The following is a 57,671-nucleotide window of genomic DNA, read 5'->3' as shown; positions in this document are numbered from 1 at the left end:
ATCATCAACTGCATACGCTAGATGTCCAAAGTTTCTGCCCCCTTCATACTCCTGCGGATCCCAGTTGTATGTCAGCTCAACCTGTGCATCTTCATCCCCCGGCGCTGCCAGGAATACAAGCGTAAAGCGCCCTTCCGGCACGTCTTTGCGTCCTACTTCAATCAAACCAAATTTATTGCAATAAAAATCAAGCGATTCTTCTAGGTCCTTTACACGTACCATGGTGTGCAAATATTTCATCGTCCCTATCCTTTGCTAAATACTTTATTTAAAATGTCTTCCAGATGCGTTTTATCTGTTTCATCAAACGCTGCCACCTGGGTTGAATCCACATCGAACACGGCAATCAGTTTCTGATCTGCGCCATAGACCGGCACCACAATTTCTGAATTACTGCGGCTGTCACACGCGATATGATTTTCAATAGCATGTACATCTTTGACAATCTGTGTTTCACCAGTTGCAGCCGCCATACCGCATACGCCGCGCCCAAAAGGAATGCGCAGACACCCCAGCGTCCCTTGGTACGGGCCCACAATAAGCTCTTTTGATTTATCCGGATCAACACAATAGAAGCCGGTCCAAAAAAACCGATCAGGAAATGCCTGTGATAAAAGACAGGAAACTGTCGCCATACGCGCAGTAACATTTGGTTCGCCATCAAGAACGGCTAGAATTGCCTCCGCCGTAGATTGATAGATGTCCGATTTATTCATGTAGGGTCCTTTTACTCTGGTCCTTGCAAAAAGTATGAACCATATAGCCTATCTATAGACAATGCGCCATACTCCTCACAGAGTTTTCAGAACTGGACAAAGCCTACAATTCCCCTGATAAATATGCATTCTCAAAAACAGACATAGACAAAATGAGGGATCAATGACTTTTGCCAGAACCATACTTTCTGCCTTTATGCTTTCAACGGCCATCACGGCTGCACCAGCGCCCATGGCATCCGCCAATGAACTTTGCCAGCAGGCAACTTGTGAAAACGGATGGAAAAATGCAGACCCCAATCATGTGGCAGCTGCAATGCAGTTTGGCGAAGACTATAAGTCGTTTCTGGCAGAAGCTCGCACAGAACTTCTAACCGTGGCTGCCGCGATTAAAACTCTGAAGGCTAACGGCTTCAAGGAATGGTCAGAAGGCACACAAGTAAATAAGGGCGATAAATATTATCACAGTAACAGGGACAGAGCCCTTGCTATCATCCTTGGCGGCAAAGCCTCTATCAAAGACGGTGTACGCATAGTTGCCAGCCATATTGACAGCCCGCGTCTGGAACTAAAAGGGCGCCCCCTCTATGAAAAACAAGGCTTCGCCCTGTTCCAAACCAACTATCATGGCGGCATCCGCACATACCAGTGGACTAATATTCCCCTCGCGCTGGTTGGGCGCGTTGACCGCAAAGATGGATCAACTACGGAAATCAACGTAGGCCTGAACCCGGATGATCCAATTTTCATTATCCCCGAACTATCTCCCCACACATCCCGGGACCGCACCAGCCGCAAAGCAAGCGACCTGATCGCCCATGAAGAGCTGGACCCAATCGTTGCAAGCGGCCCACACGGCGAAGAAAGTGTCGGTAAATGGGTTCTGTCGTACCTGAAGGATACATACGGCATTGAACCTGCTGATCTGGTATCTGCAGAACTGTCGTTAGTTCCCGCCATGCGCCCACGGGATGTTGGATTTGACCGCCGCCTGATGGCAATTTACGGGCAGGATGACCGACTGGCAGGCTTTTCCAGCCTGATTGCAGCAACAGAGGCCAATAACCTGCCACAGACCGCGATCATCTATCTTGCCGACAATGAAGAAAGCGGCAACAACAATGTGACCGGCGCCTCCAGCATGTATCTGCCAAACCTGATTGGCAATCTTCTATACGCAGAGATTGGTGACGCATACCGTCAACCTATCCTAAGCGGAACATTTGCGCAGTCAAAAGCCCTGTCAATCGACGTCAACCCGGGCGTTAACCCCATGAACCCGTCTGCATGGGAACTGGGGAACGCCCCCCATTTGGGCGGCGGTGTGAACATCAAACTTTACGGGCGCGGCTTTGATGCCAATAGCGAACTGATTGCCTGGACACGGGCAGCACTGGACGCCAATGACGTGCCCTGGCAAACCAGCACATACAAAGTCGGCAAAGCAGGTGGTGGCACGTTGGGGCGCGAACTTGCCCGACAGAACATCGATACCATTGATTTTGGTGCACCGGTTTTATCTATCCACACCCCCTATGCTGTCAGTGACAAGCTGGACCTGCTTGCCATGAAAGACGGCATTAAAGCTTTTGTAGAGTTTAGTCGGTAGGCATCAGGCCATCCAGACTAAACGAATGTCAGAAAGGGAGACAGCACTGCTGTCTCCCTTTCTCTTTTGGTCGCTATCCTCCCACAATTCACCGAATTATTGGTGACCCGGCAGCCGTCATCCTGTCTCTTTTGGCATCCGAAACTATAAGGGGGATATCATGTATAAACTTTACAAAGCATTGGGCCTTGCCGGGCTCATGATGACGCAGGCAGTGTCGGCACAAGATGCCAGCAGCCCTGACTACAGTACACCCAATATTTCCGGGCATAATAAAACTGCCATCATTGCCGACAAGCGCCTGAAAGCAGGATGGTATGATAGTGAGTTCCAATTCTCGCCCGCTGTTCGCGCGGGTGACACCCTGTATTTTTCCGGGGTTGTAGCCACGGCAAACGGTTCAGATGCCCCGCTAGACCGTGACGGATACAAAGAACGTATCAAACGCGCCATGAATATCATTGGTAAAATTCTTGAAGCCGGTGGTGCAGACTGGAATAGCGTGGTGAAAATCCGCACCTTCCATGTGTTTGACAGCCCGTATCTGAACTTATCTAAACCGGAACAGATCAAAGTCATCGCAGAAGTAAAAGATGACCTGATGGACGAACCGCATTCGGCATGGACAGCCATCGGCATCAGTTCGCTGTTTGATGATACAGGTCTTGTGGAAATTGAGGTAATTGCCTATGCCCCGGACAAGGAAAAATCCGGGACGTAATCCTTGAAAAGACGCAGTGTCCAGCAGGCACAGCGCAACAGCAGAATAGATGGGGAGATTATATCCCCATCGCTTTTTTCACTGCACCGAAAGCATCAATCGCTTTATCCAGATCTTCCCGCGTCAAAGCCGCTGACATCTGGGTCCGTATCCGGGCCTTGCCATTCGGCACAACCGGATAACTGAATGCAATCACATAGACACCCAGCTTCAGCATTTCATCGGCAAAACGGGCTGCAAGTGCCGCATCATACAGCATAATAGGCACGATCGCATGCTCACCCGGCAGTAAATCAAATCCGTGACTTTCAAGCCCGGCACGGAAATACTTGGTATTCTCCCGCAACTGATCACGCAGAACGTTATCGCGTGTGACAAGCTCCATCGCCTTTAGGGCACCGGCAACCACTGGCGGCGCCACCGTGTTGGAGAACAGATACGGGCGACTGCGCTGACGCAGCAGCTCGATAATCTCTTTCTTGCCAGAAGTATAACCACCTGATGCACCGCCCAGTGCCTTACCCAGCGTTCCTGTCGTCAGGTCGATACGGTCCATACAGTTACGGTATTCATGTGTGCCCCGTCCGCGTTCACCGACGAAGCCCGTTGCATGCGCATCATCAAAATGCACTAGCGCGCCGTATTTATCTGCAAGGTCGCAAACTTTATCGAGTTGCGCGATATACCCATCCATGGAAAATACGCCGTCAGTGGTTACAAGAATAAAGCGTGCGCCTGCTTCTTTTGCGGCCTTCAGCTGAACTTCCAAATCTGCCATATCATTATTTTTATAGCGGTAACGCTTCGCCTTGCACAGACGTACTCCGTCAATAATGGATGCATGGTTTAGTTCATCTGAAATAACCGCATCTTCAGGACCCAGTAACGTTTCAAACAGACCGCCATTCGCATCAAAACAACTGGGGTACAGAATTGTATCCTCGGTACCCAGAAATTCGGTCAGGACATCTTCAAGCTGTTTATGGAGTGTCTGTGTGCCGCAAATAAAGCGCACAGACGCCATACCGTAGCCCCAGTCTTTCAGCCCCTGCATAGCAGCCGCATTAACTTCTGGATGCTGTGCAAGGCCGAGATAATTATTCGCACACAGGTTCAGAACTGTTTCACCGGTTGAGACGCCGACACTCGCGCCTTGCGGCGTTGTGATTTTGCGCTCGTTCTTATAAAGGCCGGCATCACGGATACCCTGAAGCTCGCCTTCCAGAAATTCTTTCATCGTATACATATTAAACGTCCCAGTTCAGAATAACTTTGCTGGCTTCACCCGCATTCATTGCATCGAAACCTTGTTGAAAATCGGTGAAAGGCAAACGGTGCGTAATGACCGACGATATATCAAGCCCATTATCGATCATGACAGACATTTTGTACCATGTTTCATACATCTCACGGCCGTATATGCCCTTAAGGGTCAACATATTGAAAATGACCAGATTCCAGTCGATTTTTGTGTCCTCTGAAGGAATTCCGAGGATAGACACTTTGCCGCCATGACACATATTCGCCAGAAGACTATTGAAGGCAGAAGCATTCCCGGACATTTCAAGGCCCACATCAAAACCTTCGCTCATCCCCAGTTCAGCCACAACATCTTCGATTTTTTCCCGCGTAACATTCACCCCGCGCGTCGCCCCAAGCTTCACCGCCAAATCAAGACGGCTGTCGATCACATCTGTAATCACAACATGCCGCGCCCCGGCATGCCGACATACGGCCGCGGCCATTGCGCCAATTGGCCCTGCACCGGTGATCAAAACATCCTCGCCCAGCAGATCCCACTGCAGTGCGGTATGCGTCGCATTGCCAAGAGGGTCAAACAAGCTGGCAACATCCAGATCAATACCTTTACGGTGAACCCAAACATTGGACATCGGCAGGGAAACATATTCAGCAAACGCGCCAGGGCGGTTTACACCCACCCCAGACGTGTGCGCACACAGATGTCGACGCCCCGCCATACAGTTTCTGCACCGGCCGCAAACAACATGTCCTTCGCCCGACACGATCTGGCCCGGTTTGAAGTCATTGACGTTTGACCCGACATCAACAATCTCGCCGACGAACTCATGGCCAACAACCATGGGGACAGGGATGGTCTTTTGTGCCCAGTCGTCCCAGTTATAGATATGCATGTCAGTGCCGCATATTGCTGTTCGCTTGACTTTGATCAGAACATCATTGATGCCAACGTCAGGCTCTGCAACATCCTGCATTTCGAGCCCAACAGCGGCTTCTGCTTTCACCAGCGCTTTCATTCTATTGTCCCTATTCTTAGTTCGAAGTTCGCGGTAATTTTTCGCTTGTTTTACCGACTATTTGCGCTTTTGGCCAATCAATAAATACTGTCAGAAAATACTTTACCAGTGGTTTGACACCAAGTGTCACCAATTTAAAACACAGGTAAACTGAAGCTTCATCAAGTCGGACAACGCCAACCTGCACAGAGACAACGCTGCGCACTCCACGCCCCCCAAAACACAAAAGCAAGATGGCTATGAAATTGATTCTCGGACATATCACAAACCGGAATAGTCCCCGGAGCCGGGTTACCATTTTCAACCAAAAAGAAACATGATTTTTCACGCAAATTCAACTTTTAACTTTTATAAGAGGCACTGTGGTTGAAAATGCATATTGTACCACTCAAAATCACCGGATTTCCTAGACAAATCCCCTTTCCTTTGCCTAGACATACCACGCCGGGGGGCAACAGTAACTTTAGGAATGATTATGCCAGATCCGATAGACATCGCCGTCGGCTCCAAATTAGCCGAAATACGTAAGAAACGGGGTTTAACCCAAACCGATTTGTCCAAGGAAGTTGGCCTTACTTTTCAACAAATTCAAAAATACGAAAAGGGTCACAACAGGATTTCTGCGGGCAAACTTTTGCGTTTTGCTAAATCACTGAACGTACGCGTGGAATCCTTTTTCCCCAACAATGGCAACCTTGAGCAATCTGCCGAGGAAGTTTCCAGAGAAAAACGCGAACTCGCGCATGCATTTCAAAGCATGGACAGACAAAGCCAGAGCACTTTCTTAAACATTGTGCACTCATTGGCGCATCTTGAAGACAGCACCTCAGTCTAGCTTTTAACAATAAAAAAGCCGAGGCGTGGGTATCTGCCTCGGCTCTTGCGTATTTTGCTATACTATTCCCAGCTAAAAGCTGGGTATTCGGGAAACGTAACGCTTAAATCTGCATCTCCTGCGCGGTACCGCTGCCAGACACCTTGCCGTAGAGCCGTAACATCGTCTGTCAGGCCATACCGAAGCTCTCTCAGTTCACCCCAGTAATTTTCAAAATTCTCAGGTGTTTTGCCGTCTTTGTATGCCTTTAACATTGGCCCAACGACACTGAAGGCAGCCTCAATACGGCGCGCGTGCTTTTCTTCAAACGCATCAATACTGGCCAGCGCATCCTGAAGCGCGGGATTATCGGGCACAGTCTCTGCTACAGGCTTGCTGGTTGCCATTGCTTCGATTGATGCACGCACATCTTCCATTTTCATGGAATAGCTATCGCGCCACAAATAGACATTGTCCTTATTCAGAAGCGTTTCAGTTGCTGGGTCCACAACAAGCAAAGTTGGCGTGCCGTAGTAAACGGGCAACCCAAACCGGTTGGCGACATCCACGCCTTTTTCCAGATACCCAACATCCAGGAATTTAACCGCGTAATGTTTTGCCAGAAGTGAAGCCACAGCAGGGTCAGTAAAATGCTTGGCCAAACCACGGCTATCATGACACCAGTTGGCCCCAAGGATAAGCGCCGCAAGCTTGCCTTCCTTTTTGGCAATAGCGAGAGTTGCGTCCACATCTGCCATAATAGAAGCAGACGGTGCAAAGGCCGTATCTGGATCAAAAGCGGCAGAGTCAAAGCGTATATCGTCCGCTGCAGATAAAGCGGGGGACAGTAACGCTGGTGCACTTACTGCAGTAAGGACTGACAAACAAATTCCTAGAAATCTTCTCGGCATACATTGGCTCCTGAAACTACATAATTGCTGCGACCCTACCCACGAAACTGCGAAATCACAAGCCTGTTCCGAAACCACCTCATCACGGAAAGTTCACTTGAAAGAATAAGTCCTTTGCCCATAGTTATCCTCTGCATCGTTTGGGGGTAGTATAAGGAACTACCAAAATGCAAAAATATTTCATTCTTTTCTTTTGTCTGTTTGTTCCCTTTTCTGTGTCGGCCCATGCGGACACTACCGACACTAAAGAAGTTGTCATAACGGATGAAAGCTTCCGGTGCCTGTCTGACATGGAAAAGGTGCGTCATTTTTATGTGGATAATCTTCTTGGTGATCTGGATGCTACGCTGGAGGTAGCAAATTCAAAAAAAGGTGGCGTTTACCCGCCAGGGTCAGTTGTCCAGCTCGTGCCGCAGGAAGTCATGGTGAAACGCGAGGAAGGCTGGAACCCCAAAACAAAAGACTGGGAGTTTTTCGAACTGAATGTATCTGCCGAGGGAAGTAGCATCAAAGTACGCGGCGCGGACGAGGTCTTTAACCGGTTCGGCGGCAATTGTCTGGAATGTCACCAGCGAGCACGGCCACAGTGGGATATGATTTGCGAACAAGGGCACGGATGTCTACCGATCCCTTTGACACGCCAAAAAATAAGGCTAATACAAGATTCTGATCCACGCTGTCTGTCTGAGGACTGATATTTTTCAGGTATCAACATAGAGGCCTGCAGTGTTCCTGTAGGTCTCGCCTCACCCTTTTCTATAAACCAAGTGTAAATAGACGTGTCCCGGCAGAAGGGGTATGCAGAAACTGGGAAATGGGGAGGACGCAATGACTTTATCCACTATCATCATCATGCCGATATGGCGGGTACTGGCCCGGCTTGTTGTACCGGCATTTCTGTTTTCAACAGCGACGTATGCAGAAAATACTGAACCGCCCACTGTTCACCGATTTGTGGCAAGCCAGGAAGCATGGGACACAAACGCTTACTGGATCGAATCTGCCACTGGTATCATTTTGATAGACAGTCAGATGTTAAACTCTGACGCCTCAAAGCTTGCCAGCCTGATCAAAGCGACGGGCAAGCCGGTAGAAGCCGCCTTTATCACCCATCCGCATTTCGATCATTTTGCGGGGCTTGATACCTTGCAGCAATCACTGGGACAGTTTCCCGTATATTCAACACAGCAAGGCGTAGAAGCCGCGCCCCCATTTTACAAACAATTTATGGCCTTTGAATTTGCCAAAAACTTTGAAGGCAATCTGACAACACACCCTGTTTTCCCGACCAAAACAGTCAGTGACGGGGAAACCATGACCGTTGCTGGCGTTGAATTGACATTCCACGACTATGGTCCCGGTGAAGCAGAAGGACATTTGCTGATAGAAGTACCGCAACTGTCCGCCGTGTTCATAGGGGATGTCGCCATGGTCGGCCATCCCAACTGGATTGGGGAAGCGCGGCTGTTTGAAAGCAAAAACCAACTCCAGCGCCTGCGTGACGATTTTCAGGCCACCAAAACACTCTATAGCGGCCACGGCGACCCGGCGACCCCTGCCATCGCCTCCTATCAGTTAAACCTGATTACCGACATTGAAGATGCCGTTAGAAATGCACGTAAGGATACAGAAAACCTTGGTGAAAACGGTGGCTTGAAACGCGATGTCATTCTGGAGATAACTAAGAAGCTTTGTGCAAAATACGACTATCTGAACTATTTCAATTATCCACCAGAAACTTTTATGTCGTGGAATGTGTATGGTGCTGATGTTGCCCTTTTCCGTCAGGCAAGATCTGAGCAGACTGCAAGTTAGGCGAAGCGGACAAACATAGGTACGGGGCGATATAGTATCGCCCCTGCCTGTCCTTACTCCGCCGCTTCTTTCCGTATCCTGGACACATCCCCGTGGTACACAGACCGTCCAACATGGGTTAGTTCCGACATACAGTTAACCCATATCTCCCCGCCACACACGCGCCACTTATAGCAAAATCCAAAATCTTCACTTAGATATCGTTTTGACTGGGGGTGTATCATCGGCGCAAAGAAATTCCAGAAACGGCTTTTCATGCTTTCCCGGTCATACCCTTCCCCTTCATCCAGAAATTGATCTTCTGGAAAACGATCCATCAATTTGGTGAAAACCTGACGCTGTATCAGCATAAAACCGGTACCCGCATAAGCTACACGCATAAACCCGTCAGTTACAGCACCGTCGAATGTTTCACCGTCCAGCGTTTCGCCTTCTTCGCAGACATTTAAAACATAATCGAGTGTGCCGTACTGCAATTCATCGGCAGTGTTATAGCCCATCTTTGCCCCCTTCTCCCAATTACGCTTCTTCTTGGGATACACGCCCGCGACGACTGGCTTGTCGAGTGATAGCAGTCGCCCAAGTTCATGCGGCATAAACCCAATGTCTGCATCAATGAATAGCAAATGCGTATAGCTTTCATTGCCAAGAAATGCCGCCACGCAGCTATTACGGGCCCTGGGAATCAGGCTTTCATTCGCAATCAGCATCAAATCAAAGGCAACGTCCATCTTTGCCAGGCGCAGCATGCTTTCCAGGTATTCCGTAGTCGCCATCCCGCCATAACACGGCGTGGCAATCAGCAGTTTCATATCCATTTTCGTTTCCTCCCGTTGCAATAGATATACACCTTTATATTGATATTCATTTTTTATTTTCAATATTTGATTGTCTTTTTTCGCGCTTCAGCGTATAGAATCGCACCCTCTATAGTTTTGAGTCTAAATTCTTAAACAACTATGGAGTTGCACGATGTCTGACGATATCTTGAAATATCTGACGAAGGGTCAAGTCAAAACAGATCTGGAAGCTGTCCTGGGGGAGTATGATAGTTTCACAGGAATTGATTCCTTTTTTAACCATTCCACCAATCCCAAAACATTCTATGAATGGTCCATTCAGGGCATGATTTATGACCTACTGGCACGGCGTGTAGTACAGGGCAAGTACGATAAATACATGTTGTTTCTGGAACAGCCCTATAGCCCCAACAACGTGGAGACACGTAGCGACATTATGTGGGTTGAAGTTGCAACGGACTATATTGGTGCGATGGAATTAAAGACAGACTATTCCTACACTTCGGTTCTTAATGATCTGCGGAAACTGGAAAACCAGATAGCAATCCAGTCTGTCAAATACGGCGTTATGGTCTTTATGGTTGATGATGCTGCCACCATTCAAACATGGATCAATCAGGCAGAACACGAAGACGCTAAAGTCAAAAATGCCATCAAAGCCAAAACCCTGTTCCCAATCGGGGTTGTTTATAAACGCAATTAAACGCTCTTGCTAACCCTGAAGAGCAGGCTTCCTTGCTCGCCTGCTCATCAAAACAGTTGTGTTTTGAGTGAACCAACTTTCACATAAAGAGAGGAGAAAACCTATGAGTGCAGGAGGAAATATCGTTGAACTGTCGGCATATATTATTGCCTTTGCAGGGGCAGCGGGGACAGCACAAAAGCTGATGTCCACCGCGACACAACCCATGCAAATCAAGCAATATATGTTCGATATCAACATCTCTGCCGACTATACCGTCAACAGCAGCACGGACGTGTCGCTGACGATTTTCGGTATCGGCATCAAGGAACAGCTGACACTGGGGTACGAAAGCAAAATGGGCATTGAAGTGAAATGTACCATTGTACCGCTGGTAGTTATCGCAGCTGAGAACACCTGATAACGGAGAAGAACGTGCCTGATCACAAAAAACATGACCAGGACGATGAAGACTGGGGGTCACTTGCTGATCTTCTGCACACCCTGCAGAAAGAACTGGAAGCAGGAAACACTAAAATGCAGGCGAAAGCCAGTGGCCCCCACCTTCGGATTTCCCATTGTCATATCACCCTGCCCCTACTTCTTAGACGCAATGATAAAACGGGCGAAATTGATGCTGCCCTGCCCAAAACACCGTCAGAAAGCCTTCTGAACAAGTTGGCAGAGCATTCCCGACGACCGGAAGGAGCTCCAAAAACTGCTCCCCCCAAAGGCAGGGCATCCACTGGGAAAAGCACTAAGCGGCAAACTGCAAAAGCAAAAGCCGCCGCGGAGCTGGCCAGGAAAGAGGCCGTAGCCGTCTCTGCGGATCAGGAAATTGCTGACGATTTGCTGCAGGTGGAACAAGCCTTTGAACTAGAGAAAATGTTGAATGATCGCCTAACCGTCCTTGAGCTGAATTTCAAAGGCCATATGGCTGATCACAAGGATAGCTAAATGCACCGCACGGTTCCCATAGGCGGGCATATTCTGTCAGAAACAGCTGGCATGTTCGGCCCCATCACCATACAGGACCTTGCAGGAAAACGGTGGTTTTATAATGCGGGGCGACTGCAATCAGCTGTGTTCTTGTCACCCACAACATCCCAAATGGACAGCACCCGCCCCCCTATAAAAGGCCCTGGCCCTATCGGGGCCTGCACCTATACTGCGGGTTGGCTAATCGCCGCCCTGTCCCACCCGAAAGGACGCGGTTTAATGCTGGGTCTTGGTGGTGCTGAGGGAGCTATCTCCCTTCTGTCTAACTTTCCGGAACTGACACTGGATGTGATTGAAATTGATAATGATCTGATTGAGGTCGTTGGACGCCATTACCCCCTATATCGGCACTATGAAAATCTGGGGCGATTATCTGTCTTTTGTGCATGTGCGGACACATGGCTACAACAAACATCAAATCAGTATGACTTCGTCATTTTTGACATTGATGACGGCCGGGCAGAAATCAATCCACTCCTTACAAATCCCCGTTTTCTGAAAAATTTATTTCACTCAGCGAATGAGCACTGGTTCAACCTGATCACGCGCCTTGATCATTCTAACTATTCAGTGGCACTTAAAACACTTGCTGCGGCACACTGGCCCCACCTTTTTCAGTATAATTGCCAGCCCCATTCCATGAATATGCTTGTGACAAACCGTCCTCCAAGATCTGCAGACGCAAGCTTTAAGCCCTTCGCACAGATATCTGCCTGCCCAGGCAGTGAGGAGCAGGCAGCAGTGGACCACGTGCGTGCACGGTTCGCACACCTGTGCAGAACCGTTCAAGATGCAGGAGCAAAACCTTGACCATGAAAGCCGTTATTCTTGGCCGCCTTCGCATTAATCTGGAGCACCTTGTCTGGTACTCTGGAACCGGCACTCCCGGATCTGATGAAGAACATGAACAACCCGGCCTTTCCATCAAAACGATGGATTCTGAATCCCCGCTTAGTATTCGCTACAAAAGTTTTGCAAGCAGAGATGCCGATCTCGCAATGCTGGATAATATATTTTCGGCCCAGCGGTCGATCCTGATTGATGACCAAACTACCCAGCCCCCATCCGATACAATAGATGCCCCTGAAGAACGATCCAGGTCCACAAAAAACCCCGTGAAAAAATCAGCCACTGAGAAAACAGGAAAGAAAACCACCACAGGCACAAAGCCCACAAAACCAAAGCCACCCTCGGATGCGGCCAAATCAGAGCAGACTAAAACCACCAAGGCATCCATGATAGAGACATTAATGGGAAGTGATCAGCATGACGCATAAAACTGGTGTAGAAACCGTGCCCCAAAACCCCTCATCTGCATTCACTGCGGCAACCTCTGCCATGGCGGCACAAACCTATGCAGACGCAATACCACATTTGCGCGCCTGCATCCCTGCCCACAACCCACAGCACAGTATCTATTTCAAATTAGGTATTTGCCACCAAATGACCGGGGACCTTGACGGTGCTACCTATTGGTATCAACAGACTGTTGCCGCACACCCGACAAATAAGACCGCATGGTTCAACATGGGCGCTGCTATGGCAGATAACGGGGATTTAAAAGGCTCGGAAAATGCTTTTAGACAGGCTGCATATCTGGACCCTGACTATGAAGACCCCGTTGCTGCACTCGCTGCCCTGCAAGAACGCCGTAACAAGCTGGAAGACGCCTATGAAACGCTGTCCCCACTTATACAGGACGGCACAGGAAGCATAAACACTATCCTTACTTATAGTCGGATTGAACGGCGCCTGAAAATGCCGCCCTCCCAGAAGGACAGTATTGGCACTGCCCTTGAAAATACACATAGCCAGCAGGCTCGTGGGGCACTGCTCTTTGAACTGGCCGCCATATACGATGCGGAAGAAAATTATGCACAAGCGTTCACATGCTACCGGCAGGCTAATGATGCTGTCTCTCCACGAACCTACAACCCAAAAAAGACAGAGGCAGGGGTGGAATATCTGACGGCTTTATTCCCCAAAAAGGACAATCCTGCCCCTCCTGAAGACGATCAGGCAGGTATCATCCCTGTCTTTATTGTCGGTATGCCACGCAGTGGGACAACGCTGGTCCACGAAATCCTGTCCGCCCATCCCGATGTTCACGGCTGCGGGGAAACACGTTTCGTTGATGCCCTGTTTCATAGCCTGCCCCAAATGATGGGCTGTCGTGATCAGGATCACCAGTCGGCCCTTACTAAAATAACTGCAGCCCACAAGCGCCACTGGCTGCAGGAGTATCAGGAATACGGTAACGTGCCTGCCACCTGTTCATATTTTCTGGATAAAATGCCAGCGAACCTTTTTCACTTGGGACTGATTGCATCTTTATGGCCACAAGCGCGGGTGATCACCTGCCTTCGAGATGATCAGGATACGCTGTTATCTAACTTCTTCCAGCATTACAGCACAGGCCATGATTATAGTTATGACCTGAAGCATATTCAGCAATATCAGCAGCTGCAACACCGCTTGTGGCATCACTGGAAAACCACTTTAACACTTAGGATGACAGAATGTCGGTATGAAGATTTGGTCAATAAGCCCGATGGGGTCATACCAGAACTTCAAAAAGCGATTGGGCTTTCTGAACATGAGAATTGCCGCCGCCATTTTGACTTTGACCCACACTGTTACACGGCAAGTTATGCTACTGCGAACAATGTCATTACACCTACACGCAGATACGCACCCTATGCAGATTTCATCTAGGCGCCCAGCGCAGGAATAGGTGTAAAGTGTGATATTGCCATAAATGCAGTCGCCCGGCGTCGCCACACGTGCTACAGAAGCGCGATGACAAATGAAAAGAAAAATGAAATTTTTATCACCACCGTACCGGGGTTGGAAAATAGTCTTTGCAAAGAAGTAAAGGGGTTAGGGTTTCCGTCCCCGACTGCTGAAAAAGGCGGTGTGACAATCTTTGGCACATGGCAGGATGTATGGCGCGCAAATCTTTTACTGCGCGGCGCAACCCGTGTCCTTGTGCGGCTTGGTTCATTTCCAGCTTCTCACCTTGCAAAATTGGCAAAGCAGGCAGAAAAGTTTCCCTGGCATGAGACACTTATCCCCGGTGTCGCCGTCAAAGTGGATGTTACGTGCCGGAAATCCCGTATTTATCACAGTAAAGCTGCGGCAGAACGTATTGAGAATGCCTTGCGCGACCACGCCAACATCCCCACCGATCCATCCTCTGATATCTGCCTGAAAGTCAGGATCGTAGAGGATGTATGCACTGTCAGCATCGATACATCCGGTGACAGTCTGCATAAGCGGGGGCATAAACTGGCGGTTAACAAGGCCCCAATGCGAGAAACTCTGGCTTCGCTCCTGTTGTTTGAATGCGGGTATCGAGGCCGCGAACCGGTTCTTGACCCCATGTGCGGGTCTGGAACATTTGTCATTGAAGCAGCAGAAATCGCCGCGGGTTTGGCTCCTGGGCGCAGTCGGTCTTTCGCCTTTGAAAAACTTGCAACGTTCAGTGCAGATATCTGGCAGCAGATTAAACAAGACGCTGAAAACAGCCAGACAAGCCCAGACCAGATACGGCACACATGTTACGGGTATGACCGCGACGCTGGCGCAATTGACATCGCAACCGCCAACGCAGACCGTGCCAATGTCACTGCGGCCACACGCTTTACCAAACAAGCTATCAGTAACCTGGTGCCGCCGACGGACACCCCCGGCCTGGTGATTATCAATCCACCTTACGGTGCCCGCCTAGGCGACGTCAAAAAACTGATGCCGCTGTATCAATCGCTTGGTAAAACACTGCAAACGTCATTTCACGGGTGGCGTGTGGGGATTGTCACCAACTCTGAACCCCTTGCACAAGCAACAGGGCTATCGTTTAAAAAGCGGAAAACTGCCTTCAGTCATGGCGGCATTCCTGTGAAACTCTATTCCACGATTACGCTGAAATAGTTTTTCATTTATTGGTCTCTGGCCGATTTAACTCAGCCCTTTTCCAATGCCCTTACCATTGGTGCAATGGACAAATCATCTTGAAATACATTTGGATAAAAAAAAGCCCTTCCTATTAGATTGGAAGGGCTTGGAAGGTACTCAGAACAATTGGAGGTACTCAGAACAAATTAGAGGTACTCGAAACAAAACTCAGAAAAATTACTCGGAACGCTTAATGGATTTGATAACAACAGGATCAATCAGAATTTGACCGCTGGTGTATTCAAGTTTGGTTGGATCCGTAGGCATATCTGTTTTGCCATTCTGGATTTTACGAACCACATCCATGCCGGACACTACTTTACCGAACGCTGCGAAGCCGTAGCCGTCCGGATTACGCTCACCACCGAAATCAAGGTGGGGCTGGTCACCAACACAGATAAAAAATTCAGATGAAGCCGTGCCGGGATCAAGGCGCGCCATAGAAATGGTACCGTCTTCATGCTTCAGGCCGGTTACTTCAGTCGTTTCATGCGGAATATCGGCAAACCGTTCATGCTCCGGGACATCGCCCATTCCGCCCTGAATAACCTCAATCTTGATGTTATTCTGCGCCTGATTATCCATACGAACGACACGGTAGAAACTGCCATTGTTGTATTTACCGGTGTCTACATATTTCAGAAAGTTTGCAACAGTAATGGGAGCCTTTTCAGGGTACAACTCGATAGAAACGGGTCCGTAGGATGTCTCCATTTTAATGAGGACAACTTCAGCCCAAGCTTGCGGTGCTGCGACCAGCAGAACCAGGGCAAATAGTGTTTTCATACTTTTAAACATTGTCAATCTCCTGATCAGCCTATCCCGTTTCTGTGCCTCGACCATCCAAATATCCATACATAAGGCATGAAACATGGTTGGTTACGTGTGGACGCACATCTCTTTGCATCTAAACGGCAAAGATAACGATTTTAGCCGGTTGATAGTTAAGAGCTGCAAAGCCGGGCAGCCACCCGGCTTTGCATAAGAGTTACCTAGAAGTAAGTCTTCAGGTTGACACCGATCGTTCTTGGCTTAACGCGCAGGGACGCATCTGGATCAAACGGGAAGCGACGCTGTGCCCGGATAACCCCTTTACTTGCGAAGGCGTTATTGAAGAAGATAGACGCTTCGTAGCGCTCGTTACGAATACCAGTACGGAAGTTCGCGAGCGTGTAAGCCTCAATGTGACGGTAGTTTGTATTAGTTTTAGAGAACTCAGAGCCTCTGTCACCAACATACTGTACGTTACCCCATACGAAACCTTCGAGGTCATCGCTGATTGTGTAATCATACTCAAGGCTACCGCTGAATGCGAACTCAGGAACGTAAGGAACCCGGTCACCTTCAAATGCTGTCAGGCTTTCTACTGTCTCGTCCAGCTTGGCATCTGTGTACGCACCACCAAAGGTCGCGATCAGCTGGTCTGTCAGGTTTGCAGTCAACTCAAGCTCGAGGCCCTTGCTGCTTGCTTTACCTACGTTACTGCGGAAGCTGAAGCCACACTCAAAACGACGGGAGTTCTGCATGTCAGACCAGTCGATGTAGAAGGCAGCGGCGTTGAAAGACAGCTTACGGTTATTGGTAGTACCTTTGAAACCAACTTCGTAGTTCCAAAGCTTGTCAGGACGGAAGAATTGTGGATCTTCACCGCTTGCAGCTGCTTCAGCTGCTTCTGCACCACAAAGATCTACAGGCACTTCACCAGTGTTGGTACCGCCGTAACGGAAGCCTTTTGCTGCCTGACCGTAAACAAGAAGGTCATCAGAGATTTTGTAGGAAATGTTCAGCTTTGGATTAAAGCCGTCTTCCTTACCTACTGGATAGGTAGATGGCTGAGGATCAGTTTCACCAATCAGCTGGCCAGATTCAAAATCAGACAGTTTCTGTTTCCAGTTGAAGTAACGCAGACCCGCTGTAACAGTCAGCTTGTCCCAAGTGTAGTATGCTTCACCGAAGAAGGCGAAAGTTTCTACACGCTGGTCGCTTGTCGCATACAGGAAGTAATCATCAGGTGCACCCCAGTTAGACGCTGGCTCGAACGCAGGGTCATTAGCAGCACCTTCATCCAGACCAGGAACTGGCCATGAATTGATACCGTCAATGTCGCGGTAATCATAGTAACCACCGACTGTCCACTGGAAATCAGAATCCGTGTCAGAAGAAAGACGTACTTCCTGAACGAAAGCGTTTACGTCTGTCAGGTCTTCCAGTTCGTGTGGATCTACACCCTCAGGCAGGATACCTGGCAGGCCGTAGAAAGTATCGATAGAACGTCTATTGAAAACGCTACGATCAAAGTATGAACTTGAAGATACCAGAGACATGTTGTCCATGTCGTACTTCAAAGTCAGGTTGTAGATAGCGATCTGATCATCATAACCATCAAAAGACGTGTAATCCCGTGAGTATAGCGGAGTAGAATCTGTGTCTTCTGTACGGCCGTTGTCACTGTACTCGTGGTACATGAAGACAAAATCAGCTGTCAGTTTTTCATTTGGCGTAGCTCTAAGTGCAAAACGACCACCAGCAGAACGACCATCGTTTACGTCTTTTTCGCCAGTAGTTACGTTATCGATGTAACCAGCAGCCTGCTTGTGGTAACCGCTCATACGCAGAGCAACTTTGTCTTCTGCGATCGGAATGTTCACAAGAGCTTTAACATCGTAGCTGTGCTTGCTTGCATACGCAGTGTCAGACAGCGTTACATCCAGCTTGCCTTCGAACTCTTCAGTATTTGGCTTGTTCGTAACGACACGCAATGTACCAGCCATAGAGCCAGCGCCGTACAGTGTACCCTGTGGGCCACGCAGGACTTCAACACGTGATGCGTCGAACAGACCAAGTTCCGGGCTCAAAGATGCCAGTGAAATTGGAATTTCATCAACGTAGATACCAACAGTTTCCTGGTTCTGCGTTTCGTTGTCGTTACCATTCGAGCTACTGGTGCTGTTTACACCACGAATGGACAGACGCGTACGGCCTGGACCGTTCTGGTATGCACCAAGGCTTGGTACAGAGCTGATCAGGTCAGTAAAGTCATGCGCGCCCAGTTTATCGATCGCGTCAGATGACATTACGTTAATGCTGATTGGAACATCATAAACGCTCTCTGAACGTTTACGCGCTGTTACAACAACTTCTTCCATAGCAGTTTCGGTGTTCGCGTCCTGTGCAGAAACTGCAGGAACCGCACATGCCAAACCGCCCAGCAGAAGACTGGACTGAAGCGCTGTAGATTTCAAAGCGTTCCGACAAACCTTATTGGTTTCCCTGTTTCTTCTTTTCTTATTCATTTGACCATCGGTCATGTTTTTCTCCGTGTCTCGCAGTGACGAGTTTTCAAGTCGCGTGATGACAACCATCCCGCTTTCAGTAAGGAGACCGGAAAGCCCTGTATTCTGAAGCATTATCTTAAGTGCTTCACTGACAGTATATTCACCATGAACGGGGGAAAGCCCATCTACACCGACTAGATCAAAAGAGTATAAAAATTCAACATCCGTTAATTTATGGATGTCGTTTAGTGCTTGCTCGAGTTTTCCGCCCTTTAATCGAAACTCAAATCGAGTATCTGCATCCTGGGCGAAACTGGATAGTGTGATTAAAAAAAATCCAATTGCACATAATACTATATTTCTGATCCGGCCAAACCCCTTCATAATCGTAACCTTTTGGTCAGACTGCCACAGCAAATCCTACCGATCTCAAGCCTTAAGGCAGGCGAGCACGGTAAATGCGTCACAAATCTGTCATCAAAATCACACTTTTTCGCAAAAAAACTCATAGATGCCTGATTTTACTAAATAAAAAAGTTGAACACTGGACCTAAAAACCCACCAAAGACAGGCTTAGCCAGCGCGGTACAGACGGACGTGATGAGGACTGATACGCTCTACGCCAATGTTTGCCATCACGTTGAAAGCTTCAAAAATTCGTTCGACATCACCCATCTTGTAGTAAGCAACGATTTTTTGATTGCGCAGTTCTTCATCTGCTATCTCAATACGAATATCCGTATATCTGCCGATTTCCTCGATCACCTGTTCAAGCGTTTCACCGCGGAAGGACAGCTCACCGTCCTGCCAGTCCAGCGCTTTTTCAAGCGCATCAGGCTGGATGATGGAAACTTCCTCAATGCCTTGATCAATAGTAGCTGTCTGCCCTGCGGTTACCTCCATGCTACTGGCACGGCGTTTCTCCTGCGACGGCTCTCCGGCCGGCACAGTTTCTGCCACCAAAGTCGGCTCCGGGGTTTGGGCCTGCAGGGCAACACGCCCTTCTGTCACCACAACATTCAGCTTTTCGGTTACCAGCTTCACCGAAAAGGCTGTGCCAACAGCGGTGACGCTACCCTTACTTGTCTCAACAGAAAATGGTTTCTTTTTATCAGGTGCCACATCAAAATAGGCCTCACCCCTCACAAGGGTGATGCGCCGTGCAGTATCTGTGAAATCCACATCAATCACACTATCCGTGTTCAGGATAACCGTTGAACCATCTGGCAGGCTGACAGTCTGCTGTTCACCAATAGCCGTATGATAGTTCCCTTGATAAGGAGATTGCCACTGATCAAACAGCTGAACGCCAAAACTGATAAATGCTAACACAACAGAAGCTGCAACAGCCCCCGTCAAAACAGGGCGGAGGAAACCAAAACGGTGCGCCATCCGCGCCTGCCGGATGGAAGCCTTCGCAACATCGCTTTCCGCAAAATCATTCAACCCGGTCACAAAATCCAGACCATCCCAAAAGCCGTTCAAACGTTCAAACGCATCTCTGTGCTGTGGGCTTTCACCAAGCCATTCGTGAAGCTCGGCGTCCGTATCCAGAATCTCGCCTTCCGCAAGCCGCATTACCCATATCGCAGCCTGTTCCTCGATACGGTCCGTCATCGGCAAGGGTATGATATTGTCGTTCGTCATGTCTTTTTCGTCGTTATCGCGGTTATCTGTCTACCATCATTCACGCGGACCTTATCAGTCTGCGGCGCACCATCCTGTTTTTGCGACGGTATCCAGAAGTCTACAGGATCATACCCGTTAGACTTTAAATATTTGTAACAGTGCAACAATGCCGCCGCACTCCGGCGTTCAGCCGTCCGTACGGATATATTCAGCCTTGTTGCAATCTGCGTTGCCTTTAATCCTTCTACCCGCCGCATTACAAAAATCCGGCGATCTTTTTCTGGCACTGTCGCCAAAGCCTCAGCAATTATTTTAAGCTTCTGCTTTGCCGACATCTGCTCTTCAGCAGAAACCTGCCTCTCATCTATTAGGGCAGGCGACTCCTCATATTCCGACAAAAAGGTCAATGTTTTATTTATTTTCTTCTGCGCATGGTTAATCGACAGGTTCTTCGCCACCCTCAGCAGCAGATGATCTGGCTCGATGATATTTTCTTTCATCTCAAGCGCAAAACAGGTCAAAAATACGTCCTGTTCAACTTCATCAATATCCGCAGGATTGGGCCTGTACTTGGCTATTATTCTACGAATAGCAGCCTTTTGATGGCGGAATGATTCCAATACTCGTGACATAAACCGCTACACCTCCAACGCGACCAGCTTTATTTCTTATTGCTGTGATCACGCATAATCAAGAAATGCAGACAGTAATGGTAAGGTACTTACCTAATCATTTCTTAGGTGTGGAGTCTTAGTAACACTCTCCACTACAACCCGCCCCCCTTATCACCGCACCACTATATCCTTAAAGTTTATCACTCTGAAAATTTTCAGAAAAAGCGTTCGAAGCCTTGATTTAGCCAGAATGTGTTCCCATACTGTTATGTATAAGAAAATTAAAAGATGCTGGCTCGATCCAGCTCATGACGACCGCGAAGGAAAATATAATGACTATCCAAAAACCAGCCCCAGGGTATGGGGTTACCAAGACACAGTATGCACGCCAGATTGCAGAATGGGAAGCAACGCAGAAGCCGCGCTCTGACGAAGGGCTGTTTTCCCGGTTAAAAAAACACCTTCGGTAATCTTTGTGGACAATCGGCAAGGGCCGCTATACTAGCCGCCCTCCTGCCGCTTACTGACAGTACGGGATACACTTGACCTGCGTGAGATATCATGCAGGGCCACCAGTAATGGCGGCCCCACTGATGATCACACTCGTTAAAGGGTTTCTGTCCGTAAGGATTTGGCTGCTGCCACCATGTGTCTGAGAGCAGGTGTCACTTCCTCCCAAGAACGGGTTTTCAAGCCGCAGTCAGGATTGACCCATATCTGATCAGGTGCCAGCCTGCTACTGGCTGTCCGCAATAGCGCTTTCATTTCATCAACTGATGGAACGCGGGGCGAATGGATATCATAGACACCCGGCCCGATTTCATTCGGATAACCACCTGTTACAAAGGCGTCCAGCAGCTCCATTTTCGAGCGGGATGTCTCGATAGAAATAACATCTGCATCCAGCGCGGCAATGCCGTACATAATGTCGTTGAACTCGCAGTAGCACATGTGGGTGTGTATCTGCGTTTCGTCTTGTACACCACTCGCTGTAATCCGAAAACAGGCCACCGCCCAGTCCAGATAATCTGCCCACTCTGACTGCCGCAGCGGCAGCCCTTCTCTAAGCGCCGGCTCGTCAATCTGGATAAGGCCAATACCCGCTGCCTCCAGGTCTGTAACCTCGCTTCGCAAGGCAAGCGCAATTTGCTTACAAATAGTCTCGCGCGGAATATCATCACGGACAAACGACCACTGCAACATAGTTACGGGCCCTGTCAACATGCCCTTAACGGGCTTATCGGTTAACGACTGTGCGTACGATGACCAATGGACCGTCATTGGTTCTGGCCTTGAGACATCTCCGAAAATAATGGGGGGCCGAACATACCGGGATCCATAGCTCTGTACCCAGCCATGTTTGGTAAAGGCGTACCCTGCCATTTTTTCCCCGAAATACTGCACCATGTCGTTTCGTTCGAACTCCCCGTGCACCAAGACGTCAATACCAATATCTTCCTGCACTTCGATAGCAGTCTTAGTCTCTGCCTTCAGGAAGGCTTCATAATCGGACCTGGACATATCCCCTCGCCCATAGGCCGCCCGGGCCTTTCTTACATCCTTTGTCTGCGGGAATGATCCAATAGTCGTCGTGGGGAAAGCTGGCAAATTCAAGGCTGCTTTCTGTGCCTGCCGCCGGACCGCAAAGGTACTGTAGCGGCGTGCCATCCTTGCATTAATTGCCGAAACACTCGCAGCCACTTCTTCATTATGAATTTTACCGGACTGCGCTCTCGCCCTGACGGCTCTGGTCGCGACTTCAAGCACCTCTGTGACAAAGCCAATCCCTTCCCCGAGAGCAGTGGACAGCGCCTTCAATTCTTCAAATTTTTGATACGCAAACGCCAGCCAGCTTTTCAACTCCGGGTCCAAATCCGTTTCCAGATCAATATCCACCGGCATATGCAACAACGAACAGGAAGGAGCTATCTGGAATGTCTCCCTGCCTCGTTCCGCTACAATCGGGGCGAGCCAGTCATATAGACCCTGCAAGTCAGCCCGCCATACATTGCGACCGTCAATCACCCCAAGGGAGAGTATCAAATCCTCTCTGGCTTTACTGATAACGTGTGACAATTGCTCAGGGGCGCGGACCAAATCCAAATGAAGCCCAGAAATTGGCAACGACACGGCAGTTTCAAGATTATCACCCAGTGCCCCAAAATATGTGGCCAGCATGATCTCTAAGTCAGGTACATCTCGAGCAAATGTTTCGTATGCCAGTGTAAGGGCGCTCCTGTCTTTATCATCCAAATCCAGCACCAGAACAGGTTCATCAATCTGTACCCATTCCGCCCCCAACGCCGACAATTTCTGAAGAATTTCACTATAAACAGGCAGAAGGCGTCCTAAAAGTGACAGCGGATCAAAGTCTGTAGTTGTCGCCTTGGATAGCTTCAGAAAGGTAACAGGCCCCACAAGTACGGGGCGGGACGGGATACCTTGCGCCTGTGCTTCGCGGAATTCATCCAATACCTTTGTCGATGTCAGGGTGAATTCTTGTTCCGCTGACAATTCCGGCACCAGATAATGATAATTGGTATCGAACCATTTCGTCATTTCAAGGGCCGGGATACCGCTACTTACGACCTTTCCACAGCAAGACTCTTCCTGGGCATCTCCCCGCGCCATGGCGAAATAGGTTGGCAGGCTGACATACCCGCCTTTCCAGTCATAAACAGGCGGGACCGCACCCACAGTCACGCTTGTATCAAGAATATGATCATACAGTGAAAAATCATTCGAAGGCACGATATCAACACCTGCCTGATGTTGTCTGGTCCAGATTGACCGGCGTAGCGCCGCAGCTTCCTGCTGCAAGGTTTTCGCATCAGACTGGCCGGCCCAGTATCGCTCTAAGGCAAACTTCAGTTCGCGTCGCGAACCGATACGTGGTGTGCCAAGTGTGGCAACAGGTATTATAGATTTTTTGGTCATTGGCTTAACCCCATTAAATAAGGGGGCAAAGGCCTGGGAAAGCATGCAAAGGCGACCTGCTAACAGCTGGCCTCCTACCACACAACATTCACCGGGACACCCCGCCCGAGGACATTCAATACTGTCGCGGCAGGTCTCCTGGCTTGCGGCTTGATACCCGTTTTCCACCTTCCCATGGCCGGTGGCCACAGTGGTCATCTTTGAAAACGAATGTGCCGCTTACAGTTGCGGGGGCAGCTCCGGACTTGTCAAAAACGCACCGAATTCCCTCTTAGCTTCAGCATAAAAACGCGGAAGAACCATCGACAAAGACTATTTGACGGATTTACGAACAATCGTCAACAGAAATATAAAGTTTTCTTTATATTGCATTGTGATACTGAAGCCAACAGACGCCGTTTATCCCCTGTTCTTCCGAACAGATCGGGTGGGTACATAGGAACCTTACAGTAGAGATGGATACGATTGATCTGCGAGCCGCCTACCCTGAGCTAAATGGCATGCCCTGACCGAGTGAACGCGCCACACATCGCTCCGTAGTGAGCGAGGAGAAGGCAAAGGCTACTCTTCCATTAGAGTTTCTTGTAATTCTTCCGGTAGCCAGTTCCACACGACATCATATTCCAAATCATGCAGCTCTTGATAAATCTGGGCTCCAAAGTCACAGATTTAATCAACCAAAACCGCATCAGGTCTATGCAAAAAAGTATCGAACGCGTGCCAAAGTACGATAAAGCCGCACCAACTCTTCCGCCTTAACGTTGACTTCTTCAGGCACAGCTATTTCCTCTTTTTGAGCTCAGGGTTTCTGTCCTTTAGATCCACATCATCCGTGATTACTTTCTCGTTCGCTCAGGTCACAGGATTCTTAACCTCTATAATCTCACTTGATTTCGTATCAAATGCTACAGAATTATTCCCTCGACCCATTCCTATACCGAGCTTACCTTGCACGTCCTGCGGACTACTCTTCGCCTCTTTAGATTTTGTACCAACAGTAAACACACTATTTTGGTCGCCCGCCTTATTGGGGCCGGAATCTTGAGTGCCGTCAACATCCTTACTGTTAGTAAAATGTGTCACCCTCTCCGTCTTGTCACAATAATGAACAAGAACACTAAGCTCACCCACAAAATAGGTAATGAAGTCAGCAAACGTTATGTTGTAAGTGCCATCTTTCCTTCTGTATTACGAACCGAAGTCAACATCAAGCACATGGCGAGGACTAAAATTTGAGCGAAATTTCGCTGGCTTATCTAGCAGTCCGGCAGGAATTATTTCCCAGTAGAGGCTCGACTTAGCTAGCTATGTCATAATAGCCATTAGCAAGCAGAATGACGACTGCCTCAAACAACTCCAATAATGTGACAATTCAGCGTCATCATGTTATATGATTTGAAGGGAATAAATCAGCTCAATTGTTGGTAAAGTGTTGTCTGAGCATTACACGTGAGGTGTGGCTATGCGGATAATATTACTCGTTTCGAAATTGATCTTTTTAGTACTGGTGTTTAGCACTCAAGGTTCATTAGCTTATTCCAATGATATCAGCGATAGCTCCCCCAAGTGGTGCAAGGTATCAAAGACTAATTCTGCATTTAAAGCTCTTTGTAATGAATTTCTATCTGTCAGGTCTGAAAATTTGGCACAGGTTAATAAGCCTGACAAATCTGGTTTAATTTTATCTCTGCGGAACGCAAAAGATTACAAAGACGTAAACTTGAAAACCAAAGCTTCTATACAGGATATTGCAAGCCTACGTTCTGCGCCAAGGTGGGTCTGTAGGCTAAATATCGCAAACAATATGCTATGCACTAAAACAGCTAGTTTGCTTGCATCTTACGATCAGGAAATGATTAAGGTAATTGTAAACGGAATCAATAATCTTGTAGCAAGCGGAACGATTAGCCCTAACGCAGCCGCTGTTGGTAAATGCCCAGACGGCAGGTGGGTAGGACTAAATATACCTAGCCAAAATAATAGCCACTTCAAAGAACATTTCAAAAACAGATGTGAACAGAATAAATGGTTTGCAAACTGGTCAACCAGCTCGAACAGTAATAGAAGCAATATACCGGGGAATGGAATTAATTTTGGGTCGGTAGGCCTGACTAATGATACAAACTCCTGTCTTTCAATGGAAATAAAACCACAAAACAGCATTATGTTTGATAGCTTAATGGGTATCCTCAGAAACTGCATGGACGATTCAGATAACCAAAATATAGATCCTATGGGTTTAGTATCGGAAGGAGGTTCAGATTCAAGTGGCTCTCCAGATTCAGCGGATGAGGAATCTGATGATGAGCCTAAAGAATTAGGTCCTTCAGATGATGCCACCGTTGAAGAAGAAACCACTACTTATGAGGACGGCAGGACGACTACCAGAACAACTTGGTCAGATGGCACGGTTACAGAGGTGACAACGGATTCTGAGGGAAATACTACTGTCGTTGTAACTGGTGCCCCAGAAGAAGATAGCGACAATTCGCGATCAGGAGGCTATGTTGTCGATAGTGAAGGTAACGTCACCAGTTCCTACGTGCAGATTAGTGACGAAGATGGAAATATGATTTCTGTTACACATTATGATGGTGATGGAAATATCACGTCATATGAGGACTCTTCTGGCAGGACTTCATATTTTGATGAAGGTCAGTATTTTAAGATTAATTCCGATGGGAGTTGGGATTATCGATATTGTTATTTGGGAGATTGCTACACTAGGCATCGATCCAAAGAGTTAGTGGATAAATTATTTAAAGCTCGCCAAAATAGCTCCTTCGCTTGCAATGAATTGGAACAGACGTGCATGAGTAAGTCTTGCACACAAGCAATACAAACCTATTTTGGGGCTCAAGAAGCGTGTGCTGGCAGCAATAATCAATTTTGTACTGATTATACTAGCGCATCAAGTTGCTGCCAAAATTCATCCCCTGGCAATCCATTAGTAGCCATGCCAAACCCTGAAGGCCCCCTCTATTGCACTTCCGCGAGCGTCAGCCCTTCGACCTCAATATGTGAAAAGCGTTGCGGTGTAGCCAGCCCGACGGACACATCATGCGTACAACAATGTATAGCAAGTGCCACTGTCGAAGTATTGCCATATGATATGATTGAAGCAAGTTGCATATACATGTACAGCGAGGCCTGTTTTGATGAAAGAGGCCCATTGAACCACCTGAAGAATGTGCCTGATATGTTTTTACCCTCTCCTTTGGGTAACAATTCTGGGGTGCATACTCACTTATTGTTTGAACGCATCGATAGTCCGTAAAACAATACCTAAGGATCGTCTGAGCATCTTCATCTGAGGAATTGCTGTAAGCCAATAAGCTGCGAAAGACTGGAAGGTCTCTACTCATTTTTGACGGATTAGTTTGCCTAATTGGCTTGACTTGGCGAAATGCCTCATTCCGCCTGCCCAATGAAGAGGCTTACTTCGAAGCATTATTATACAGCCACAAAGAACAATAAAATATTGGCACGCTGATAATTGTTGCCACTATACCGCTATTCTTAGAAAATCTTAACATAGATTCAATGTTAGTCTTGGAGAATGTGGAAGCTCAGTCGCAAATTTCTTATAGTATAAGAGCTACAGCCGGGGAAGTTTTCCGTACTTTTGGAAGCTCAAGTGCCGATCTGTACTGCATACCCGCCGTATACAAAGACACCAAAAGGAAACAAAAATACCCAGACACGCCAAAGTCTGCTGCAAACAACGACGTCATAATAAAAAAGGAATGAAATCCAAAACTTCTAATGGCCAGACGTTCATGTTGCTGGATTTCCGCCCCCTCCTTACCTGTATTCTTTAACTTTGGGGCTGGCTGCCCAACCCCAGAGTATAACTAGAATTTGGCGCCGAGTGTGATCATGATTTTATCAGTATCGGTTGCGAAACTGTCCGCACTATAGTGTGCGCCCTTGACATTCAGCGAGAAAGTCTTGCTCAGTTTCTTCGTAATCACCCAGTCAATTTCAGTACCATAGTCAGCACCACCGACGTCCGCAGAAAAATCATGATAGACAGCCATGAAATTAATTCCGGACAGCGGCCCATCACCAGATGTTTTGTAAGATAGCTGGACAAACTTATCCTCAAGCCCGTTCGCAGGCGTTGAAAGGAACTTGTCCGCAAAACCGTTAAACTTATGCAGGGTTGCCAAGGGTGTCTGGAAACTGGCTAGTCCATTATCAGAGCCCAGGAGTTCATAGCCAAGCTTTACCGTAAACCCACGAACAGAGGCAGAGAGCTCAGCATTCCAATAATCAGCGTTATAATCACGTTTGTCTGTCGCATAATCAGACTGATTGGCATATTCAACCGCGTACCCGATCTTCAACCCTTCATTGGGGGACGTGCCGCCAGTTGCCCGCAAACTAAATGTTTTGGACGACAGCGTTGCATCCACCGCATTGTTTGGCGTGTTGAGATTGATTAACAGCGCCGTACCTTCAAGATTTAGATACTCGGATGCTGCATATTTAGCATATAGAACATTTGTCTGGGTTTTCAGGTTACCAAGTGGGTGATCGTTGGAGAATATTCGGTTCACATTCCAGACATAACTATAAACTGCAGTCAGTTGATCCGCCGAATATACGGCAGTAACCGCGTCAAAGGTCTGGTCATTCTGACGCCAGCCAACGGTACCAACATAGCGCTGACTCCCAAGGTTTACTCCTTGACGGCCAGCCTTAAATGCAAAGCCGTTCCCGGCTGAATATTGCAAGAAGGCCTGATTGATCTCTGTTGAGGCAGGGTCGGCCACCACAGGATAGCTTGTCTTGCCGTTCAGTGTGTTGTTGTAGCTAGTGCTGCCGAGAACCAACGTGTTTTCAAACTCCAGATACCCTGACAGGCCACTATAGGTGCCGGTCTTGTATCCAAGCTTGGTTCTGAGCGTAGAAGCCGTAGCATTGTCAGGCAAGCCGTCCTGATCAACCATTTCCAGACGGTAACGCAGGTCAAGGCTTACATCACCATTTGACAACGCATCAATAACACTCTCAGCGTCAGAAGACAGGGCCGGAACTGAAGCCATGCCCATAGCCAAAGCAATAACAGATGTTGTGACTTTTCTCATTTTAGTCCTCCTGAGTCGTCTCACATAACCTGTATGTACGTCAGGCACCGCACCTGCCACGTGACCTAGGTCAAGCGTCTGAAAAACAACGAGAACTGTGCGAAAATGTCGCACCCGGCTAACGTCGACGGATCAAGAGTTAGGGCGGATCAGGCGGCGATATTGGCCTTCATCAAAGTTGTAAGACAACAGTTCACCACTTTCGATAATGAAGTACCAAGCATGGAGATCAAGCCTGCCATTATTGAGGGCTTCATCCACATAAGGAAAGCTCATCAAGTTTGAAACTGATACGAGTGCAGCCTCCATTTCACAGACTTGGCATTTTTCTTCAAAAGAGGCGAAGTCCATGCCGTCTTCAACAGCTGTTTTGGCGTCCGCGACAACCTGTACCCAGCCTGAAATATAATCATCAACCAAAGGGGCTTCTGCCGAGGGCTGTGACATCAATGCCCTGATACCACCACATCCGCTGTGGGCCATCACGATAATATGCTCCACCTCCAGCACGGTCACTGCATACTGCACTGCTGCGCCCACTGAATAATGGTCGTGCCGTCCTTCAACAAACGGAGGCACAATGTTGGCCACATTGTTGACCGCGAAGATTTCTCCCAGTCCCGCATAGGTTAGGATGGCAGGATTTACCCGGCTGTCACTGCAACCAATCACCATCACTTTTGGTTTTTGTGTCTTTCCTGCCCACGTACGATAAGCTTCAAACTCTTTGTCCAGATATTTGGTACGAAATGCCTGATACCCTTCGATTAAACCTTCATATGAATCCATGGGTACTCTCCCCTGTATCGGAATGTCGACGGCTCCCCCCTAAAGGGAAGCCGCGAGGTCAAAACCGGTAATCTTAGCATTTTCAGCCAGGTTCAGAATGTAAGACCGAATCCCTTCCCGCACACTGCGTGTATGAAGATAGTCCCGGATTTTATCCTCTACTGCCCCAAATGGCATAACCTGCCCATCTGCATCCGTGGTCCGAAAACGGTCAACATTGCTATCATAATAGGACCTGCACACATCAGTCGTTGCCTCAGGTACTGCCACGGCTTCTTCCACAAGCTGCATTAGGGCTGCATCAATATGCTCTTCTTCAACCCTTTCGCCTTTAAGCAAACCCAAACGACGGGCTTCCTGCTGCATCAATTCCCGAACAACCAGTGCCTGTGCAGCCGCATTGCGGGCTTCTTCCATATTTTCAGCTGAGTGATACTGCATCTCAGTAAAAACCGCATTATCATCAATTTCGGTCTGATTAACGTAGATCGGCATGACTTATCCCCTTTTCCGAACAACCTGATACCCTGACCGAACAAAATATTTGATCGGCACTGAGAATACATGCACAAGACGAGTGAACGGGAAGATAAGGAAGATTGTCAGCCCCAGGAAGATATGCAGCTTGAAGACCAGTGCTTCATGCATCACATAATCTGCAGCCCCACCCCTGAAAGTGATAATATGCTGGGCCCAGTTCGCGAGAGCAATCATGCTGCTGCCATCGGGATGCTGCGCTGAAAACGGAATAGTACCAAGACCAAGGATCAGTTGGATATAGAGTATCAACAGGATCAGCGTATCAGACGTTTTGCTAGTTGCACGAATACGAGGATCCGTCAGACGCCGAACCAGCAGCATGGTCATCCCCACAAAACACATGGCTCCAAAAATACCACCCGCTATCATTGCCATTTTCTGCTTGGTCGCAGCTGACATCACCAGATGGTAGACACTTTCCGGGGTAAGCAAGCCCACAAGATGCCCGAAGAATAAGAGGATAATACCAATATGGAAAAGGTTTGAGCCAAGCCGCAATCCTTTCTTGCGAAGAAGCTGTGAACTATCCGCCTTCCAGCTATATGGATCCTGATCATAGCGGAAAATACTACCTACAATCATGATGACAATGGCGATATAAGGATATATGCCAAACACGAATTCATTAAGGTAACTGGCCATTTTATCCTCCTAATGCTTTACATTGCTAATTTCAGGTGAGACGCCGGGGCGCGGCATCGCGCTGGGACATGTTCCACAGTCCACGGCCCCGGTTCCGTCGAAGGCTGGGGTGTCTTCCCATTCCTTATCCAGCGCCTCAAAACTGTCATCCCTGGCCGCATCTTCGGCCAGCGCCTGTTTGACAAAGTCTTTGTTGATTTCTGCCTTCGTCAGACTAGCCAGCGCTTTAAAGACAATATGGTAGTCATTGCCCTTTGCCTTCAGCTTGGCCCCAACAGCAGCGATGATGTGAACCACTTCACCAAGGAGTTCCTGCGCCTCTTTTGGATTGCACAGTGACAGGAACTCTAGAAACATCGGCAAATAGTCAGGGAGTTCCCTGACGTTCAGCTCCAACCCACGGGACTTATAGTGGCCAATAAGATCAACCATTGCCTGCCCCCGGTCCCGGCTTTCACCGTGAATATGTTCAAACAGATATAGTGAGTGTCCTCGGCTGCGATCAAAAGTTGCGACATACTCTTCCTGAATTTCCAACAGATTGCGATTGGCGAGTTTATCCATAAACTCAAGAAGATTACGTTCAACTGCTCTGGGAACCAGTTTTTCCTCACTGACAGTTTCAATCAACTCATCCACATGAATCTGCATATCTTCCTTTGGATAGGACAGGAGCAAACCGATTATTTTGAATGTCTTCATCATCCCCTCCTGACTATGCCGTTCATGCTATTGTTGTGGGTTGGCGTCCCAAAGAGCGACTTTTTCGTAGCTCCTCCTGAACAGCCGTTACCGAAACTGAACCCGCACTCACTACGGCTGGCAAACGCGATGTCATTGTCAAATGGCGTATCACCTGCATATTCGCGGTGATTAGTCGGGATTACATACCGATCTTCATAGTTAGCAATCGCCATCACCTTGTACATTTCATCTACGGTTTTGACGTCGAGGCCAACATGATCAAGGATGTTGTCATCGGCCGCCCCATCCACATGGCGAGTACGCATATAAGCACGCATCGCCAGCATACGTTCCAAAGCGTGGGCGACAGGTTGTTCCTTGCCGCCTGTCAGCATGTTTGCCAGGTATTTGACAGGAATACGCAACTTGGACACATCCGGAATAACTCCATCGTCCTCAATCTGACCTTCCTCCCATTTACTCTGAATTGGGCTCAGAGGCGGAATATACCAAACCATGGGCAAAGTGCGGTATTCCGGATGCAACGGGAAGGCTACTTTCCATTCCATCGCCATCTTGTAGACAGGAGATGCCTTCGCAGCCTCCAGCCAGCTATCCGGTACACCATCGCGTTTTGCAGCAGCGATCACATCCGGATCATTCGGATCTAGGAAGATATCGCATTGCGCTTCATAAAGTGCACCTTCATCTGCAACACTGGCGGCCTCTTCAATGCGGTCAGCGTCATACAGCATCACACCAAGATAACGGATACGCCCAACGCAAGTTTCGGAACAAACTGTGGGTTCACCATTTTCAATCCGCGGGAAGCAAAATGTACATTTCTCTGATTTGCCAGATTGCCAGTTGAAATAGATTTTCTTATAAGGACAGCCGCTGACACACATGCGCCAACCGCGGCATTTGTCCTGATCGATCAAGACAATGCCGTCTTCTTCGCGCTTATAGATCGCGCCAGATGGGCATGACGCCACACATGCTGGATTAAGACAGTGTTCACAGAGCCGCGGCAGATACATCATGAAGGTGTTTTCAAACTCACCGTACATATCTTTTTCGATATCTTTGAAATTATAGTCCTGTGACCGTTTTACGAACTCCCCACCAAGGATTTCTTCCCAGTTGGGACCCCATTCCGGTTTTTCCATCTTGTCACCGGTGATTACTGAATGGGCGCGTGCTGTTGGTACGTCCTTACTTTCGCCAGACTGCTGCAAATGCGCATAGTCAAAAGTAAAAGGCTCATAGTAATCATCGATTTCCGGCAAGTCTGGGTTGGCAAAAATATTAGCCAGCAAACGGAACTTACCCCCCATCTTCGGCTGGATTTTACCACTCGATTTACGCTTCCAGCCGCCATTCCAGCGGTCCTGATCTTCCCAGTTGCGTGGGTAGCCCACACCGGGCTTGGTTTCCACATTATTAAACCAGGCATATTCAACACCGGCGCGGCTGGTCCAGACGTTTTTACATGTTACGGAACAGGTGTGGCACCCGATACATTTATCAAGGTTCAGGACCATACCGATCTGTGCTCTTACTTTCATCGGTCTTTCTCCTATTCTGCTGCTTCGCTTTGGTGGTTTTCATCCCCAAAGTCGACATTTTCCAGTTTACGCACCATGACGAACTCATCCCGGTTTGACCCAACGGTTCCGTAGTAATTGAAGCCGTATGAAAGCTGGGCATAGCCGCCAATCATGTGGGTTGGCTTGACAACTGCACGGGTAACAGAATTATGGATACCGCCCCTGCCGCCAGTTGTGTCGGACTTGGGTGTATTGATGATTTTTTCCTGCGCGTGATACATCATGGTCATGCCTTCAGGAACACGCTGGGAAACCACCGCCCGTGCCACGATTGCACCGTTGGCATTATAAAGTTCGATCCAGTCATTATCTTCCACATCGATCTTTTTCGCGTCCACTTCTGACATCCACACAACTGGGCCACCCCGGTTCAAGGTCAGCATCAGAAGGTTATCGGAATAAGTAGAGTGGATGCCCCATTTCTGGTGTGGGGTGATCCAGTTCAGCGCCACCTCTTTCTTGCCTTCGCCAAGGCTGGCAACAGGCTTGACTGTTTTGGTGTTCACTGGCCCTTTGTAGACACAGAGTGTTTCCCCAAAATCACGCATCCATTCATGATCCTGATAGAAATGCTGACGCCCTGTAAGAGTACGCCACGGGATCAGTTCGTGGGTGTTGGTATAGCCCGCGTTGTAGCTTACATGCTCATCCTCAAGCCCGGACCATGTCGGCGAAGAAATAATCTTCCGTGGCTGCGCCTGAATATCGCGGAAACGGATTTTTTCTTCCTGTTTCGGACGGGCAAGATGGGTATGGTCACGCCCTGTCTGCTGACCAAGGGCGCCCCATGCCTTGACTGCCACATGCCCGTTAGTTTCAGGCGCAAGCGAGAGAACGACCTCCGTGGCATCAATGTCGGTTACAATTTTTGGTCGACCGGCATTGGCACCCTCTGTGTGGCTGCCGTTCAGCTTGCCAAGGAATTCAACTTCTTCATTGGTTTTCCAGTTAATGCCCTTGCCGCCATTACCCATCTTTTCAAGGAGCGGACCAACAGACGTGAAACGGGCATAGGTGTTAGGATAATCCCGTTCAACTGTGATCAGCGATGGCATTGTCTTGCCGGGAACTGGGTCACATTCACCCTTTTTCCAGTCCTGAACGCCCAGGGGCTGAGCCAGTTCAGCCGGTGTGTCATGCAGGATCGGCAGGGTTACAACGTCTTTTTCTACTCCCAAATGACCAAGGCATAGTTCAGAGAATTTCTCTGCAATGCCTTTATATATATCCCAATCACTACGGCTTTCCCAGGCCGGGTCAACGGCTCGTGACAGTGGGTGGATAAACGGATGCATATCTGACGTATTCAGATCGTTCTTTTCGTACCATGTAGCAGACGGCAGAACGATATCACTGTACACACAGGTAGTAGACATACGGAAGTCAAGCGTGACGACCAGATCAAGCTTACCTTCCGGTGCTTCATCATGCCAAACCACTTCATTGGGTTTTTGTGTGCCGTCGGTTGCACCCAGATCTTTGCCAAGCAAGCCATGCTGGGTACCCAAAAGGTGTTTCAGCATATATTCGTGCCCCTTGCCGCTTGAACCCAAAAGGTTTGACCGCCATACAAAGAGATTACGTGGGAAGTTCTGCGGATTGTCCGGGTCTTCGCAGGCAAAGCCAAGGTTGCCGGATTTCAGCTCGTCTACAACAAAATCAGCTTCAGATTTTCCGGCAGCTTCAGCATCACGGGCAATCGTTAGCGGGTTGCGGTTAAGCTGCGGTGCAGATGGTAGCCAGCCCATCCGTTCAGACCGCACATTGCAGTCGATCAGGCTGTACTCTTTCCACTTTTCCTTATCAGCTGTTGGTGACAGGATTTCATCCACGCCCAGTTTTTCATACCGCCACTGGTCTGAGTGGTTATAGAAAAAGCTGGTGGAGTTCATATGCCGGGGGGGGCGTGACCAATCCAAACCAAATGCGAGTGGCTGCCAGCCGGTTTGCGGACGGAGTTTTTCCTGCCCCACATAGTGGGCCCAGCCACCGCCGGACTTACCTATACAGCCACACATGATCAACAGATTCATAATCCCACGGTAGATCATGTCCATATGATACCAGTGGTTAATAGCCGCTCCTAGAATGACCATAGACCGACCATGTGTTTTATCTGCGTTATCCGCAAACTCACGGGCTACCTTGATCACCTTATCTGCTGCCACTCCGGTGATTTTTTCCTGCCATGCAGGGGTATAAGGAATGTCCTCGTCCAGGCTTTTGGCAACATTGCTACCACCAAGGCCGCGATCTATGCCGTAGTTTGCAACAAGAAGGTCGAAAACAGTGGCGACTACCATTTCCTCGCCTGCAGCGGTTTTGATTTTGCGGACAGGCACATTACGGTCAAGGATACCGTCATGGTCGGTATGCTTGAAGATTGGTTGGTCGTTTTCAAGGTTACCAAAATACGGGAAACCTACTGAAACAACTGCATCATGTTTTTCTGCGAGGCTAGTTTCGGGCCAGATCTCAGACCCGTCAGCCGCATTTTTAAGCTCAAGGTTCCATTTGGCACTACCATCCCAGCGGGAGCCAATAGTACCGTTCGGCACTTTTACCTCGCCTGTATTGGCATCAAACAAAACTGGTTTCCAGTCCGCATTCTTTTCTTCGCCAAGATTACCTTCAAGGTCACTGGCGCGGAGCGTCCGGCCCTGTACATAACGATCGCCTTGTTTTTCAAGGCACACTAGGAAGGGCATGTCGGTATATTGGCGGCAGTAGTCATCAAAATAGTCCGACTTGCCGGCCAAATGGAATTCTTTGAGGATCACATGGCCCATCGCCATTGCAAGGGCACTGTCTGTACCCTGTCGTGGGTTGAGCCACAGGTCAGTCAGCTTCGCAACCTCTGAATAATCAGGGGTAACTGAAACGGTTTTAGTGCCTTTGTAACGAACTTCCGTAAAGAAATGGGCATCCGGTGTCCGGGTTTGCGGCACGTTTGACCCCCATGCCATGATGTACCCTGAATTATACCAATCGGCACTTTCAGGCACGTCCGTCTGCTCGCCCCATGTTTGCGGAGAACTAGGCGGAAGGTCACAATACCAGTCATAAAAACTCATACAGGTACCCCCTATCAACGACAGATACCGTGAGCCCGCAGCGTAGGAAATCATGGACATGGCAGGAATTGGGGAGAAACCAATGATACGGTCAGGGCCATACTGTTTGGCAGTATAGATGTTGGCTGCTGCAATGATTTCGTTTACCTCATCCCAGTCAGCACGGACAAAACCGCCAAGGCCGCGAACCTTTTTATAAGTCGTCGCCTTTTCCTTGTCTGAGCAAATGCTCGCCCATGCATCTACAGGGTCAGAATGATCCGCCTTTGCCTGACGCCAAAGATTGATCAGACGCGCACGCACCATGGGGTATTTGAGCCTGGATGCACTGTATAGGTACCAGCTATAACTGGCACCGCGCGCACATCCTCTTGGTTCGTGGTTCGGGAGATCCGGCCGGGTTCTTGGGTAATCCGTTTGCTGGGTTTCCCATGTTACCAGGCCGTTTTTCACATAAATTTTCCAGGAACAGGAGCCCGTGCAGTTCACCCCGTGGGTAGAGCGCACAACTTTATCATGCGCCCAGCGTCCACGGTAGGCATGCTCCCAGTCCCTGCTTTCGTCAGTGGTGATGCCGTGCCCGTCCGCAAAGGTTTCGGGGCTAGCCTTGAAATAGTTCAGTCTATCTAAGAAATTGCTCATTAGAGATCTCCAGTTAATGCCTTACGGGTTTTTCACGTAAGCGTTTTTGCGGAGGTAGAACCACCAGTTGATCAGGATGCAAACGCCGTAGAAAATGGCGAAGCCGTACAGCGCATATTCTGGTGTTGTTGCTTTGATCTGTTCCCCGAATACTTTAGGGATGATGAAAGCACCGTAAGCTGCAACAGCAGACGTCCAGCCAAGCACGGGGCCCGCCTGTTCTTTGTTAAAGACAATCGCAATGGTACGGAAAGTAGAGCCGTTACCGATACCGGTCGCAGCGAACAAAATAATGAACAGAATTAGGAACGGATAGAAGAACTGCTCAGGCGCTGCAGAGGCATAGGCTGCTTTCATGAAATAGGCCACACCAAGCGCAGAGCCAACCATGACCACAGAAATGATCTGGGTCACATAGGCACCACCCCATTTATCCGCCATTTTACCACCAATTGGACGGATAAGCGCACCAATGAACGGCCCCATCCAGGCGAACATCAAGGCACTTGGGCCATTTGGGTTCACAGTATTATGGGTCATCACACCGTCAACAAGCAGGTGCTGGAAACCAAAAATCACCTTGATCGCAAGCGCAAGTGCTGCTGAGTAACCAATGAAGCTACCAAATGTCATGGTATAGATGATAGTCATCGCCCATGTGTGCTTGTTGTTGAAGATCTTATATTGACGCTTCAGGTTGGTATTCACCTTGCCCGGGATCAATTTTAGCAGGAACAAAGTAAGGGCAATAACGATCGGCAAGACAATCCATTTGGAAAGTTCAATACCAGACCCACCCACAGCTTCTGGCAGCAACAGCCACAAACCAAACACGGAGGTCAGAAGCCCGATCAAAAGCATGCCTGTGATTTTAGCAAATCCAGAAATAGCACCATCCGCATCAGGTGAAACATGCTCGTCGCGGATATTGTTCATCCCGATCCAGCCTGCAATCACAAGTGGCACGAGAAAGACCACCCAGATAAAGCCAGCATTCTGGATGAATGTTTCAGTCCCTGCGGGGATTTTACCTATCAGCGTGCCGGAGGTGTTCTGAAGTGTCATGCTGTCACCGCCAAAGAGACCAAAAGTCATAACAAGAGGCACCAGAATCTGCATGGTAGTCACACCAAAATTGCCAAGCCCTGCATTCATACCAAGCGCATAGCCTTGGATTTTCTTAGGATAAAAGAAGCTGATATTTGACATGGATGATGCAAAGTTACCACCACCAAAGCCGCTGAGGAGTGCCAATAACTGAAATTGCCACAGTGGTGTATCAGGGCTTTGCAGTGCATAACCGGCCCCAAGCGCTGGCAGGATCAGCAGGGCAGTCGTGAAGAAGATCGTATAACGCCCCCCTGCCAACCGGATAAAGAAGGAGCTAGGGATACGAAGGGTTGCACCGGATAGGCCAGCGATCGCAGTCAGTGTAAAGAGTTCACTTTGTGCAAATGGGAACCCAAGGTTCATCATCTGCACAGTGATGATTCCCCAGTAAAGCCATACAGCAAAGCCGCACAAAAGGCTGGGTATCGAAATCCAAAGGTTACGTGTGGCAATTTTCTTACCTACACTTTCCCACTGGGCCTCATTATCCGGGTCCCAGCCTCTTAGGTCACCGCTCGTTTGGGAAACAGCTGAACCCATGTTGTCTTTTGTAATGTCAGACATAAGTTTTCTCCTGAACAGTCACCGGGCGAAGCCTCTCGCCCAGCACTGTTATTGGCCCTAGTCGTGCAGGGCTTCCAGTTCCGGCAAATTGCGGGGGCCGCGAAGTGCCGGTGTACGTTTCTTTTCAAGGTTAAGGATGGCGAAGTGCATCCATGTCAGGGCAATCCCGATGATGATTGTGAGCAGCATGAAGCAGCTTGTCCAAACGCCGATAACATCATTCATGTAGCCAAAGACGATAGGTAGAAAAAAGCCACCTAGGCCACCAATCAGCCCAACGATACCGCCTACCGATCCAACATGATCAGGGTAATAAACCGGGATATGTTTATACACCGCCGCCTTACCAAGCGACATAAAGAACCCAAGCACCACCGTCAGGAAGACGAAGAGCTCAAGTGGAATAGTCAAGTTGAAACTGATCGGCCCATTGATGCCTGCTACTGTATAATCCGTTGCTGGGTAAGACATAAAGAAAGTACAAACAACGGAAGCTATAAAGGTCCAGTACATAACTGTCCGTGCGCCATACTTGTCTGACAGCCAGCCCCCCAACGCCCGGAAAATTGAACCCGGCAAGGCATAGGCTGCCGCCAGCATTCCCGCTGTTTGCAGCTCAAGACCATAGGCGCCAACATAGTAGCGAGGCAACCAAAGAGCCAACGCAACAAAGCCGCCAAAGACGAAGAAATAATAGAGCGCAAACCGCCATACCTGAAGATTTTTCAGGGGCTCCATTTGCTCCATAAATGACGCGTGCTTCTGGCCAGTTTGTTTTCTGGCAGCTGTCGCAGGGTCGTCCTTTGTAAAGAGAAAGAACAGAACAGCAGTGATAGCAAGAACTATTGAGTAAATCTGAGCCACACCCTGCCAAGAACCACCGACAGCGATCAAAAGGAATGGCGCACCAAAGTTGGTGACAGCCGCTCCTACGTTACCCATACCAAAAATGCCTAAGGCTGTGCCCTGCTTTTCTTTTTCATACCATTTGGAAACATATGCAATACCAACAGCAAAACTGCCGCCCGCCAGACCGACTCCAAGAGCCGCAACCAGGAACATTTCGTAAGTTGTCACCATGGTAAGCAAATAGGCAGCGAGCGCGGTTACCAGCATTTGTACGGTATAAACAACGCGCCCACCATATTGGTCTGTCCAGACCCCCAAGAAGATGCGGCTAAGCGACCCCGTCAAAACAGGTGTTGCCACGAGGATACCAAACTGCGTATCACTCAGACCCAAATCGGCCTTGATCTTGATGCCGATGATTGAAAAAATAGTCCATACGGCAAAGCATACAGTGAATGCCAGTGTGCTTGCCCCCAGGGCCGTATTCTGTGCGCCTCTTGAAACGCCTTGACTAAGCATAGCCATCTCCTCTGAATATTTGCTGTGTGTAAAATGCAAGAAGATGACGTAAGGCTGTTTGACCAAGGTCAAGTGATCAGAAAGCCGATGGAATCCTCCCTTTACCTCCCCGGAAAACTTTAGGTTTTCAGCGATTTTGACAATTTCACCTTCGCCACCTGGACATATTGACGCAGGACCAGAGTGCTGTAAAATACGATGCGCGAATAAGGACCCTCATAATTACGATATGATAACAATTGTAAAACTTCTGCATTCTCTTGGGGATGTGATACATCGCTTACAACAGGAGAGGGGAAGTGCTGTCCTCTTTCTGGATAGCCGTGGGAAAATATTCTCTAAACGACTGCAAAAACAACAAGTTATAACAGACACGGCTGTTTCTGAGTTACTGGTCGTTATGGAAAACGCCTATAATATTGACCTTGTATCAAACTATGCATGTACGCGTCTTGCTGATCTGAAGCGAAGACTCAATGGGCTTGATGTCTTACGCGATCAGGTTAAAACATTTCAACCTACCTATACGCAGGCGATTAATTCCTACACGTTTGAGTTTAACGCACCCATTTTGGAAACCATGGTTGCGATTGCACAGGGTTGTCCTAAATTTGTGTCCCCTCTTGTCACCGCTTTCAGTAATTTCATTCAGTGGAAAGACCGAATTGGTCGAGAAAGAGCATTGGGATCGCGGGGTTTTTTCACCTATGCGTATAGAAACCCTGAATTCTGTGATCGCATGATATCCTTGATGGCAGAGCAGGAAACCTATTTAAACAGCTTTATGGCTGTTGCGTCTCCACGACAGATTTCCATCGTACAAAATATTGTTACAAGCAAAAGGATGCAATCTGTTGAGGAAGTTCGTGATCTTCTGAAGGCCAATTCCCCGACTGCCAAAATCGAGGAGTATTCCGGCGAACAGTGGTTCACGATGACAACAGAGGTTATTGATGAACTAAGGGAAGCCGAAATTGAGCTTGTTAAAGGGTTGTATGGTCCCGAAGGTGAAGCTGACTTTTCCCCAAAGCTATTAAGCGAGCATGACGAAAAAAGTAGTCTTTTCCCTTACCTCAGGTCCCTAACTTTATTCTCAACGCTTTCAGATCAAGAACTAATGGAACTTTCCGGTTTTGCCACCGTAAAAACCTATAATAAAGGCAAGCTTTTATTCCTACAGGGCGAACCTGCTTCCCGCATCTATATTGTGATCAGTGGCTGGGTGAAAGTCTATAATGGGCTTGAAACTGGTGAAGAAACAATTCTGCAGATGCTAACAGGTGGAGATACCTTGCTCGAGGCAGCAGTCTTTCTGAACACCTCTGCCCCTGTTAATGCTCAAATCGTTGAGGATGCGGTCCTTATGTCCATTCCTGCACCTGTTATCCGGCAAAGGGTGCAAAGCAATAACAAGCTCGCCCTGAGCATGTTGAATAATGTATCTTTGAAATCTCAGATGCTGATTTACCAGATCGAACAGAATAGACTGAAATCTGCCCGTGAAAGAGTGGGCTGGTTCCTGCTACGCTTGATGATCAATCAGGATCCGGATGACGGTGTCATTCACCTGCCATATGATAAATCCATCATTGCATCTTACCTGAATATGCGGCCAGAAACCTTTTCTCGCGCATTAAAAAAGATGCGTGCCGAGGGGTTTGAAGTACAGAATGAAACAATCACCATTCCCAAAGGCAAGACTCTTTGTGAATTCTGCGATAGCTATGTCGCCAATGACTGCAAACGTGCCGGTCAGCCCGACTGTCCGCACCCTGACTTTGTAGAAATTGACCTGCTGTAGGCCCTAAGAATGCTAAAAACATGTGCGACTTGACCATGGTCAAGTCTGTCATCATGCATGCCCCCTATATCTGAACCTGATGAAAACACCGAAACCCTTTTGCCTACGTTGTCCACTGCTGTTTCCCTTGAACAAAGTCAATATGGCATCCGGGTCGCAAGTAGAAACCTTGCCGGGTTGGTGATGGAAACGTGCCAACCTCTCAGCTTTAGAAAGGATTGTTTTCTGATGGGTATGCTTCGTGACAATTATAACCGCACGTTCCCCTATCTGCGGTTATCAGTGACTGAGGTATGTAATTTTCGATGTAGTTACTGCCTGCCAAATGGTTACAAAAAACAGGGTATGAAAAGCTTTTTATCGCTTGAAGAAATTGAAAGACTCATAAGAGCATTTGCCGAACTAGGCGTTAAAAAAGTTCGACTGACGGGTGGAGAACCAACCGTTAGAAATGATCTTGCGGATATCATTTCCATTATTAAAAATACCGTCGGCATTGAAACCGTTGCGATGACTACGAATGGATACAAACTACCTGAGTTCATCGATTCTTATGCCGCAGCCGGGCTGGACGCAATCAACGTCAGCATGGATAGTATGAATAAGCAGAAATTCCATTCGCTTACGGGTCATGACCGGCTTGATGATGTTCTGAAAGGTATCCGAATGGCACGGGACCTTGGCATTCAGAAGCGCAAGATAAACGCTGTCCTTCTTAAAGGAGTGAATGATCTAGAGCTTGAAAATTATCTATCACTAATACGGTCCAGTGATCTTTCTGTCCGATTCATTGAACTGATGCGAACAGGGGATAACCAGGACTATTTCAATCAGTATCACCTGGACCCCGCCGCCCATATTGCAGACCTTCGGCAAAATGGATGGCAGGAAGTCCCTCGTGAAATGACCGACGGGCCTGCGCGTTGCTTTGCCCACCCGGACTATCAAGGCTCCATTGGATTCATCGCCCCCTATTCCCGGGATTTTTGTTCAACTTGTAACCGCCTGCGTGTCTCCGCCACCGGTGGGCTACAGCTCTGCCTATTTGGCGCAGATTACTTCAGCTTGCGAAAATATCTTCAAGATGATCAATCACTGCCTGACATGCAGGAACGTGTGACCTCCCTGTTAGGTATCAAGCCCCTTGCTCATGAATTGCATCAGGGCAACAGTGGCAGAACCGAACAACTTGCCATGATTGGTGGCTAAGCACCTTAGTTCATATTGTGAGATATCCTGTGTATAGTTACGATGAAGCCCTCAATATCATCCTGAACAAAGCGCAACCTCTTCCGCTAGAGATACATACAGTTGAAGATGCCCTTGACTGTATTTTAGCAGCAGACATTACTGCAAATATCAATGTACCTCCCTTTGCCAATTCAGCAATGGACGGGTATGCCTTCAGGGCGTTGGACATAGCGGATGCTTCGCTTGCTAACCCCATAAAGCTACCCATCCAGCAATCAATAGCTGCGGGTGCAGAGCATTCACCCCATGCCCTAAAAGGTGGTACTGCTGCAGAAATCATGACGGGCGCCCCGACACCTGCTGGGGCAGATACGGTCATCCCCGTGGAACGGACTCAACGGGATGAAAGCTTCCTTATTTTTACCGAACCATATCCTACAGGCTGCAATATACGAAGCGCCGGCGAAGATATGAAAATTGGTCAGAGAATCGCAAGAGCTGGGCATCGCATTACCGCTGCTCTTGTCCCTGCCTTATGTTCACTGGGGCGCGGCACAGTTCCTGTTACACCTCGACCCAAAATAGTCTGGTTGTCCACTGGGCAGGAGTTAGTTGATGACTTTTCAGCACCACTGGGTCCAAGTCAGATATATAATAGTTCAGGCCCCTTTGGTGAAAGTATGGCCGCTCCCCTTGGGGCCGATCTTTTATGGCGGCGAACTGTTGCTGACGACGGAACGGGCTTTCAAACTGCACTCAACGAAGCGATGAAAGGACCCGCCGACGTTATTATTTCAACCGGAGCTGTCAGTGTCGGGAAATATGACTTTGTGCGATCCGAACTCACAAAACTTGGTGCTGAAATTTTCCTGCACCGGGCAAAGGTCAAGCCCGGTAAACCAATACTGTTTGCCCGGTTATCAAATGGTAAGTATTTCTTTGGCCTGCCAGGTAATCCAGTCTCAACCGCCATGGGCCTACGAATGTTCGTCTCCCCCTTCCTCAGGGCTCTTTCAGGTCAAGCTACAGAGAAGCCAATAAAGGCCAGACTAACCAATCCCATACAGGCGAGTAAGCGCCTCACCTGTTTCCTGAAAGGTCGAGTGGAATGTTCAGATACAGGCACTCTGGTCGTACACTGCCTTCAAGGGCAGGAAAGCTTTAAGGTTGCGCCAATGGTACAAATGAATTGTTGGATCAAGCACCCAGAAGGTCTTGAAGTCTTAGCCGAAGGTAGTCTTGTAGATTGCATTCCTTTCTTTCCCCTCAACAGCTAGAAGGTCACTATGTCAGACAAGTTCAATGAAGATCGCCCTTTTATAAAAATTGGCATTGCAGTTCTGACGGTCTCAGATACTCGCACTTTTGACACTGACATCAGTGGCAAGATTCTCACCGATTTTGTCACCAGCATGGGCCATAACCTTGTGGACCGTAAAATCGTGATTGATGAAGAAATAAAAATTGCTGATCAATTACATTTGTGGATCGAGCAGGAAGACATTGATGTGATTATCAGTACCGGTGGCACGGGTATTACAGGCAGAGATGTCACGCCGGAAGCGGTCAGGCGGGTCATAGATCTTGAAATACCCGGTTTTGGAGAGCTCTTTCGAATACTGAGTTATCAGAAGATTGGCTCTTCAACTATCCAGTCCCGGGCACTTGCTGGCAAAGCAAAAACAACGCTAATTTTCGCTCTACCCGGTTCAACTGGTGCCTGCAAGGATGCCTGGAACGACATCCTGAAGTATCAGCTCGACAACCGCTTCGGACCCTGTAATTTCATCGAACTCATGCCAAGGCTCGGTGAATAGGCCTAGAGTTTCACCCGCAAATCTGTGGCAACCCCAAGGATTAAAAACGCCATCCACGCCCGTCAGTTTTTTTGATAAAGTACGTGAGAAGTGATCTCGAGCATGTAGTGTATTTACTCTCATATTTAGCGCCAAACTGACTGTTTCCCTGCATAACAACAGCACAAGACCATCAGAGTACCGAGGCTTTTATTGGTTGCAAGAGCATGCATCACTTTTGATTTACCGAGGTAATCCAATGAAACACAAAACATTCACTTCCATGATTTGCGGCACAGCTTTGCATCTCTGGTCGTTAGTCAGGGGCTAAGCCTACCGATGATCGGAAAACTCCTTAGGCATTCGCAGGTTCAGACAACAGCGCGATATGCGCACCTACAGGACACGGCATTACAGCAGGCGAGCATTATGATTGGCTCAGCGATTGCCACAGAGGGGCCGTGAGTAACTTTACAAGAAGTGGTGAACGGTGGGGCAGAGGCCTGTTATCCAATGTGTGCCGCCACACATAGCGCCTAGTGATCGAGGCAGTATCTGCCCCATCCCCACTAAATCACAGCCCCCCTGATAATAACCAAAGTTATGTTGCCGACCTTGTTTTTAAAGGAGAATTTTGAACGAAATTTGCACCTCTTTGCAGTCCGGTGAGTATGAAGATTGATAGTAAATTAGGCTCAGACCACCCCACCATGCGAGGCAAATACCAAGGGGCTCCCGAACCAATCCGTGAGCTAGGCGGCGTGTGAGTGATCAAGTAATGTGTCCCCGGAATTCCTCTATCTCTTGAGAGCACATTGAATTTATCTAATTCAACAAGTTCATTCGTGGGTGTTTATCTTGTCTTTCAAAGGACCTGCCTTCAAACAGGCCACAAGACTATTTATCCATCCAACAAAGAATACGGGAATAGATATGACGACAATTGTTATTTCCCGGCTCGACAGCTGACTCTCAAAGGTTATTCCCAAAACTTCAACCTGACCACCATTCCAGTAAGCAAGACCTAGCATCCAAACATAACCAAAGAATGGCGCTAAAGCCGTCCAAACCAAAAATCTTCTATATGGACTTTTTTCCTGCATCTCAAATCACCTTGATGGATCAAATTCTACTGTGCCTGTTGACCAGCGCTGTAGTGTATTCGCTATCCGCTCACCAATAGTGCGCCCTGTAGCATCCGCAGCTCCAGCTGAGACACGCGTTACGTTTGGCCGAGCTTCACCAATTGGAGTCAGTATAGTCCGAACAGTATTAGTAACACCAACATCCACAACCCCACCCACAACTGGTGCAGCAGGCCCAATTTCTGGAGCAGTCACCAATGTAGTACCAGCACCAGCAATGCCACCAATAGTTTGAGCAACCGTTTCACGCACAGGATTATCTGAGTGCTGATTTAGCCGCTATATTGAAACCAGCAGACCCTTTGCTAAAACCTTTGCTGAATCTGCCGCCCTTTTTCCTCCCTCCTTGAAACCCTCTTTGACAAGGTTGGTCGCCCTTTGTTGTTCTGAAATTGAAGCAGACCCCGCAATTGTAGACCAAAGTGTAGACGCTGCCTCAGTTGGATCAATTTCTAAATCTTCATCTTCTGCAAATTCTTCTGCTAACATCCCTGTCGGATCGGTATTATTAACCGGATCATTGCCCGTATAGCCATAGAGGTTCATATTGTCCTCATAGCCGATCGGGTCGGTTTGTAAGAACCGTCCAAGAGAGGCATGATAGTAGCACGCCCGGTAGTAGTAAAGACCCGTTGCCTCATCATACCGGCGGCCAGTGTAGCGGTACGGCTGGCCATCCGCCTGGGCCGGGACACCGTATTCATCATAAGAATAGACGGTAACCGTGGCCGGTGAAGCCTTATAACCCGCAATGATACTGCCCTGATGATCCTTCAGCAGATATTCACGGCTAGCCACCTGTTCAACAATGCCGGTTCCTGTTGTAACATACTGATAGTAGGCAACCCGGTCATCAAAACCACTGCCCTCATCTGCGGTCACCGTTCCGCTTATCTACCGTCAGCATATTAGTCTCAGCTTGAGAACTGCCTGGATTTCTGTTCGAAAGCGGGAAAGCAACTGTGATCAGGGTTGGGATGATAAATCCCCTTAGGTAGGACAGTCCAGATCGCGACGCCAAAAACTCCGGAGGCTGCGGCCCGAAATGAACCAGATATTGAGTGACCACCAACGCTGTAATACTGAACCACATCCCCCAAATGGCCAAACGTTTGCCGGTCGCGACCAACACCAGACTACATACGATCATAACCCGAATAAAGGATTGTACATGCATCATAGGAGAAGACACAGTGGTGCCCCCACTAAAATAGGTCTCAACCATCAAATTCAAATGATATATGATTAACAGACCTGCAAGTAGTGCGATTATGCTACGTCTGATTTTTACAGAGAGAGTGTTTGTTATAGTAGGTCTGATCATTATCGAACGCCTCCAAGCGCTTCAAATCTTCTGATAGCGAACTATTGAGATTACCGGTTATTAGGCACAAGCTTGTGTGCCCGTACAATCATGTGTAAGGAAACTAGTCTCAAACGATTTTGATTTTATTGGAATATATATTCTAAAATATGTTTGTCAATATTGCAGCTCGTCTGGGAGGCATTGTATATGGCCTCCTTGAAGCAGGGGAACAACGTCTTCTAGACTATCTATCTTCCTAACCCTCTAACTTACTGAGAAGTTATGTCAACAATTCTGAGGTTTTATTCACCATTGTTTTCATTAAGTTAAATAAACATAACCTTATAGATTTATTTGTTCCGTATTTATGCGGATGCCATCAAAGTGCTACAAAATGGTGATACATTTTCGAAATCAGTGTTTGGTGCCATCAGTAAAAATCCGAACAATCGGTATGTTATTTAGTGATACTTAGCTCGCAAAATTTGACCTATATTGAGGAGTTAATATCTCCCAAGTAAAAAAGATACTTGGGAGACCGCTATTAGTATGGTCATTTGGAAAACAGTCGTCCAAAGTTGCTGTCCGTACGCCAACGGGGGCGAGAAGGGCTGTTGCCCAGAATAGTGCCAATGGAAAAGGCCACCTTTACAAAATTTGCCCCGGCCGAATAATCGATTGGAAGCGAGGCTTCATCTGTTGGTTGATGATAATGCCTTTTTAAGAACATTCCAAAAAGATCATGACCGTTGATGGATGGATCTCTTGAAGCAAAGCCGGGCGATAAATGTACAGACGGCAAACCCATTTTTACAAATGAGTAGTGATCACTTCGTGTAAATAGTGAAAGTTCGGGCATTGGGTCAGGGCTTAGTTTGAGGCCAAGAGGTTCTAAGGCCGCTTCAAGTGAATCGGAGATTGTTGAATGCTGCCCCCCAAATGCTACGATATCGGCAAAGGGGTACATAATGAGCGGCATATCAATGTTTAAATTGGCAACCATGGACTGAAGAGGGACAGTCGGGAATCTGGCAAAATAGTCAGAGCCCAACAGTCCTGCCTCTTCCGCCGTGACCGCAACAAAAAGAATGGAGCGTTTTGGCTTTGCAAGATTGCTGAATCGTCTAGCCGTCTCCAGCATTATGGCTATTCCAGCGGCGTTATCGAGAGCCCCATTATAAACTGCACCATCAGCATCGACCCCTAAATGGTCTAGATGAGATGTAAAAACTATATATTCATTCATCAGAGTTGGATCACTCCCCTCAACAAGCCCGACAACATTTGAACTAGTTACTTTTTCGTGAGAGCTTTTGCGCTTAAGCGATACTTCAATACCCAAATCAAAGCCGGCTGGAATATGACCTCTGGCCATTGTTTCAAATGTGTCGTCCAAAATATGGCCGGCGGATTTGAATAATTTGCGACCTGCATCGACAGTGATGTATGCCAATCCCTTCAGTTCAGGATAATCTTCTGAGACAATTCCTGATTGTGATTTCCACCGCAGAAGCGGTTTCGAAGCGAATAGACGATATCGCTGATATGTGTTTGTTTTCTGTTCAGCTGGTGTGTCAACGAAAATCACCCCTTTGGCACCCTGCCTAACAGCCAGTCGGACTTTTTCTCCGATGCTACTTACATGTGCGCCAAAATCATTTGCGAGCGCTGCAGGGCGACCGCCTAAAATTACAACAATTTTATCTTGAACATTCAGACCAGCATAGTCATCCAGATGTAACTCCTTAGACACAATACCATACCCGACAAACACCAACTCCCCGCGTACATTATCTTGTTGAGATATAGCACTCGGAAGCATGAAAAAGTCATCTTGGTACGTCAGATGAGATTGCTCGTTCTCTTCATGTATTGTGAACTGAACTGAACCCGGATTAAGTTTGCTTCTAATAAAAGGGACAGACTGAAACCAGGATGAGTTATCTCCTGCAGGGCGCATGCCGAATTGTTCGAAATGACTAGCAACATAATTTGCAGCGATTTCATATTCCGCTGTGCCAGTATCCCGACCTTTCAGATTGTCACTTGAGAGAAACGTCAGATGTGCCCGCAATTGGGCTTCTTCTATAGGGATGGTATGGAGTGTGTGGTTCTTGTCCGAGAGAGGTTGCGATATAGCTACAGGAGTCGCTGTCAGTATCAGGCAGATTAGCCCCAGTAAGCGATTATTAGATGCCGTCACAATGATGGTCCTTTCAATAGTTTAGAAATATTGACGACTATATGACGATGGAAAACAGTCAGGCGACCGAACCGGACGAACCGGACATTTTTCTGCGCACCTTTCTTAAAGGTTCTGTATTTTTTTCTGACTGGTCTGATGTGGTTCTTGATTATTTGGCAGAGCGCCAAAGTTGTCACTTTTACGATAGGTTGAAGGAGAGGTTTTTTGATGCTTTTTAAATGCTGCTGAAAAGGTGGATCTTGAGTTGAAGCCAACAGCAAAAGCAATATCAATTGTCCCCATATCTGTAGTTTTTAAGAGATTACATGCCTCGGCTATCCGGCAACTATTTACAAAGTCATAGAAATTTTGACCAATCTCGTCGCGGAGGGTTTCTGAGATGTGATGCGTGGAAATGTTCAGGATATCGCTTAGTTTTCTTAACGTCAGATCTGGATCCCGGTATGAATGCTCCTCCTGCATCGCAGCTCTAAGCTTTTTGCCAATCCTTGACCGCTGTTCATGGGAAAGAGAAGATCTAACGCGAGCGCGAATTTCAGGCTCTTGAACTCTCGACGATTGAGGCGCAGCAACCGAGTCAAATACAACTCGTTGATTGAGCGCAAGCAAGCTGAATGGCACGAGCCAAAGCATATGTACTAACCAGCCGTAATCATCAGCCAAGCCCAAAAAGTCAAAAACTCCCAACACCCAGAGTGCGACTAACAACAAAAGATAATTCCGCAACCAATTCAGCGTACGGTTTTCCAGATTTGAAAACAGATTTCGAATCCGTGTGCTATGTTCCCTTAACCGATTGATCGATAGCGTTAAATACAAGCCCATTTGTGTCACAAATAGAGCAGAAGACACCCATGACAACTGAAGAAGCAGTTCTGAAATGCTGCTTGTACCCTCTGAACCAGCCCCAATTTGAAGAAGCTTGATATCACCCGGCAACAAAGTGAAAGGTAGCTTGAGCAGTATAATAGTCAAAGCAAAACACAAGTGCCACCGAGGCTGATGCCGAATACGCCACGGAGAGGGAGATGTAAGCGACAATACATAAAAATAAAGGCTTGGGGCGAGGATGGGAATGAGGAGTGTGATCCAATTTATTAACCAGGGATATCGCACATATACGCCGGCGGTAGTCAGAAACAAGCTAATGTACCAGCACGCGAGCATCACAAACACCAAAGCAAGAAATGGCTGGAATTTGACACCTTCCCCTCGTCTGGAAAATAAGTACAATGCCATAAAAACGGCATGAAACCCTAGTGATGCAAATGCAAGATTCTTGATATCTATGCTTTCCATAAGTGCCTGCAAGTCCTTATAGCGCGCTAATAATTATATCCAACATCAGAACATTCGTCTCAGTTTGGGCACTTTATAATGTGAGTGTTTAGTTTATCATTTTTTAATAGTATGCCGCTTGTTGTTGATGTTGCAAGCGACGGATTTTGACAGTGTTATGTTTGATCCTTTCTCTTCGTTTCAAGATGGTTTCTCCCCTTCCGAAGTAAACGTCACCCGATGTCATAATATTTAGGCCCTCTTGGTGACAGATCCGAACGTTCCAATGCCATTTCAAGGATATTGCATTGTATCTTCGTGACAATATGGTTCAACACTTTGATGGAACGAGAGGGCTTATCCTTGCATCACTACGGTGAAACATAACACTCACATATTCACAACAATTCTGCGCTATAAGATCCTGATCGAGAACAAGCAGTATGCACATTAGGAACTGACATGAAGGGGCTAGTTCCTGTCTGTTTGGTCTTCTTTTTGATTGACAGCCATCGCTGCGTGACATGCGGCTACCACATGTGCATCAGCAGATTTTGGAACTTTGTGCGCTGGAAGATATAGTCTGACTACAGCAAGTGGATAGTGCACCCAGGCCAGATAGCAATTGTCTATCGGTACGCCTGAGGATCTGGAATATTTCCTTAAGAGAGCCGCCATTTCTTCATTTCGAGCATCACACTCTACAAGCAAAGACTGATTTGTTTCATGCCCAATGAACTGGGCGCGGCTACAACAAGCAAGAATAATAGCTCTTCCATGATGTTCCCTGCAAAATTTCGGCGTTACAAGTGCGACTGCTTCGCTATCAACGGTCTCTGCATCACCAATGGTGGCTAGAAAGAGCCGCTGAAAAGCTGACAACGCATCAACCCAGGCATGAGCAAGCAACCCCTCTCTCGATCCATAGTGATGATAAATCGAACCCGTCGAAACACCTGTCTTCTTGACCAAAGCCGGGATCGACAGTGAACCATCCATTGCGAGCGTCTCTCCAACAGCTGCAAACAATCCTGCTTCATCTAATATCGAACGTCGCCCCATCTCCTGTCACCTATTCTTTGCCGCAGATTTCAAGATGCCCGTAACCACCCCAATGGTTCCGTACACGAGAATGAACCCAAGAAATGTGGCTCCATTGCCCACGGTCCAAATATCATGAAGAGCGCCAAAAAGAAAAGAGGCAACAAGCAAAGCTATCAACAGCATAGGTATATCTCGTGCAGTCAACCTTGAATCCTGCTCCGCCAATCTTTGAAATGGCAGCACAGAGCTACGTTCTATGAATACTTCATAAGTTGCCGCCCAGCGCTTTTGCAGCTTTTTGTCCTGAAGATAGATACCAACCAATGATAGAAAAGCGAGACAAGCGAAAGAGACTGCAATAGCAAGGGTGCTTGCCAGAAAAACATGACTGGTTGAGACAAATGCCAGCCCTACAAAAAATGGATGTCGGGTTATACGAGCTATCCCAGTTGGTTTTGGTAGCGCGGTTTTGAGATCGGGGTTCTTCATACGCTGGGCCAGAATGGCTATAGCCGATGTCGGATAACTGATCAAACCGGCAACCAGCAGAAAGGCACCAAACACTGACACTGCACGCAATACTGTCAACCACGTTTGGTCAGAAACTTGAAAGCCTGCAGGCCCCTCATGTCCGAAAAAGGCCAGCGCAAAAATGACGGTGCCAAGTGTCAATATGGTCACAAAGAGATATATGAGCGTAAATGCGAAGCGGCCATACCTAGCGGTTATCTTCTCCCGCAACCTTGAAGAGCTCATGCCCAAATGAGCACCAATGAACACTAGCCAAGGCGTAACAACAATCAAAAGCGGTTTCATAAGCTTTCCTTCGCATAATAACAAGACCATATTAGAATATTAATTCTAATATGGTCAAGACGTATCGAATGCAACCATACAGTGAATCAATGAAAAGGAGACTTAAGCTTGCGTTATCAGAAAACTTAAGGAGATAGAATGGCTGGGATACGTCACGTTACCCCGCGTTATGTACAGGTATATATGTATAGGTACCTATATGGCCTGAACTTTCTTACGTATACGTTTCGTGGAGAATTTCGCTCTCATATCTCTGTATATTTGTCGAGCAACAGAACGATACTTACTACAGAGATATATGCATGAAAGACATGATATAGCCTTGCGAAGCTGGTCTGGTGCGCAGCCCCCGTTCAGGAATCATTCTAATTCCGGGGACAGTATACTATTTATCATCACTGACAGTCTTCTTGGGGTGCCCCGGCCGCAGGGCGGCGAGGCATCTGCACTCTTGCTTTTCCAGTTGTTCACCCAGGCATGAGGTAATACCCCTACACCTCAGTACCAGCTTTTTGAAAACCTCAGAAACTAACGCCAGAAAGTCTGAATACCCCCTATCCTGCAGAAAGGCTTCCATAGGCGTGCCCTACGCTTTGTCACGTGATGCGCGTGCCCCGAAGCCGTCAATATTGCTATACGTACCATAACAAAAAAGTAAGTAACCAACCCTTAAACGGCAATAATCGTACACTGTCCTTGGAATTTTGTCTAAAATCCAATGTCATCTAGTAATTTTTGTTGCTCATCTTTAGGTAATTCTCTCAATTCATCTAATGACACTCCATATTTTTTGTACAATGCCCGACGGAAAACAACATGTGCTCCCCCCATTGAAAGCAAAAAAGCGCTCGTACTAGCAATGCCAATTACTAATACGACTTCAGTAATCGAAATATCAGTTATATCACTAATATAAGAGAAAGAGGGGACAAGAGAAACTCCGGCAAAAACTCCTCCCATTTTTTAATCTTTGACGAAAAATAATCTTTTCCCATATTTAATCTTCTTTTTCTTTTATCTCTGAGGTTTCCTCTACTTTCGGCAACTTTTCTGCAGCTTTCAAACTAACGCTAACCAAATTGTCTAAAGCTTTGCCTCTTGTAGCAGTAGCAGCCGTCTCTGCATCGTTACCTACCACGTCTTCTGCAACTGCCGTCGCACCTATGGCGGTTACAGATTTTCCTTTTAGACCAAGATTAGCAACTTTTGCTACTTTAACAACAATCCCGACCCCTGTGGCACCAGCAGCCGCACCTTTTAACCCCTGTGTGAAAATCGCCCCAAAATCGACACCGCGCCCACATGGACCCTATGGTTCCGCTATACCCAGCGGGCACACAGAAAGCTCACCATAGAACAGTATACGATTGACCTGCGAGCCGATTATCCTGAGCTAAATGGCACGCCCTGAGCCGAGCGAACGCGCCCCAAATAGCACCGTAATGCGCGATGGGCGGGAGCTAACAATTAGGTGCTATTCCCTTCACACTCCCGAGAAAGCTTTCCAACCAAAAACTTAATGAAAATCAAAAGGATAAGGAAGTAAATCATTGCCGCCAATAATGCTAACCCTGTATCGCCAGCAGTGCCATCTAAGAGGCGCTGTTTATCTAAGAATGGAACCAACGCAAGAAATATAGCCATGGTCAAGGAAAGACCATAGCCAACCCATGACTCAAGCAATATATTTTTTTGTAGAGAAGGATCGCAAATCTAACAATCAAGGCCTTGGAAGTAAAAAATAGAAAACCGCTAGCTTGGTACATAGTATAAAAGGAATGCAGCAATATCGTAATTGAGATCGCAATTATAAGCGCAATTAGCCAAAACTTCCTCATTCCTATTCCACCTTCGTACATTTGTCAGAATTATTCGCGATGGCATCATGATTTGACCTCCTCACCATCTTATTTGCAATAGGATTGATTGGGTTCCATCTAGCCTGCTGCCAAGCGCTTCCTTCACTTCGTTGCGGGTTTTATTGTCTTTATTCTGGGTGGGGTCGGTTTGCAGGTCACGAAGCGCAGCGCAGTAGACGCGCAGAGCGCAGCGACGCCGTCAAACCGTCCCAAGGGAGGCATGATAGTAGCGCGCCCAGTGGTAGTAAAGACACAATCTATTATCGATACTAGCGCTGCAGGTAATAAAACTTCCTTAGCCTCTCAAACGATAAAAACCCTTCCTGTGTAGACTGAAAGGGTCTGAGGATTTACGAGGGCAAATCAAGTTGGTTGCGGGAGTAGGATTAGTCTCGCCACTCCGTGTCTCGTCAGCTTCGCAAAGAGCCTTTGGTAAAACAAGGCTTTGGCCTGTTTTACGAGGTGTAAAATCCTATCTTCCAGTAACAAAGTTAAAGGACATTACAAAAGCTAATATCCTTAAACTGCATGAAAAACATGGGGATATTCCTTACCAGGCTAACCGCACACGCGGCGTTCTTTCCAAAATGTTTAACTATGCCGAAGACCTGGAACTTAGACCCGACAACAGCAATCCGGTATTGAAAGTCAAGCCCTACCCTGAGAAGAAGCGGGATCGGTATCTATCACCGGAAGAACTGAAAGCACTAGGGAAGACCCTAAAGTCATGTGAAGAGACGGGAACCGAAAGCCCCTATATGATTGCAGCTATTAAGCTTCTTATCCTGACAGGATGCCGCCTTGGTGAAATCCAGACCCTGAAGTGAGACTATATACGCGGCAATGCCTTCTTCTTGCCTGACAGTAAGACAGGCGCGAAGAAAGTCTTTGTAGGCCAGCCAGCCCTGGACGTATTAGCGACTATAGAACGCCTAGAGGGCAACCCTTACGTGATATGCGGCTCCAAAGAAGGCCAGTATTTGACAGACTTTCAAAAGCCGTGGCGGCGCATACGGGAAAAGGCAGGCTTGGACAAAGTACGAATTCACGATTTGCGCCATACCTATGCGTCTGTGGCTGTAAACAGCAAAGAAAGCCTACAAATGACAGGCAAGCTTCTTGGCCACAGCAACACTACAACGACTGAACGCTATGCCCACCTTGCAGATGATCCTGCACACCAGGCAGCGGACAGAGTATCGGGGCTGATTCAAAATTCATTGAACTAGATATTTTTCCCGCTAAGGTTACCTATTACTTCTTTTTTTGGGGGGGAGCATGAATAAAACGGTGACGGCATTTCTTTTATCTCCGATCGTGCCGGTGATAATATTTGTTGGATACAACGCATATGAAGAAATTGCATCGACCGTTTACCCCTTTAATCTGGACCGCCTCATAAACTTAACATGGGCCTTCAGCTTCATAGCTGCCTTAGTGTCCTAAGCATGAGCTTTCATTTTTGGGGTTCCCTTATTTTTATGGCTCCGTTCAAGAAACTTGCTAAATATTTGGTCCACAACTCTATGCGCGTTCTCCGTTGGCTGCCTTATAGCCTACATTGCTTTTATTTTGCCCTATCACCCTCCTTTCGTGTCAGATGGTGACACATATATACTGAGAATGGGTAGTTGCTTGGCGATTGAAGATGGCATGCTAACATATTGCGGGCTGATACAACGAACGGCGCTAACAATTTACGCCGGTTTATACGGTGTTTCAGCTGGCCTTGCCTTCTGGTTGATCTATAGACCGAGTAAAAGGCAAGAACTTAAACAGGAATAGTTGAGACAAGCCCCATACAGGTATTTCACCAAAGGCCAATTTAGCTTGCGTCCAACAAATTATGAACTAAATTTTTTGCCTAGTTTATAAAGAATAAAAAATTAATTCCGAGCCATCCCACCCCCTCGAATTCCATCATATTAACATTTTTAATATTTTTTAATTGTGATTTTCGCATTTTTAATATAGATAAATTATCTATATGGTAATTTCGTGAGAATTTATTGATGGACCCTTGGTTTAAAAATGTCTGCAACTCTCTAGAAGCCCAACATGGTTATGGCTGGAAAAACAAACTGGCAAATATCGTAGGGGTAAGCCCAAGCAACGTTCAAAGCTGGATCAAGGCCGGAAAGGTTCCCCCTGCAGTTGCAACCGCTATTAAGCAACATGAGGACATTGAGAGGCTGACCAGCGAACTTGCGCATTATAGGAATGTTTCTTCACATGTGAATTTCAACCAAAGCTCTGACCTTCCTTACGAGATATTAGAACGCAAAGAAGAATTCCTAGTTAAATGTGCCTCGTTCAAGGCATTTGAAGACGCAAAAAAATGGCAGCTTTTAGAGAAACTTACATTTGAGACATTTGGAGCAATAGATGCTTTAGAGGACACCGATTATGATAGTGGAGACGGTGAATTCGGAGATACTCACGATCCAATATTCCTAAAGCACATAGAAAACCTTAAAAAGCTCAAGAGTATTTTCTTACTTCCAACACAATAGGAGACTTGAAATGGCGAATGAAGTTGGCAGATCAAATGCGGGATTAGTCAAAAGGTTGTTATTGGAAGGACGAAATGGGCAGGATATCGCCTTGTTATTAGGTGTGAATTCAAGAGCAATATCGACTATAAAGAAGGGAGACGATTATAAAGGCATTGTTCCCGACGCCACTCACAATATTACCTCAGAAGTGTTTGAACTCTCAAAACTAGATTTCTACAAGGCTATTGGCCCAGAGAAAACTAAGGAAATACATAGAAACAAGTTTGGAAGCTTGAAGCGCGTTGAAGTGTCCTCCCCCAGCACCAAAATTAGCGATGGAGTGACTGATACTGTCATTGATAATGTATTTGGCATGCTAGATGCGTTGGACGAAACAGATTACTCAGGGACCGGGGGCGTAGACGGAGATACCAAAGATCCTGTTTTTCTTAAGCACTTGAATGCTCTTCGGGCATTACGCAAAAAATATTATACTTGATTGAATTTCGATGTAATCAAGAAGATGGTAGCTTAATAAAATTCTGTCCGTCGTCAGAACACTTGTCACAGATTGAGCGCATTATGAAGTGAGTTTTTGGCTCATCATTTTTTTGATACGTTGCCGCTTGTCGCTGATGTTGCAAGCGCCGTTGCTTGATAGGCTTTAAACCATAATCCGCATCTAAAAATCTCTATAATCGCATGTAACCCCCGTTTTATTGTGTGCCTACGGCTTTATTCACTCCCCATTGCGTCACCCTAAACCGAAAAGAAGCAAATATAAACAACACTCCTTTGCATCAAACCTCCAGACTGCTAGAGCTAAAAGCCTGTAGCAATCAGAGACTTGGGGGATACTACGATGG

At 47.6% G+C, this 57,671-nt stretch carries 55 protein-coding genes and 2 riboswitches (1 of these 57 running past the window's edge); of the genes, 23 read left to right on the top strand and 32 right to left on the bottom strand.

All coding sequences use genetic code 11. The features are described 5' to 3' along the window. Both IE181_RS07870 and msrC read right to left on the bottom strand, forming a co-directional pair. Positions 1-240, bottom strand: partial view of a VOC family protein gene (locus IE181_RS07870; RefSeq protein WP_191251730.1) — the 5' portion only. The gene continues 180 nt to the left of window position 1, outside the view; only the first 240 of its 420 coding nucleotides appear in the window; it begins with the start codon at positions 238-240; its stop codon lies beyond the left edge, outside the window. A 5-nt stretch (positions 241-245) separates the two neighbouring features. Then, complete coding sequence (gene msrC / locus IE181_RS07865; protein WP_191251728.1) at positions 246-716, bottom strand: free L-methionine (R)-S-oxide reductase MsrC; 471 nt, start codon at positions 714-716, stop codon at positions 246-248. Positions 717-879: 163 nt separating this feature from the next. Here msrC and IE181_RS07860 point away from each other — a divergent pair, with 163 nt between their 5' ends. Together IE181_RS07860 and IE181_RS07855 are read left to right on the top strand one after the other, a co-directional pair. Beyond that, positions 880-2,325 (top strand): zinc-binding metallopeptidase family protein, encoded by a 1,446-nt coding sequence (locus tag IE181_RS07860; protein ID WP_229819264.1) that lies wholly within the window; start codon positions 880-882, stop codon positions 2,323-2,325. Between the two features lie 160 nt (positions 2,326-2,485). Beyond that, the gene (locus IE181_RS07855; protein WP_191251726.1) at positions 2,486-3,046 is read left to right on the top strand and encodes a Rid family hydrolase; all 561 of its coding nucleotides are present in this window, start codon (positions 2,486-2,488) and stop codon (positions 3,044-3,046) included. A 58-nt stretch (positions 3,047-3,104) separates the two neighbouring features. On the opposite strand, the gene kbl is transcribed toward IE181_RS07855, so the two are convergent. From kbl to IE181_RS07840, 3 genes are read right to left on the bottom strand one after another with little or no spacing between them, the layout of a single operon-like run. After that, complete coding sequence (kbl, locus tag IE181_RS07850) at positions 3,105-4,292, bottom strand: glycine C-acetyltransferase (RefSeq protein ID WP_191251724.1); 1,188 nt, start codon at positions 4,290-4,292, stop codon at positions 3,105-3,107. Between the two features lies 1 nt (position 4,293). Further along, positions 4,294-5,322 carry an L-threonine 3-dehydrogenase gene (tdh, locus tag IE181_RS07845; protein WP_191251722.1) on the bottom strand — a complete coding sequence of 343 codons (1,029 nt, stop codon included), beginning with the start codon at positions 5,320-5,322 and terminating at the stop codon, positions 4,294-4,296. 16 nt (positions 5,323-5,338) lie between these two features. Further along, on the bottom strand, positions 5,339-5,527 hold the full coding sequence (locus IE181_RS07840) for a hypothetical protein (RefSeq protein ID WP_191251720.1): 189 nt from the start codon (positions 5,525-5,527) through the stop codon (positions 5,339-5,341). A gap of 270 nt (positions 5,528-5,797) precedes the next feature. On the opposite strand from IE181_RS07840, the gene IE181_RS07835 reads away from it, so the two are divergent. Next, positions 5,798-6,157 (top strand): helix-turn-helix domain-containing protein, encoded by a 360-nt coding sequence (locus tag IE181_RS07835; RefSeq protein WP_229819261.1) that lies wholly within the window; start codon positions 5,798-5,800, stop codon positions 6,155-6,157. Positions 6,158-6,219: 62 nt separating this feature from the next. Here the strand turns inward: IE181_RS07835 and IE181_RS07830 are convergent, their stop codons facing one another. Continuing rightward, complete coding sequence (locus IE181_RS07830) at positions 6,220-7,020, bottom strand: thioredoxin family protein (protein WP_191251716.1); 801 nt, start codon at positions 7,018-7,020, stop codon at positions 6,220-6,222. Between the two features lie 194 nt (positions 7,021-7,214). Here IE181_RS07830 and IE181_RS07825 point away from each other — a divergent pair, with 194 nt between their 5' ends. Both IE181_RS07825 and IE181_RS07820 read left to right on the top strand, forming a co-directional pair. Further along, positions 7,215-7,742, top strand: coding sequence for a hypothetical protein (locus IE181_RS07825; RefSeq protein WP_191251714.1), 528 nt, complete (start codon positions 7,215-7,217; stop codon positions 7,740-7,742). Positions 7,743-7,875: 133 nt separating this feature from the next. Beyond that, positions 7,876-8,862 (top strand): MBL fold metallo-hydrolase, encoded by a 987-nt coding sequence (locus tag IE181_RS07820; RefSeq protein ID WP_191251712.1) that lies wholly within the window; start codon positions 7,876-7,878, stop codon positions 8,860-8,862. A 53-nt stretch (positions 8,863-8,915) separates the two neighbouring features. Here IE181_RS07820 and IE181_RS07815 read toward each other — a convergent pair whose 3' ends face one another. Continuing rightward, a complete protein-coding gene (locus IE181_RS07815) occupies positions 8,916-9,680 on the bottom strand; it encodes a hypothetical protein (protein ID WP_191251710.1) in 765 nt (254 codons plus the stop codon). 154 nt (positions 9,681-9,834) lie between these two features. On the opposite strand from IE181_RS07815, the gene IE181_RS07810 reads away from it, so the two are divergent. From IE181_RS07810 to IE181_RS07780, 7 genes are all read left to right on the top strand, one after another. Continuing rightward, a complete protein-coding gene (locus tag IE181_RS07810) occupies positions 9,835-10,365 on the top strand; it encodes a hypothetical protein (protein WP_191251708.1) in 531 nt (176 codons plus the stop codon). Between the two features lie 103 nt (positions 10,366-10,468). Beyond that, on the top strand, positions 10,469-10,765 hold the full coding sequence (locus IE181_RS07805; RefSeq protein ID WP_191251706.1) for a hypothetical protein: 297 nt from the start codon (positions 10,469-10,471) through the stop codon (positions 10,763-10,765). Positions 10,766-10,779: 14 nt separating this feature from the next. Continuing rightward, positions 10,780-11,301: a hypothetical protein gene (locus IE181_RS07800; RefSeq protein WP_191251704.1), complete on the top strand. Its 522-nt coding sequence runs from the start codon at positions 10,780-10,782 to the stop codon at positions 11,299-11,301. Further along, complete coding sequence (locus tag IE181_RS07795; protein WP_191251701.1) at positions 11,302-12,153, top strand: hypothetical protein; 852 nt, start codon at positions 11,302-11,304, stop codon at positions 12,151-12,153. Further along, positions 12,150-12,620 carry a hypothetical protein gene (locus tag IE181_RS07790; RefSeq protein ID WP_191251699.1) on the top strand — a complete coding sequence of 157 codons (471 nt, stop codon included), beginning with the start codon at positions 12,150-12,152 and terminating at the stop codon, positions 12,618-12,620. Before IE181_RS07795 ends, IE181_RS07790 begins: the two co-directional genes overlap by 4 nt. Next, positions 12,610-14,058, top strand: a complete 1,449-nt coding sequence (locus IE181_RS07785) for a tetratricopeptide repeat-containing sulfotransferase family protein (RefSeq protein ID WP_191251697.1) — start codon at positions 12,610-12,612, stop codon at positions 14,056-14,058. The genes IE181_RS07790 and IE181_RS07785 overlap by 11 nt, the downstream gene beginning before the upstream one ends. An 84-nt stretch (positions 14,059-14,142) precedes the next feature. After that, positions 14,143-15,273 (top strand): THUMP domain-containing class I SAM-dependent RNA methyltransferase, encoded by a 1,131-nt coding sequence (locus IE181_RS07780; RefSeq protein WP_191251695.1) that lies wholly within the window; start codon positions 14,143-14,145, stop codon positions 15,271-15,273. 201 nt (positions 15,274-15,474) lie between these two features. Here the strand turns inward: IE181_RS07780 and IE181_RS07775 are convergent, their stop codons facing one another. The 4 genes from IE181_RS07775 to IE181_RS07760 form a co-directional block, all read right to left on the bottom strand. After that, positions 15,475-16,095 (bottom strand): peptidylprolyl isomerase, encoded by a 621-nt coding sequence (locus tag IE181_RS07775; RefSeq protein ID WP_229819259.1) that lies wholly within the window; start codon positions 16,093-16,095, stop codon positions 15,475-15,477. A gap of 194 nt (positions 16,096-16,289) precedes the next feature. Beyond that, the gene (locus IE181_RS07770; protein WP_229819257.1) at positions 16,290-18,605 is read right to left on the bottom strand and encodes a TonB-dependent receptor; all 2,316 of its coding nucleotides are present in this window, start codon (positions 18,603-18,605) and stop codon (positions 16,290-16,292) included. 540 nt (positions 18,606-19,145) lie between these two features. After that, entirely contained in the window at positions 19,146-20,219 is a 1,074-nt protein-coding gene (locus tag IE181_RS07765) for a FecR family protein (RefSeq protein WP_191251693.1), read from the bottom strand. Continuing rightward, the gene (locus IE181_RS07760; protein WP_191251691.1) at positions 20,216-20,833 is read right to left on the bottom strand and encodes an RNA polymerase sigma factor; all 618 of its coding nucleotides are present in this window, start codon (positions 20,831-20,833) and stop codon (positions 20,216-20,218) included. Before IE181_RS07760 ends, IE181_RS07765 begins: the two co-directional genes overlap by 4 nt. A 314-nt stretch (positions 20,834-21,147) precedes the next feature. On the opposite strand from IE181_RS07760, the gene IE181_RS07755 reads away from it, so the two are divergent. After that, positions 21,148-21,285, top strand: coding sequence for a hypothetical protein (locus IE181_RS07755; protein ID WP_191251689.1), 138 nt, complete (start codon positions 21,148-21,150; stop codon positions 21,283-21,285). Positions 21,286-21,421: 136 nt separating this feature from the next. On the opposite strand, the gene metE is transcribed toward IE181_RS07755, so the two are convergent. Both metE and IE181_RS14750 read right to left on the bottom strand, forming a co-directional pair. Further along, complete coding sequence (metE, locus tag IE181_RS07750) at positions 21,422-23,752, bottom strand: 5-methyltetrahydropteroyltriglutamate--homocysteine S-methyltransferase (protein WP_191251687.1); 2,331 nt, start codon at positions 23,750-23,752, stop codon at positions 21,422-21,424. A gap of 111 nt (positions 23,753-23,863) precedes the next feature. Beyond that, a riboswitch (cobalamin riboswitch) is annotated at positions 23,864-24,072 on the bottom strand. A 532-nt stretch (positions 24,073-24,604) separates the two neighbouring features. Beyond that, positions 24,605-24,835, bottom strand: coding sequence for an HYD1 signature containing ADP-ribosyltransferase family protein (locus tag IE181_RS14750; protein WP_191251684.1), 231 nt, complete (start codon positions 24,833-24,835; stop codon positions 24,605-24,607). 379 nt (positions 24,836-25,214) lie between these two features. Between IE181_RS14750 and IE181_RS07740 the strand changes: the two genes are divergently transcribed. Further along, entirely contained in the window at positions 25,215-27,029 is a 1,815-nt protein-coding gene (locus IE181_RS07740; RefSeq protein WP_191251682.1) for a hypothetical protein, read from the top strand. A gap of 577 nt (positions 27,030-27,606) precedes the next feature. Here the strand turns inward: IE181_RS07740 and IE181_RS07735 are convergent. The 9 genes from IE181_RS07735 to IE181_RS07695 form a co-directional block, all read right to left on the bottom strand. Further along, positions 27,607-28,845 carry an alginate export family protein gene (locus IE181_RS07735; RefSeq protein ID WP_191251680.1) on the bottom strand — a complete coding sequence of 413 codons (1,239 nt, stop codon included), beginning with the start codon at positions 28,843-28,845 and terminating at the stop codon, positions 27,607-27,609. Between the two features lie 132 nt (positions 28,846-28,977). Further along, positions 28,978-29,634 (bottom strand): carbonic anhydrase, encoded by a 657-nt coding sequence (locus IE181_RS07730; protein ID WP_191251679.1) that lies wholly within the window; start codon positions 29,632-29,634, stop codon positions 28,978-28,980. A 39-nt stretch (positions 29,635-29,673) separates the two neighbouring features. Beyond that, positions 29,674-30,129: a SurA N-terminal domain-containing protein gene (locus IE181_RS07725; RefSeq protein WP_191251677.1), complete on the bottom strand. Its 456-nt coding sequence runs from the start codon at positions 30,127-30,129 to the stop codon at positions 29,674-29,676. Between the two features lie 3 nt (positions 30,130-30,132). Then, entirely contained in the window at positions 30,133-30,816 is a 684-nt protein-coding gene (gene narI / locus IE181_RS07720; RefSeq protein ID WP_191251675.1) for a respiratory nitrate reductase subunit gamma, read from the bottom strand. Positions 30,817-30,825: 9 nt separating this feature from the next. Next, complete coding sequence (gene narJ, locus IE181_RS07715; RefSeq protein ID WP_191251673.1) at positions 30,826-31,518, bottom strand: nitrate reductase molybdenum cofactor assembly chaperone; 693 nt, start codon at positions 31,516-31,518, stop codon at positions 30,826-30,828. After that, a complete protein-coding gene (gene narH / locus IE181_RS07710) occupies positions 31,518-33,068 on the bottom strand; it encodes a nitrate reductase subunit beta (RefSeq protein WP_191251671.1) in 1,551 nt (516 codons plus the stop codon). The genes narJ and narH overlap by 1 nt, the downstream gene beginning before the upstream one ends. An 11-nt stretch (positions 33,069-33,079) precedes the next feature. Then, positions 33,080-36,826, bottom strand: a complete 3,747-nt coding sequence (locus IE181_RS07705; protein ID WP_191251669.1) for a nitrate reductase subunit alpha — start codon at positions 36,824-36,826, stop codon at positions 33,080-33,082. A 21-nt stretch (positions 36,827-36,847) separates the two neighbouring features. Next, positions 36,848-38,500, bottom strand: a complete 1,653-nt coding sequence (locus IE181_RS07700) for an MFS transporter (protein WP_229819255.1) — start codon at positions 38,498-38,500, stop codon at positions 36,848-36,850. 57 nt (positions 38,501-38,557) lie between these two features. Further along, positions 38,558-39,874: an MFS transporter gene (locus IE181_RS07695; RefSeq protein WP_373308360.1), complete on the bottom strand. Its 1,317-nt coding sequence runs from the start codon at positions 39,872-39,874 to the stop codon at positions 38,558-38,560. Positions 39,875-40,136: 262 nt separating this feature from the next. On the opposite strand from IE181_RS07695, the gene IE181_RS07690 reads away from it, so the two are divergent. From IE181_RS07690 to IE181_RS07670, 5 genes are all read left to right on the top strand, one after another. Continuing rightward, complete coding sequence (locus tag IE181_RS07690; protein ID WP_191251665.1) at positions 40,137-41,669, top strand: nitrate- and nitrite sensing domain-containing protein; 1,533 nt, start codon at positions 40,137-40,139, stop codon at positions 41,667-41,669. A gap of 74 nt (positions 41,670-41,743) precedes the next feature. After that, positions 41,744-41,906, top strand: a riboswitch (molybdenum cofactor riboswitch). Beyond that, positions 41,898-42,878, top strand: a complete 981-nt coding sequence (gene moaA / locus IE181_RS07685; RefSeq protein ID WP_191251663.1) for a GTP 3',8-cyclase MoaA — start codon at positions 41,898-41,900, stop codon at positions 42,876-42,878. Its footprint overlaps the riboswitch before it by 9 nt. A gap of 29 nt (positions 42,879-42,907) precedes the next feature. Beyond that, positions 42,908-44,137 (top strand): molybdopterin molybdotransferase MoeA, encoded by a 1,230-nt coding sequence (locus IE181_RS07680; protein WP_191251660.1) that lies wholly within the window; start codon positions 42,908-42,910, stop codon positions 44,135-44,137. Positions 44,138-44,146: 9 nt separating this feature from the next. Further along, a complete protein-coding gene (moaB, locus tag IE181_RS07675) occupies positions 44,147-44,677 on the top strand; it encodes a molybdenum cofactor biosynthesis protein B (RefSeq protein ID WP_191251658.1) in 531 nt (176 codons plus the stop codon). A 252-nt stretch (positions 44,678-44,929) separates the two neighbouring features. Next, positions 44,930-45,121 carry a tyrosine-type recombinase/integrase gene (locus IE181_RS07670; RefSeq protein WP_191254113.1) on the top strand — a complete coding sequence of 64 codons (192 nt, stop codon included), beginning with the start codon at positions 44,930-44,932 and terminating at the stop codon, positions 45,119-45,121. A gap of 374 nt (positions 45,122-45,495) precedes the next feature. On the opposite strand, the gene IE181_RS07665 is transcribed toward IE181_RS07670, so the two are convergent. The 10 genes from IE181_RS07665 to IE181_RS07620 all read right to left on the bottom strand — a co-directional run bounded on the left by IE181_RS07665 (position 45,496) and on the right by IE181_RS07620 (position 53,589). After that, a complete protein-coding gene (locus tag IE181_RS07665) occupies positions 45,496-45,759 on the bottom strand; it encodes a hypothetical protein (protein WP_191251656.1) in 264 nt (87 codons plus the stop codon). 6 nt (positions 45,760-45,765) lie between these two features. Next, complete coding sequence (locus IE181_RS07660) at positions 45,766-46,053, bottom strand: hypothetical protein (protein WP_191251655.1); 288 nt, start codon at positions 46,051-46,053, stop codon at positions 45,766-45,768. Positions 46,054-46,080: 27 nt separating this feature from the next. Further along, positions 46,081-46,683 (bottom strand): RHS repeat-associated core domain-containing protein, encoded by a 603-nt coding sequence (locus IE181_RS07655; protein WP_191251653.1) that lies wholly within the window; start codon positions 46,681-46,683, stop codon positions 46,081-46,083. Next, a complete protein-coding gene (locus tag IE181_RS07650; RefSeq protein WP_191251650.1) occupies positions 46,670-47,125 on the bottom strand; it encodes a hypothetical protein in 456 nt (151 codons plus the stop codon). Before IE181_RS07650 ends, IE181_RS07655 begins: the two co-directional genes overlap by 14 nt. 535 nt (positions 47,126-47,660) lie before the next feature. Next, entirely contained in the window at positions 47,661-49,310 is a 1,650-nt protein-coding gene (locus IE181_RS07645; RefSeq protein ID WP_191251648.1) for a M28 family metallopeptidase, read from the bottom strand. Positions 49,311-49,415: 105 nt separating this feature from the next. Further along, a complete protein-coding gene (locus tag IE181_RS07640) occupies positions 49,416-50,612 on the bottom strand; it encodes a helix-turn-helix domain-containing protein (RefSeq protein ID WP_191251646.1) in 1,197 nt (398 codons plus the stop codon). 450 nt (positions 50,613-51,062) lie between these two features. Then, positions 51,063-51,653, bottom strand: a complete 591-nt coding sequence (locus tag IE181_RS07635; RefSeq protein WP_191251644.1) for a TetR/AcrR family transcriptional regulator — start codon at positions 51,651-51,653, stop codon at positions 51,063-51,065. A 6-nt stretch (positions 51,654-51,659) separates the two neighbouring features. Then, entirely contained in the window at positions 51,660-52,451 is a 792-nt protein-coding gene (locus IE181_RS07630) for an NnrU family protein (RefSeq protein WP_191251642.1), read from the bottom strand. Positions 52,452-53,159: 708 nt separating this feature from the next. Continuing rightward, positions 53,160-53,411, bottom strand: a complete 252-nt coding sequence (locus IE181_RS07625) for a hypothetical protein (RefSeq protein WP_191251640.1) — start codon at positions 53,409-53,411, stop codon at positions 53,160-53,162. A 37-nt stretch (positions 53,412-53,448) separates the two neighbouring features. Continuing rightward, a complete protein-coding gene (locus tag IE181_RS07620) occupies positions 53,449-53,589 on the bottom strand; it encodes a hypothetical protein (protein ID WP_191251638.1) in 141 nt (46 codons plus the stop codon). A 1,308-nt stretch (positions 53,590-54,897) separates the two neighbouring features. Here IE181_RS07620 and IE181_RS14615 point away from each other — a divergent pair. The 4 genes from IE181_RS14615 (at position 54,898) to IE181_RS07605 (ending at position 57,304) form a co-directional block, all read left to right on the top strand. After that, complete coding sequence (locus IE181_RS14615) at positions 54,898-55,137, top strand: hypothetical protein (RefSeq protein WP_229819252.1); 240 nt, start codon at positions 54,898-54,900, stop codon at positions 55,135-55,137. A gap of 27 nt (positions 55,138-55,164) precedes the next feature. Further along, positions 55,165-55,539 carry a tyrosine-type recombinase/integrase gene (locus IE181_RS14610; protein ID WP_229819251.1) on the top strand — a complete coding sequence of 125 codons (375 nt, stop codon included), beginning with the start codon at positions 55,165-55,167 and terminating at the stop codon, positions 55,537-55,539. A 783-nt stretch (positions 55,540-56,322) separates the two neighbouring features. Then, positions 56,323-56,823 carry a MerR family transcriptional regulator gene (locus tag IE181_RS07610; protein WP_191251636.1) on the top strand — a complete coding sequence of 167 codons (501 nt, stop codon included), beginning with the start codon at positions 56,323-56,325 and terminating at the stop codon, positions 56,821-56,823. A 10-nt stretch (positions 56,824-56,833) separates the two neighbouring features. Further along, entirely contained in the window at positions 56,834-57,304 is a 471-nt protein-coding gene (locus IE181_RS07605) for a hypothetical protein (RefSeq protein WP_191251634.1), read from the top strand. Positions 57,305-57,671 lie beyond the last annotated feature (367 nt).

This window comes from Kordiimonas sediminis, from assembly GCF_014656395.1.
GTDB classification, from domain to species: domain Bacteria; phylum Pseudomonadota; class Alphaproteobacteria; order Sphingomonadales; family Kordiimonadaceae; genus Kordiimonas_A; species Kordiimonas_A sediminis.
The sequence above is the reverse complement of the archived record's forward strand: the minus strand, read 5'-3'. Positions and strand labels throughout refer to the sequence as shown.

What these genes read in the sequence shown, in the direction of transcription:
- IE181_RS07610 (WP_191251636.1), top strand. Translation starts at nt 56,323, where the DNA reads ATGGACCCTTGGTTTAAAAATGTCTGCAACTCTCTAGAAGCCCAACAT.
- IE181_RS07805 (WP_191251706.1), top strand. Translation starts at nt 10,469, where the DNA reads ATGAGTGCAGGAGGAAATATCGTTGAACTGTCGGCATATATTATTGCC.
- IE181_RS07780 (WP_191251695.1), top strand. Translation starts at nt 14,143, where the DNA reads ATGACAAATGAAAAGAAAAATGAAATTTTTATCACCACCGTACCGGGG.
- IE181_RS07740 (WP_191251682.1), top strand. Translation starts at nt 25,215, where the DNA reads ATGCGGATAATATTACTCGTTTCGAAATTGATCTTTTTAGTACTGGTG.
- IE181_RS07665 (WP_191251656.1), bottom strand. Translation starts at nt 45,759, where the DNA reads ATGCAGGAAAAAAGTCCATATAGAAGATTTTTGGTTTGGACGGCTTTA.
- IE181_RS07825 (WP_191251714.1), top strand. Translation starts at nt 7,215, where the DNA reads ATGCAAAAATATTTCATTCTTTTCTTTTGTCTGTTTGTTCCCTTTTCT.
- IE181_RS07815 (WP_191251710.1), bottom strand. Translation starts at nt 9,680, where the DNA reads ATGGATATGAAACTGCTGATTGCCACGCCGTGTTATGGCGGGATGGCG.
- tdh (WP_191251722.1), bottom strand. Translation starts at nt 5,322, where the DNA reads ATGAAAGCGCTGGTGAAAGCAGAAGCCGCTGTTGGGCTCGAAATGCAG.
- IE181_RS07820 (WP_191251712.1), top strand. Translation starts at nt 7,876, where the DNA reads ATGACTTTATCCACTATCATCATCATGCCGATATGGCGGGTACTGGCC.
- IE181_RS07705 (WP_191251669.1), bottom strand. Translation starts at nt 36,826, where the DNA reads ATGAGCAATTTCTTAGATAGACTGAACTATTTCAAGGCTAGCCCCGAA.
- IE181_RS07765 (WP_191251693.1), bottom strand. Translation starts at nt 20,219, where the DNA reads ATGACGAACGACAATATCATACCCTTGCCGATGACGGACCGTATCGAG.
- IE181_RS07860 (WP_229819264.1), top strand. Translation starts at nt 880, where the DNA reads ATGACTTTTGCCAGAACCATACTTTCTGCCTTTATGCTTTCAACGGCC.
- IE181_RS07795 (WP_191251701.1), top strand. Translation starts at nt 11,302, where the DNA reads ATGCACCGCACGGTTCCCATAGGCGGGCATATTCTGTCAGAAACAGCT.
- kbl (WP_191251724.1), bottom strand. Translation starts at nt 4,292, where the DNA reads ATGTATACGATGAAAGAATTTCTGGAAGGCGAGCTTCAGGGTATCCGT.
- IE181_RS07725 (WP_191251677.1), bottom strand. Translation starts at nt 30,129, where the DNA reads ATGCCGATCTACGTTAATCAGACCGAAATTGATGATAATGCGGTTTTT.
- metE (WP_191251687.1), bottom strand. Translation starts at nt 23,752, where the DNA reads ATGACCAAAAAATCTATAATACCTGTTGCCACACTTGGCACACCACGT.
- IE181_RS14615 (WP_229819252.1), top strand. Translation starts at nt 54,898, where the DNA reads ATGTTTAACTATGCCGAAGACCTGGAACTTAGACCCGACAACAGCAAT.
- narJ (WP_191251673.1), bottom strand. Translation starts at nt 31,518, where the DNA reads ATGAAGACATTCAAAATAATCGGTTTGCTCCTGTCCTATCCAAAGGAA.
- IE181_RS07760 (WP_191251691.1), bottom strand. Translation starts at nt 20,833, where the DNA reads ATGTCACGAGTATTGGAATCATTCCGCCATCAAAAGGCTGCTATTCGT.
- IE181_RS07785 (WP_191251697.1), top strand. Translation starts at nt 12,610, where the DNA reads ATGACGCATAAAACTGGTGTAGAAACCGTGCCCCAAAACCCCTCATCT.
- moaB (WP_191251658.1), top strand. Translation starts at nt 44,147, where the DNA reads ATGTCAGACAAGTTCAATGAAGATCGCCCTTTTATAAAAATTGGCATT.
- moaA (WP_191251663.1), top strand. Translation starts at nt 41,898, where the DNA reads ATGGGTATGCTTCGTGACAATTATAACCGCACGTTCCCCTATCTGCGG.
- IE181_RS07640 (WP_191251646.1), bottom strand. Translation starts at nt 50,612, where the DNA reads ATGGAAAGCATAGATATCAAGAATCTTGCATTTGCATCACTAGGGTTT.
- narH (WP_191251671.1), bottom strand. Translation starts at nt 33,068, where the DNA reads ATGAAAGTAAGAGCACAGATCGGTATGGTCCTGAACCTTGATAAATGT.
- msrC (WP_191251728.1), bottom strand. Translation starts at nt 716, where the DNA reads ATGAATAAATCGGACATCTATCAATCTACGGCGGAGGCAATTCTAGCC.
- IE181_RS07730 (WP_191251679.1), bottom strand. Translation starts at nt 29,634, where the DNA reads ATGGATTCATATGAAGGTTTAATCGAAGGGTATCAGGCATTTCGTACC.
- IE181_RS07735 (WP_191251680.1), bottom strand. Translation starts at nt 28,845, where the DNA reads ATGAGAAAAGTCACAACATCTGTTATTGCTTTGGCTATGGGCATGGCT.
- IE181_RS07635 (WP_191251644.1), bottom strand. Translation starts at nt 51,653, where the DNA reads ATGGGGCGACGTTCGATATTAGATGAAGCAGGATTGTTTGCAGCTGTT.
- IE181_RS07630 (WP_191251642.1), bottom strand. Translation starts at nt 52,451, where the DNA reads ATGAAACCGCTTTTGATTGTTGTTACGCCTTGGCTAGTGTTCATTGGT.
- IE181_RS07810 (WP_191251708.1), top strand. Translation starts at nt 9,835, where the DNA reads ATGTCTGACGATATCTTGAAATATCTGACGAAGGGTCAAGTCAAAACA.
- IE181_RS07605 (WP_191251634.1), top strand. Translation starts at nt 56,834, where the DNA reads ATGGCGAATGAAGTTGGCAGATCAAATGCGGGATTAGTCAAAAGGTTG.
- narI (WP_191251675.1), bottom strand. Translation starts at nt 30,816, where the DNA reads ATGGCCAGTTACCTTAATGAATTCGTGTTTGGCATATATCCTTATATC.
- IE181_RS07625 (WP_191251640.1), bottom strand. Translation starts at nt 53,411, where the DNA reads ATGGGAGGAGTTTTTGCCGGAGTTTCTCTTGTCCCCTCTTTCTCTTAT.
- IE181_RS07695 (WP_373308360.1), bottom strand. Translation starts at nt 39,874, where the DNA reads ATGGCTATGCTTAGTCAAGGCGTTTCAAGAGGCGCACAGAATACGGCC.
- IE181_RS07770 (WP_229819257.1), bottom strand. Translation starts at nt 18,605, where the DNA reads ATGACCGATGGTCAAATGAATAAGAAAAGAAGAAACAGGGAAACCAAT.
- IE181_RS07855 (WP_191251726.1), top strand. Translation starts at nt 2,486, where the DNA reads ATGTATAAACTTTACAAAGCATTGGGCCTTGCCGGGCTCATGATGACG.
- IE181_RS07755 (WP_191251689.1), top strand. Translation starts at nt 21,148, where the DNA reads ATGACTATCCAAAAACCAGCCCCAGGGTATGGGGTTACCAAGACACAG.
- IE181_RS07775 (WP_229819259.1), bottom strand. Translation starts at nt 16,095, where the DNA reads ATGTTTAAAAGTATGAAAACACTATTTGCCCTGGTTCTGCTGGTCGCA.
- IE181_RS07835 (WP_229819261.1), top strand. Translation starts at nt 5,798, where the DNA reads ATGCCAGATCCGATAGACATCGCCGTCGGCTCCAAATTAGCCGAAATA.
- IE181_RS07650 (WP_191251650.1), bottom strand. Translation starts at nt 47,125, where the DNA reads ATGATCAGACCTACTATAACAAACACTCTCTCTGTAAAAATCAGACGT.
- IE181_RS07700 (WP_229819255.1), bottom strand. Translation starts at nt 38,500, where the DNA reads ATGTCTGACATTACAAAAGACAACATGGGTTCAGCTGTTTCCCAAACG.